At 40.9% G+C, this 57,157-nt stretch carries 61 protein-coding genes (2 of these 61 only partly in view); 51 read left to right on the top strand and 10 right to left on the bottom strand.

Annotation, left to right across the window (positions count from 1 at the left end; all coding sequences use genetic code 11):
- The 3 genes in view from G630_RS25380 to G630_RS0111305 are tightly spaced (at most 48 nt apart) and all read left to right on the top strand, a layout consistent with a single transcriptional unit that may run on beyond the window.
- Positions 1-900, top strand: the 3' portion of a protein-coding gene (locus G630_RS25380) for a rhodanese-like domain-containing protein (protein ID WP_242829931.1). Its footprint begins 165 nt before the window's first position; 900 of the gene's 1,065 nt are visible here — the last part of the coding sequence; its start codon lies beyond the left edge, outside the window; the stop codon is at positions 898-900.
- A 24-nt stretch (positions 901-924) separates the two neighbouring features.
- Positions 925-2,682, top strand: a complete 1,758-nt coding sequence (locus G630_RS0111310) for a leucine-rich repeat domain-containing protein (protein WP_026498625.1) — start codon at positions 925-927, stop codon at positions 2,680-2,682.
- Between the two features lie 48 nt (positions 2,683-2,730).
- Complete coding sequence (locus tag G630_RS0111305) at positions 2,731-3,183, top strand: PaaI family thioesterase (RefSeq protein WP_022762838.1); 453 nt, start codon at positions 2,731-2,733, stop codon at positions 3,181-3,183.
- 68 nt (positions 3,184-3,251) lie between these two features.
- Here G630_RS0111305 and G630_RS24680 read toward each other — a convergent pair whose 3' ends face one another.
- Positions 3,252-3,410, bottom strand: coding sequence for a hypothetical protein (locus tag G630_RS24680; protein WP_170832886.1), 159 nt, complete (start codon positions 3,408-3,410; stop codon positions 3,252-3,254).
- A 212-nt stretch (positions 3,411-3,622) separates the two neighbouring features.
- Here G630_RS24680 and G630_RS25955 point away from each other — a divergent pair, with 212 nt between their 5' ends.
- The 3 genes from G630_RS25955 to G630_RS0111290 all read left to right on the top strand — a co-directional run bounded on the left by G630_RS25955 (position 3,623) and on the right by G630_RS0111290 (position 6,848).
- The gene (locus G630_RS25955) at positions 3,623-3,763 is read left to right on the top strand and encodes a zinc-ribbon domain-containing protein (protein ID WP_139165219.1); all 141 of its coding nucleotides are present in this window, start codon (positions 3,623-3,625) and stop codon (positions 3,761-3,763) included.
- A gap of 164 nt (positions 3,764-3,927) precedes the next feature.
- Complete coding sequence (locus tag G630_RS0111295; RefSeq protein ID WP_022762836.1) at positions 3,928-4,272, top strand: metal-sensing transcriptional repressor; 345 nt, start codon at positions 3,928-3,930, stop codon at positions 4,270-4,272.
- A gap of 11 nt (positions 4,273-4,283) precedes the next feature.
- Positions 4,284-6,848, top strand: a complete 2,565-nt coding sequence (locus tag G630_RS0111290) for a heavy metal translocating P-type ATPase (RefSeq protein WP_022762835.1) — start codon at positions 4,284-4,286, stop codon at positions 6,846-6,848.
- Between the two features lie 145 nt (positions 6,849-6,993).
- Here G630_RS0111290 and G630_RS0111285 read toward each other — a convergent pair whose 3' ends face one another.
- The gene (locus tag G630_RS0111285) at positions 6,994-8,328 is read right to left on the bottom strand and encodes a hypothetical protein (protein WP_026498623.1); all 1,335 of its coding nucleotides are present in this window, start codon (positions 8,326-8,328) and stop codon (positions 6,994-6,996) included.
- A gap of 309 nt (positions 8,329-8,637) precedes the next feature.
- Here G630_RS0111285 and G630_RS0111280 point away from each other — a divergent pair, with 309 nt between their 5' ends.
- The 5 genes from G630_RS0111280 to G630_RS24670 all read left to right on the top strand — a co-directional run bounded on the left by G630_RS0111280 (position 8,638) and on the right by G630_RS24670 (position 11,132).
- On the top strand, positions 8,638-8,853 hold the full coding sequence (locus G630_RS0111280) for a hypothetical protein (RefSeq protein ID WP_026498622.1): 216 nt from the start codon (positions 8,638-8,640) through the stop codon (positions 8,851-8,853).
- A gap of 171 nt (positions 8,854-9,024) precedes the next feature.
- The gene (locus tag G630_RS0111275) at positions 9,025-10,050 is read left to right on the top strand and encodes a DNA/RNA non-specific endonuclease (protein ID WP_026498621.1); all 1,026 of its coding nucleotides are present in this window, start codon (positions 9,025-9,027) and stop codon (positions 10,048-10,050) included.
- Between the two features lie 182 nt (positions 10,051-10,232).
- A complete protein-coding gene (locus G630_RS0111270; RefSeq protein ID WP_022762831.1) occupies positions 10,233-10,568 on the top strand; it encodes a DUF3795 domain-containing protein in 336 nt (111 codons plus the stop codon).
- A gap of 139 nt (positions 10,569-10,707) precedes the next feature.
- Positions 10,708-10,932, top strand: a complete 225-nt coding sequence (locus tag G630_RS0111265; RefSeq protein WP_022762830.1) for a hypothetical protein — start codon at positions 10,708-10,710, stop codon at positions 10,930-10,932.
- 47 nt (positions 10,933-10,979) lie between these two features.
- Entirely contained in the window at positions 10,980-11,132 is a 153-nt protein-coding gene (locus G630_RS24670; protein ID WP_022762829.1) for a hypothetical protein, read from the top strand.
- Positions 11,133-11,238: 106 nt separating this feature from the next.
- Here the strand turns inward: G630_RS24670 and G630_RS0111255 are convergent, their stop codons facing one another.
- Positions 11,239-12,018: a hypothetical protein gene (locus G630_RS0111255; protein ID WP_026498620.1), complete on the bottom strand. Its 780-nt coding sequence runs from the start codon at positions 12,016-12,018 to the stop codon at positions 11,239-11,241.
- A 226-nt stretch (positions 12,019-12,244) separates the two neighbouring features.
- On the opposite strand from G630_RS0111255, the gene G630_RS0111250 reads away from it, so the two are divergent.
- The 12 genes from G630_RS0111250 (at position 12,245) to G630_RS25725 (ending at position 22,986) form a co-directional block, all read left to right on the top strand.
- The gene (locus G630_RS0111250) at positions 12,245-12,799 is read left to right on the top strand and encodes a DUF3990 domain-containing protein (protein WP_026498619.1); all 555 of its coding nucleotides are present in this window, start codon (positions 12,245-12,247) and stop codon (positions 12,797-12,799) included.
- A gap of 76 nt (positions 12,800-12,875) precedes the next feature.
- The gene (locus G630_RS0111245) at positions 12,876-13,691 is read left to right on the top strand and encodes a nitroreductase family protein (RefSeq protein ID WP_026498618.1); all 816 of its coding nucleotides are present in this window, start codon (positions 12,876-12,878) and stop codon (positions 13,689-13,691) included.
- A 141-nt stretch (positions 13,692-13,832) separates the two neighbouring features.
- The gene (locus G630_RS0111240; protein ID WP_022762825.1) at positions 13,833-14,054 is read left to right on the top strand and encodes an HPr family phosphocarrier protein; all 222 of its coding nucleotides are present in this window, start codon (positions 13,833-13,835) and stop codon (positions 14,052-14,054) included.
- Positions 14,055-14,243: 189 nt separating this feature from the next.
- Positions 14,244-16,736 carry a glycosyl hydrolase 53 family protein gene (locus G630_RS21595; RefSeq protein ID WP_155831973.1) on the top strand — a complete coding sequence of 831 codons (2,493 nt, stop codon included), beginning with the start codon at positions 14,244-14,246 and terminating at the stop codon, positions 16,734-16,736.
- Positions 16,737-16,741: 5 nt separating this feature from the next.
- Complete coding sequence (locus G630_RS24665; protein ID WP_022762824.1) at positions 16,742-16,897, top strand: hypothetical protein; 156 nt, start codon at positions 16,742-16,744, stop codon at positions 16,895-16,897.
- On the top strand, positions 16,890-17,147 hold the full coding sequence (locus tag G630_RS0111225; protein WP_022762823.1) for a hypothetical protein: 258 nt from the start codon (positions 16,890-16,892) through the stop codon (positions 17,145-17,147). Before G630_RS24665 ends, G630_RS0111225 begins: the two co-directional genes overlap by 8 nt.
- A gap of 24 nt (positions 17,148-17,171) precedes the next feature.
- Positions 17,172-17,597 (top strand): hypothetical protein, encoded by a 426-nt coding sequence (locus tag G630_RS0111220; protein WP_022762822.1) that lies wholly within the window; start codon positions 17,172-17,174, stop codon positions 17,595-17,597.
- Positions 17,598-17,786: 189 nt separating this feature from the next.
- A complete protein-coding gene (locus tag G630_RS21585; protein ID WP_049946179.1) occupies positions 17,787-20,366 on the top strand; it encodes an ATP-binding protein in 2,580 nt (859 codons plus the stop codon).
- 78 nt (positions 20,367-20,444) lie between these two features.
- Entirely contained in the window at positions 20,445-21,743 is a 1,299-nt protein-coding gene (locus G630_RS0111210; protein ID WP_026498616.1) for an ABC transporter substrate-binding protein, read from the top strand.
- A 282-nt stretch (positions 21,744-22,025) separates the two neighbouring features.
- Positions 22,026-22,241, top strand: coding sequence for a DUF2614 family zinc ribbon-containing protein (locus G630_RS0111205; protein ID WP_022762819.1), 216 nt, complete (start codon positions 22,026-22,028; stop codon positions 22,239-22,241).
- Positions 22,242-22,366: 125 nt separating this feature from the next.
- On the top strand, positions 22,367-22,621 hold the full coding sequence (locus G630_RS0111200; RefSeq protein WP_022762818.1) for a hypothetical protein: 255 nt from the start codon (positions 22,367-22,369) through the stop codon (positions 22,619-22,621).
- Between the two features lie 17 nt (positions 22,622-22,638).
- Positions 22,639-22,986, top strand: a complete 348-nt coding sequence (locus G630_RS25725; RefSeq protein WP_022762817.1) for a PspC domain-containing protein — start codon at positions 22,639-22,641, stop codon at positions 22,984-22,986.
- A gap of 4 nt (positions 22,987-22,990) precedes the next feature.
- Here G630_RS25725 and G630_RS0111190 read toward each other — a convergent pair whose 3' ends face one another.
- Complete coding sequence (locus tag G630_RS0111190; RefSeq protein ID WP_155831972.1) at positions 22,991-24,397, bottom strand: ATP-binding protein; 1,407 nt, start codon at positions 24,395-24,397, stop codon at positions 22,991-22,993.
- Positions 24,398-24,609: 212 nt separating this feature from the next.
- Here G630_RS0111190 and G630_RS0111185 point away from each other — a divergent pair, with 212 nt between their 5' ends.
- From G630_RS0111185 to G630_RS21570, 5 genes are all read left to right on the top strand, one after another.
- Positions 24,610-25,890 carry a hypothetical protein gene (locus tag G630_RS0111185; RefSeq protein ID WP_026498614.1) on the top strand — a complete coding sequence of 427 codons (1,281 nt, stop codon included), beginning with the start codon at positions 24,610-24,612 and terminating at the stop codon, positions 25,888-25,890.
- A 112-nt stretch (positions 25,891-26,002) separates the two neighbouring features.
- A complete protein-coding gene (locus G630_RS0111180) occupies positions 26,003-26,251 on the top strand; it encodes a hypothetical protein (protein WP_155831971.1) in 249 nt (82 codons plus the stop codon).
- Between the two features lie 102 nt (positions 26,252-26,353).
- Positions 26,354-27,661, top strand: coding sequence for an ATP-binding protein (locus G630_RS0111175; protein WP_026498612.1), 1,308 nt, complete (start codon positions 26,354-26,356; stop codon positions 27,659-27,661).
- Positions 27,662-27,832: 171 nt separating this feature from the next.
- Positions 27,833-28,993, top strand: a complete 1,161-nt coding sequence (gene dnaA, locus G630_RS21575; protein WP_049946178.1) for a chromosomal replication initiator protein DnaA — start codon at positions 27,833-27,835, stop codon at positions 28,991-28,993.
- Positions 28,994-29,147: 154 nt separating this feature from the next.
- Positions 29,148-29,525: an RpiB/LacA/LacB family sugar-phosphate isomerase gene (locus G630_RS21570; protein WP_242829930.1), complete on the top strand. Its 378-nt coding sequence runs from the start codon at positions 29,148-29,150 to the stop codon at positions 29,523-29,525.
- 220 nt (positions 29,526-29,745) lie between these two features.
- On the opposite strand, the gene G630_RS0111160 is transcribed toward G630_RS21570, so the two are convergent.
- Complete coding sequence (locus G630_RS0111160) at positions 29,746-31,086, bottom strand: zinc ribbon domain-containing protein (protein WP_081667882.1); 1,341 nt, start codon at positions 31,084-31,086, stop codon at positions 29,746-29,748.
- 266 nt (positions 31,087-31,352) lie between these two features.
- Between G630_RS0111160 and G630_RS0111155 the strand changes: the two genes are divergently transcribed.
- Genes G630_RS0111155 through G630_RS0111140 form a run of 4 tightly spaced genes read left to right on the top strand, consistent with a single transcriptional unit; the run spans position 31,353 to position 35,565 of the window.
- Entirely contained in the window at positions 31,353-32,456 is a 1,104-nt protein-coding gene (locus G630_RS0111155; protein ID WP_026498610.1) for a zinc-ribbon domain-containing protein, read from the top strand.
- A gap of 48 nt (positions 32,457-32,504) precedes the next feature.
- Entirely contained in the window at positions 32,505-34,052 is a 1,548-nt protein-coding gene (locus tag G630_RS0111150) for a zinc-ribbon domain-containing protein (protein ID WP_026498609.1), read from the top strand.
- A 12-nt stretch (positions 34,053-34,064) separates the two neighbouring features.
- Positions 34,065-34,229 carry a hypothetical protein gene (locus G630_RS25055; RefSeq protein WP_196805783.1) on the top strand — a complete coding sequence of 55 codons (165 nt, stop codon included), beginning with the start codon at positions 34,065-34,067 and terminating at the stop codon, positions 34,227-34,229.
- Between the two features lie 13 nt (positions 34,230-34,242).
- Positions 34,243-35,565: a hypothetical protein gene (locus tag G630_RS0111140; protein ID WP_026498608.1), complete on the top strand. Its 1,323-nt coding sequence runs from the start codon at positions 34,243-34,245 to the stop codon at positions 35,563-35,565.
- 102 nt (positions 35,566-35,667) lie between these two features.
- Here G630_RS0111140 and G630_RS0111135 read toward each other — a convergent pair whose 3' ends face one another.
- Both G630_RS0111135 and G630_RS0111130 read right to left on the bottom strand, forming a co-directional pair.
- Complete coding sequence (locus G630_RS0111135; RefSeq protein WP_026498607.1) at positions 35,668-36,585, bottom strand: hypothetical protein; 918 nt, start codon at positions 36,583-36,585, stop codon at positions 35,668-35,670.
- 213 nt (positions 36,586-36,798) lie between these two features.
- Positions 36,799-37,449, bottom strand: coding sequence for a hypothetical protein (locus G630_RS0111130; RefSeq protein ID WP_026498606.1), 651 nt, complete (start codon positions 37,447-37,449; stop codon positions 36,799-36,801).
- Between the two features lie 194 nt (positions 37,450-37,643).
- Between G630_RS0111130 and G630_RS0111125 the strand changes: the two genes are divergently transcribed.
- The 3 genes from G630_RS0111125 to G630_RS23600 are packed head-to-tail and all read left to right on the top strand — an operon-like array spanning position 37,644 to position 40,991.
- On the top strand, positions 37,644-39,374 hold the full coding sequence (locus tag G630_RS0111125; protein WP_026498605.1) for a transglutaminase domain-containing protein: 1,731 nt from the start codon (positions 37,644-37,646) through the stop codon (positions 39,372-39,374).
- Positions 39,375-39,412: 38 nt separating this feature from the next.
- Entirely contained in the window at positions 39,413-40,051 is a 639-nt protein-coding gene (locus G630_RS0111120; protein WP_026498604.1) for a hypothetical protein, read from the top strand.
- 49 nt (positions 40,052-40,100) lie between these two features.
- The gene (locus tag G630_RS23600; RefSeq protein WP_196805782.1) at positions 40,101-40,991 is read left to right on the top strand and encodes a hypothetical protein; all 891 of its coding nucleotides are present in this window, start codon (positions 40,101-40,103) and stop codon (positions 40,989-40,991) included.
- 62 nt (positions 40,992-41,053) lie between these two features.
- Here the strand turns inward: G630_RS23600 and G630_RS0111110 are convergent, their stop codons facing one another.
- Positions 41,054-42,067: a hypothetical protein gene (locus G630_RS0111110; RefSeq protein ID WP_026498603.1), complete on the bottom strand. Its 1,014-nt coding sequence runs from the start codon at positions 42,065-42,067 to the stop codon at positions 41,054-41,056.
- 317 nt (positions 42,068-42,384) lie between these two features.
- Between G630_RS0111110 and G630_RS0111105 the strand changes: the two genes are divergently transcribed.
- The 3 genes from G630_RS0111105 (at position 42,385) to G630_RS0111095 (ending at position 44,285) form a co-directional block, all read left to right on the top strand.
- Complete coding sequence (locus G630_RS0111105) at positions 42,385-43,224, top strand: Rpn family recombination-promoting nuclease/putative transposase (RefSeq protein WP_026498602.1); 840 nt, start codon at positions 42,385-42,387, stop codon at positions 43,222-43,224.
- Positions 43,225-43,350: 126 nt separating this feature from the next.
- The gene (locus G630_RS0111100; RefSeq protein ID WP_026498601.1) at positions 43,351-43,839 is read left to right on the top strand and encodes a hypothetical protein; all 489 of its coding nucleotides are present in this window, start codon (positions 43,351-43,353) and stop codon (positions 43,837-43,839) included.
- 53 nt (positions 43,840-43,892) lie between these two features.
- Complete coding sequence (locus G630_RS0111095) at positions 43,893-44,285, top strand: hypothetical protein (RefSeq protein WP_026498600.1); 393 nt, start codon at positions 43,893-43,895, stop codon at positions 44,283-44,285.
- A gap of 1 nt (position 44,286) precedes the next feature.
- On the opposite strand, the gene G630_RS0111090 is transcribed toward G630_RS0111095, so the two are convergent.
- Positions 44,287-44,730, bottom strand: a complete 444-nt coding sequence (locus G630_RS0111090; protein ID WP_242829929.1) for a GNAT family N-acetyltransferase — start codon at positions 44,728-44,730, stop codon at positions 44,287-44,289.
- A gap of 181 nt (positions 44,731-44,911) precedes the next feature.
- Here G630_RS0111090 and G630_RS0111085 point away from each other — a divergent pair, with 181 nt between their 5' ends.
- The 13 genes from G630_RS0111085 to G630_RS24660 all read left to right on the top strand — a co-directional run bounded on the left by G630_RS0111085 (position 44,912) and on the right by G630_RS24660 (position 56,537).
- Positions 44,912-45,775 carry an Rpn family recombination-promoting nuclease/putative transposase gene (locus G630_RS0111085; protein WP_026498598.1) on the top strand — a complete coding sequence of 288 codons (864 nt, stop codon included), beginning with the start codon at positions 44,912-44,914 and terminating at the stop codon, positions 45,773-45,775.
- Positions 45,776-45,871: 96 nt separating this feature from the next.
- Positions 45,872-46,765, top strand: coding sequence for a DMT family transporter (locus tag G630_RS0111080; protein WP_044959156.1), 894 nt, complete (start codon positions 45,872-45,874; stop codon positions 46,763-46,765).
- Positions 46,755-47,324 (top strand): chromate transporter, encoded by a 570-nt coding sequence (locus tag G630_RS0111075; protein ID WP_022762796.1) that lies wholly within the window; start codon positions 46,755-46,757, stop codon positions 47,322-47,324. Before G630_RS0111080 ends, G630_RS0111075 begins: the two co-directional genes overlap by 11 nt.
- Positions 47,321-47,878 carry a chromate transporter gene (locus G630_RS0111070; RefSeq protein WP_026498595.1) on the top strand — a complete coding sequence of 186 codons (558 nt, stop codon included), beginning with the start codon at positions 47,321-47,323 and terminating at the stop codon, positions 47,876-47,878. Before G630_RS0111075 ends, G630_RS0111070 begins: the two co-directional genes overlap by 4 nt.
- A gap of 58 nt (positions 47,879-47,936) precedes the next feature.
- Complete coding sequence (locus tag G630_RS0111065; RefSeq protein ID WP_026498594.1) at positions 47,937-49,304, top strand: hypothetical protein; 1,368 nt, start codon at positions 47,937-47,939, stop codon at positions 49,302-49,304.
- A gap of 30 nt (positions 49,305-49,334) precedes the next feature.
- The gene (locus G630_RS0111060) at positions 49,335-49,919 is read left to right on the top strand and encodes a J domain-containing protein (protein ID WP_026498593.1); all 585 of its coding nucleotides are present in this window, start codon (positions 49,335-49,337) and stop codon (positions 49,917-49,919) included.
- 57 nt (positions 49,920-49,976) lie between these two features.
- Entirely contained in the window at positions 49,977-50,222 is a 246-nt protein-coding gene (locus tag G630_RS0111055; RefSeq protein ID WP_155831970.1) for a hypothetical protein, read from the top strand.
- A 49-nt stretch (positions 50,223-50,271) separates the two neighbouring features.
- On the top strand, positions 50,272-50,754 hold the full coding sequence (locus G630_RS0111050) for a flavodoxin family protein (RefSeq protein WP_022762792.1): 483 nt from the start codon (positions 50,272-50,274) through the stop codon (positions 50,752-50,754).
- A gap of 48 nt (positions 50,755-50,802) precedes the next feature.
- Positions 50,803-51,798, top strand: a complete 996-nt coding sequence (locus tag G630_RS0111045) for a DUF4003 family protein (RefSeq protein WP_026498591.1) — start codon at positions 50,803-50,805, stop codon at positions 51,796-51,798.
- 13 nt (positions 51,799-51,811) lie between these two features.
- Positions 51,812-52,045, top strand: coding sequence for a hypothetical protein (locus G630_RS0111040; RefSeq protein WP_022762790.1), 234 nt, complete (start codon positions 51,812-51,814; stop codon positions 52,043-52,045).
- 196 nt (positions 52,046-52,241) lie between these two features.
- Positions 52,242-52,934, top strand: a complete 693-nt coding sequence (locus G630_RS0111035) for an SGNH/GDSL hydrolase family protein (RefSeq protein WP_026498590.1) — start codon at positions 52,242-52,244, stop codon at positions 52,932-52,934.
- Between the two features lie 127 nt (positions 52,935-53,061).
- The gene (locus G630_RS21560; protein ID WP_196805781.1) at positions 53,062-55,449 is read left to right on the top strand and encodes a glycoside hydrolase family 95 protein; all 2,388 of its coding nucleotides are present in this window, start codon (positions 53,062-53,064) and stop codon (positions 55,447-55,449) included.
- 929 nt (positions 55,450-56,378) lie between these two features.
- On the top strand, positions 56,379-56,537 hold the full coding sequence (locus G630_RS24660; protein WP_155829357.1) for a hypothetical protein: 159 nt from the start codon (positions 56,379-56,381) through the stop codon (positions 56,535-56,537).
- Positions 56,538-56,593: 56 nt separating this feature from the next.
- On the opposite strand, the gene G630_RS0111015 is transcribed toward G630_RS24660, so the two are convergent.
- A protein-coding gene (locus tag G630_RS0111015) for a metallophosphoesterase (RefSeq protein WP_022763264.1) crosses the window boundary here: on the bottom strand, positions 56,594-57,157 show its 3' portion. 189 nt of this gene lie beyond the right edge of the window; the window shows 564 of its 753 coding nt (coding positions 190-753); its start codon lies beyond the right edge, outside the window; it ends in the stop codon at positions 56,594-56,596.

The raw sequence follows: 57,157 nt of genomic DNA, 5'->3' as shown, positions 1-57,157 counted from the left end.
GTTATCGTCGATGTCCGCAGGGAGGATGAGTATGCAGAGGGGCATATTCCGGGCGCGATTTTAATTCCGAATGAAAGCATTGATGTGGATCCGCCTGAGGAACTTCCTGACCCCAATCAGATAATACTCGTCTATTGCAGGAGCGGAAGGCGCAGTAAGGAAGCGTCGCAGAAGCTTGCGGATATGGGATATTCAAATGTTTATGAATTCGGAGGGATCATCGACTGGACCGGGGATATTGAAATAAATAACAATAACGAAACAGAAAACGGAGGAGAGGAAATGGGAGCAGCAAAACTTTTGTACCAGGGACATGCGAGCATGAGGATCACCACAACTGAGGGAAAGGTGATTTATGTGGATCCATTTGCAGGGGAGGGCTATGATGTGCCTGCAGATCTGATACTCATGACACATGGACATTATGATCACACGCAAACGGATACGATAACCACAAAGAATCCTGATTGTGAGACTATCTCGTGGGAGGAAGCATTAAGCGGAGGGCAGCATCAGAGTTTTGACCTCGGATATGTAAAGGTTGAAGCTGTGGAGGCAGGCTACAACAAGAATCATGATGCAAAGCAATGTGTGGGATTTATCCTTACTTTTTCCAATGGTGTGACGCTGTATCTTTCAGGAGATACCTCTACGACGCCGCAGATGCAGGAACTTGCACAGAGAAATCTCGATTACGCATTTTTCTGCTGCGACGGAGTTTACAACATGGATGTGCAGGAAGCGATAGAGTGTGCCAAAACTGTAGGCGCAAAGCACAACATACCCTATCACATGATTCCTGCGGATAAAACGAACTGCTTTGATCAGGCGGTGGCTGAAAGTTTCGACGTACCGGGGAGGATAATACTCAAGCCGGGCGAAGAACTGGTTCTGGAATGATATAATCGGGGAGAGGTATGAAAAATGAAACATGAAATACAAACAAGATTTACAATTAATTGGCTATATGTCATCGCGCTGATTTTATTAGTGCAGTTTGCGCCATTTTCAGCGGTGAAGGCTTCTGCTTATTCAAAAACTGCTGATGGATTTGAATACAAAACATATCCTGAGGGCTATGTACAAATTTGCGGCTATGAAGGTAACGAGCTAACGGTAGTCATTCCCGAAACAATAAACGGGCTTCCTGTTACAGGAATCGAAGGCAGTGCATTTCAATCATGCAGAAATATAAAAAGCGTGACCGGAAACAGCATAACAAACATATCCGAGAGAGCTTTTATGTTTTGCAGAGATCTTGAATCTGTAAGTTTTCCTAAAACCACAATTATCGGAGAATGGATTTTCTACGCCTGCACTTCACTGAAAAATGTAAATATTCCTATGATTACCTATCTTCCGTTCAATGCTTTTAAAGAATGCAGTGCACTTGAAGAAGTGAGTTTCCCCAAAGTTACCGGTACAGGAAAATGTGTTTTTCAGGATTGTCCGATGCTGAAAAGTGTATCTCTTCCGGCGGCTACCAAGATAAGCTGCTATGTTTTTTCCGGGTGTACCAGCCTTACCGCGGTTTCTTTTCCTAAGGTAACTGAATTTGGAGTTAATGTATGCGAGGATTGTACTGCGTTGGAGTCAGCTGATTTTCCGAGTGCCAAGGAAGTAGGCAGCGATTTGTTTTTAAACTGTGTAAGCCTGAAATCTGTCAATTTTCCTAACGCTGAATATGCATGGGGAGAGTGCTTCAAGGGCTGTGGAAGTCTTGAGAAAGTGAGTCTCCCTAAAGCGAGAACGATTGGAAAAAACGGCTTTTCAGAATGCACGTCGCTGACATTGGTTAGCGCTCCGAAAGCAGAGAGTATAGAGGACGAGGCATTTTCAAATTGCACAAGTTTAAAGACCATAAGCCTTCCCGGCGCAACTACTCTCTGGGGCAACACATTTACCGGCTGTACTTCCTTAACTTCTGCATATTTCCCGAAGGTTATGTATTTGGGAGGAAAAGATTTTTTAAATTGTACTTCATTATCAAAACTGGTTATCGGAGGAATGGTATCAACTTGTGGTGATTACGCCTTTGGTTTCAAACAAAATGCCTCCGGAAAATATGAACTGATAAAGGGATTAACTTTATATACTATTATTGATAACAGAAATCTGGCATACGGATTTGCGGTCAGAAATGGAATAAATGTAGCATCCGTCAATACTACAATAGGCAGGGTTGAGGTTTCGGAAAAGTCGTATACCTACACGGGAAAGCTTATAAAGCCTGAAGTTGTTGTAACAGATAAAAGCGGGAAACTCCTGGATAGTTCTGAATATAAAGTGAATTACCAGAGTAATAAGGCGGTCGGAACTGCTTTAGTTACAGTAACAGGTCAAGGCTTTTGCAGCGGATCGGCTTCAACAACTTTCAAAATCCTTCCCGGCAAGACGGATATTACTTTGGCAAAGAGTAAACATAAAAAGCAACTCACACTGAAATGGAATAAGAATACTGCCGGGAACAGCTATGAGATTCAGCTTTCCACTAATAAGAAATTCAAAAAGAAAAAGACGAAAAAGGTCATAATAAGCAAGAAGAATGTCACTAAAGCCAATATAAAAGGTCTGAAGGCCGGTAAAAATTACTATGTCAGAATCAGAAGCTTCAAGAAGATTTCGGGAAAAGAGTATTCAGGCGCCTGGTCGGATGTTAAAGAAGTTAATGTCATGCGGTAAGTGATTGATAATAGATTTAGGATTTTTTTAGATAGCTAAGGAGAGAAAATGCGTAAGGCACGTACTGAAAAAGAAAATGCAATCAGGGAGAAAATGCTCGCTGAGCTTTATGACAACGAATACAACAAGTTTATAGGATTTGAGGTGATGGAGCTTAGCCCCACATATAGCAAGTCTAGGGTCAAATGTGATACAAGACTTCACAACACATACGGCAGTATCCATGGCGGAGCACTTCTTTCTTTTGTTGATGTAATGGCCGGTGCGACGGCAAGCATGAGCGGATATTATGTTACGACAGTATCTGCAAATTTAAATTTCCTGTTGCCTGCGGTCAACACAGAATACATCTACTGTGAGTGCATGAAACTTAAAACCGGTAAACATATCCTGGTATTTGACATCAGGGTTACTGATGATGCGGGGAATCTTTTGGACAGCGGAGAGTTTTCCTTCTTCGCAAGTAAGGTCCCGGTACTCGGAGATAATTTGAAGTTCTAGAAGGGGCTACATAAAATAAAAAGGAGAATCCTGTTTAGGGATTCTCCGGTAGTGACTATATATTTATATTACCAAACGAAAGTAACTGCGTTAGCTACGTCTTCAGTAATTGTATTATCTTTTACAAGCTTTCCAAGCCATTTCTCAAGATTGTCAACCTTGTGATTTGTCTGGATAAAGTGGATCTTCTTGCCTTCTACATCTGTTGAAAGAAATAATTCGTACATATACATAAGAGAAACCTCCGTTTATTCTTCTTATTTTTTCTTTCATTCTCATTGGCCATTTGAATGTTCTTTCTCGCTTACACATGATATATCGATTGGCCTTTCGAATTTCTTTAGAGCAATTTACAATGTTTATTTTTATTTTTTTTGAGGGGGAATTGTGAAAAAAAGTTACATTTTGGCTGATTAGATTTACCTCATTTTGGAATAGAATGAGATTAAAGAGGAAATCACGGAGATACATCAATATAAGGAGGTGTCTTATGTCTAAATGTGCGAAATGTGGAAGAGAATTGAGTGGCAATGAGAGGTTTTGCCCTGACTGCGGAAACTCGCCGAGGTTGGCAAGATGATTGCAGGCATAGCAAAGTACAATATAGCGAGCACGCTGTTCAAGTAATGGATTGCATAAATTAAGTTGACAGATACCCCACCAGGGTATATATTGGAGAAAAACCAGTATACCCTAGTGGGGTATTTGTGCATCATGAAAAACCATCATTTATGGAGGAAATATATGTCAGAGAACGAAAACAAGATGGAAGAAATAGAAGAAATGGAAGGCAGTTGTCCGCACTGCTCAGGCAAGCATAAGGACAGAGACGATAAGGAAAAGAGAGATCTTATGAACAGGCTCAAAAGGATAGAAGGGCAGGTTCGCGGCGTTGAAGGGATGCTGGAGAACGACGCATATTGCACGGATATCCTGGTGCAGGTGTCTGCGATTACAAGTGCGCTCAACAGTTTTAATAAGGTTCTTTTAGCAAATCATATGAAGACCTGCGTGACTGAAAACATTCGTGAAGGTAACGATGAGATTATTGACGAGCTGGTGGTTACACTGCAAAAGCTCATGAAGTAAGTAGGTGAAAAATGGAACAATATAATGTAACCGGAATGAGCTGCGCCGCATGCCAGGCGAGAGTTGAGAAGGCTGTAAATGCCCTGGACGGGGTTGAGAGCTGTGCTGTAAGTCTTCTTACAAACTCGATGGGCGTTGAAGGCAGCGCATCTCCGGAAGAAATAATTAAGGCAGTAGAGGCAGCAGGCTATGGTGCAAGTGTTAAAAGTGCTGCAAAATCCGGTGCTACCGCCAATAACTACGAGGATTCCTTGAAGGATACAGAGACGCCTGTACTTAAGAAGAGACTTATCGCTTCGCTGATTTTACTGGTACCGCTCATGTATGTTTCGATGGGACATATGCTGTGGAACTGGCCGCTTCCGCCGTTTCTTGACGGCAACCATGTGGCGATGGGATTGTATGAGCTGCTGATAGCGGGCTTTATCATGGTGATTAATCAGAAGTTTTTCATCAGCGGTTTTAAGGGGCTTATTCACAGGTCGCCGAACATGGATACCCTGGTGGCCCTTGGAGCGACAGCTTCTTTTGCATACAGTGTCTACGCACTTTTCGCCATGACGGGTGCGGTGAAGGCCGGGAACACGGAGCTGGTAATGCACTACATGGATCAGTTCTATTTTGAATCAGCGGCTACGATCCTGACACTAATCACGGTAGGAAAAACTCTTGAGGCGAGGTCAAAGGGTAAGACCACAGACGCGTTGAAAGCCCTTATGAAGCTTGCGCCCAAGACGGCAGTTATCCTTGATGGCGACCAAGAGAGAACCGTTTCGATCGATGAGGTGAAGGTCGGAGACAGGTTCGTCGTAAGGCCAGGAGACAGCATACCCGTGGACGGTATTGTGAAAGAGGGCGAGAGCGCTGTTAACGAGTCCGCACTCACGGGAGAAAGCGTTCCCGTGGAGAAGCAGGCAGGAGATACTGTTTCAGCTGCAACCATCAATACTTCGGGGTATATGGTGTGCGAGGCCACAAAGGTCGGCGAGGATACCACGCTTGCGGGAATAATACGAATGGTCAGTGACGCTGCCGCAACCAAGGCGCCGATTGCCAAGATTGCCGACAGAGTTTCAGGCGTATTTGTACCCGTGGTTATCGGTATTGCGTTTATAACATTTATCTTGTGGCTGCTCGTCGGGCAGACCTTCGGCTATGCGATTGCGAGAGCCGTATCGGTGCTGGTAATCAGCTGTCCGTGCGCTTTGGGACTTGCAACTCCCGTGGCGATAATGGTCGGAAACGGTGTTGGTGCCAGAAACGGAATTTTATTCAAAACGGCAGCAGTGCAGGAACTAACCGGAAAAACACAGATAGTAGCGCTTGATAAGACAGGTACGATTACTACAGGAATTATGCGGGTTACCGATGTAATTCCGGCAGACGGTTTTGATGAAAAAGAGTTGATGACAGTCGCTTATGCGCTGGAATCCAAGAGTGAGCATCCTATTTCAAAGGCAATCATTGATTACGCAAAAGAGAAGGCGGTGGAGCTCAGGGAGACAACGGAGTTTGAGGCGCTCTCAGGAAATGGACTGAAGGCGAAGCTTGACGGAGTGGCAGTTGCGGGAGGAAATGCAAGATTTATCACAGATATCCCGGAAAGCGCCGCTGCACACATGAATGAACTTGCCGGCCAGGGTAAAACGCCGGTTCTTTTCACAAAGGATAACAAGCTCGCCGGAATAATTGCTGTAGCTGACACTATAAAGGAAGATACACCGCAGGCCGTCAGCGAGCTCAAGAAAATGGGCATACATGTGGTGATGCTGACGGGTGACAACGAGATCACGGCAAGAGCAATTGCGGATCAGGCAGGTGTGGATGAGGTTGTTGCCGGAGTTTTGCCGGACGGGAAAGAGTCTGTTATCAAAAAGCTCATGGAGCACGGTAAGGTTGCTATGGTGGGTGATGGAATAAACGACGCACCGGCCCTAACCCGCGCTGACGTTGGAATTGCCATCGGGGCAGGAACGGACATCGCCATAGATGCAGCTGACGTTGTACTTATGAAAAGCAGTATCCGCGACGTTGCAGCAGCCATCAGAATTTCGAGAGCAACTATCAGGAATATCCACGAGAACTTGTTCTGGGCATTTTTCTATAATGTGATCGGTATCCCTCTTGCTGCGGGATGCTATGTGGCAGCCTTCGGATGGACGCTCAATCCGATGTTCGGGGCAGCAGCAATGGGACTTTCAAGCTTCTGCGTGGTATCGAATGCGCTTAGACTTAACTGGATAAAGGTTCATGACGGCTCGAGGGACAAGTCCGTGAAAAATGCTGTTGATTATAGAATTATTCAATCAGAAGAAGTTCGGGTTGATAATGATACAAAGGAAAATGATACAAAAGAAAAGGAGAATAAAGAAATGAAGATTAAGGTAAACGGAATGATGTGTCAGCACTGTGAGGCTCACGTAAAGAAGGCGCTTGAGGCAATTGACGGAATAGAATCAGCGGTAGCTTCCCACGAGGAGAATCTGGTAACCATTACAAATTCCAAGGACGTGGATGAGGCTGCTATTAAGGCTGCTGTTACGGAAGCCGGATATGAGTATGTTGGAATCATGTAATTGAGCGTAGATAGAGGCTTAGTGACATTTACTCATATAAAACGTGTAAATAGTTGTAATTATATTTCAAAGGTGTAAACACTTGTTTAGAGGTAAAAGCTGCATTTCTGCAGCTGAATTTTAGAGGGGTAGCTGCCGGATTGTTTTAAATCCGGCAGCTTGTGTTATGAAGAAAAGTTTCTAAAAGGGGTTTGCCAAGAGGTTTTGTGTTCCTCTTGATGTTCTTTATGATAATAGAGAATACTAAAATGAAACTAAATTTTGTGGGCAAAGTGTGAAGATTCGGTGAATTCTGAGCCTGCGATAAACCATGCTCTTGAAGCGGTTTTTGCTCCTGCATCTGGGCGATGTACTCGATGGTGTAGTCGATTTCTTTTGCCAGGAACATAAGCCCTGCGAGGCCCACCACATCGTAGTTTTCGTAGGCGAGCTTCACCTTCTCCTCGATTTTCATAGTCACTGCCTGTCTGGGATATCCCTGGAGAGCCGCTACAGCAGGCCTGAAATAGGCCTCATCCACATCTCCTAGGCAGTCGAAAAGGAAATCTATTCCCGCAGCATTTGCGGGATATTCAATTTTTTCAAGAAGTTCTACGCAGTTGCACGCGCTGAATTCGTTTAGATAGTTCTGAAAATTCAGGAATCGCGAAAGCGAAGTTCTGCCGCTGTGCACATTCTCAGCAATTTTCAAGATATCATTGTCAGAGAGAACCCGTTCGAAAATCGCGAAAGTTATGTCTCGCTCGTCAGAGGCTCTGCAATTGTTCCCATTTTCATCAGAAGAAAGATACTCATTATCCTCGTTGGCGAGGTCCTTCTCCCACAGATAGCGGACTCGGCCGAAGTCCTCTCTGTCGATGTAAAGGCCGAAGGTATGGCGCGCCTTGTAGTAGCTGTCCTCTGCGTTTTTCGGAAGTGACTTATAGTATATGCCCCTGTCTTTGAAAAATGCATCAAGATCCCTTCGAATCTGAGGCATCTTCGCCTTAAAAGGGAGTTTGATTGCCGCGCCGTCTATCGCCAGAAGCTCATTTTTCTTCGCGTTATAGCCGCAGATCAGGTCCGCCGGCAGATATCCCCCAAGGATGCATATCCACTTGTTATCGTCGCTGACGCATACGTTTTTCAGCGTCTCACCATCTTTGGTCACATAGTCTGAAAAAGTGGATTTTTCAATGATCATCGAGACCTTCTCGTTGTCCAGTTCCTTTCCGAAGTGAGGAAATTTGTCATACTTTTCCTTTTGCTGTCCGGCTCTTTTCCCGGATAGAAGTGAGGGGAACATGCTTTTTAAAGATGAATATATGATGTAAAATGCTACTATTGAAAACACTGCCAGTGAAACGATGCCCTCAAAGATTTTTTGGTTTGAGACCAGATTAACTCCGTCAACCATAGCTGAGGCAAGCGATATGCCCATGAATATAATCCAGATGATGAGTATTGTTGCATTCCAGTCATCGGATGAATTGTTTCTCATTTTATAACTACTCCCAAATTCTTTCCCTGATATTACTTAATTACAAGCGTGTTAATAAAATAGCTTGTCAAAAATGCCTGCTAATAAAATTAGCTTTTCTTTAAATGCCTGCTGGAAATCAATGATTTCCCGGGAAGATATTATAACACTAAATTGGTGATAGGATTAGGTGATTTTTAGCTCTAGATGATAAATGTACTATAAATTGGACAGTAAAAATGATAGAATGGATTTGTACCTTCCCTAGAATGCATTTGTTACCTAGGATGGTTTTAAAATATCATGTATTTAGAACACAGGAGGTGCTTTATGGATCCAATTTTTGCGCTGGCCGAATTCTTTAAAATACCGTTAACAATACTTGGGTGTAGTTGGTGGGCGGTATATCTGGCGCTTAAGAAAGTTTTGATGGGGTTTATTGCCCTGCATCTATGGATGTTCAGCCTTGAACTTCGTAAGCCGTATCCAAGGATTCCGTATGCTCAGGAAGAACTTCAGGAGATATTATTTGGCGAGGATTATTAGGGGATATAATTTCACGAAAATTTCATAATCATCGGTGGCAGAATGAGATATCTTGTATATAGAGGGAGCTTGTATGTTGAAATACTTCATGTATTTAGGGTCTCGCATGTTGAGACACTTTATATATAGAGAGTTTAGTCCGCTTTCGCAGAATTCGGAGAGGACGGGAGAATGAAAGAGAGTTTTTTTCATAAAAACAAAATATGGCTGTTTGCTGTGGTGGTACTGGTTATTTTCATGTGTTCAGTATCAGTTATTGGCATGTGCAAAAATGCGAATAACGAGGCTGCGACAGATGAAGCTATTGTTATTCCTGCGTACAGCGGGACCGAGACCATCATACTAAATAATAATGTTCCTTCATTCGCTTCGTCGGAGATTACAAGCATATCTTATGAGAGATACGGCGAATTGGATGAGCTGGGAAGGTGTACAACCGCCATGGCGTGTATTGGTGAGGACCTTATGCCGACCAAGGAGAGGGAGTCCATTGCCGAAGTCAAACCCACAGGCTGGAAGCAGAATAAATACCCCGGACTTGTGGATACTGATCCTCCGTTTCTGTATAACAGATGCCATATGATTGCATATCAACTGACCGGGGAGAATGACAATGTGCAGAATCTCATAACCGGCACCAGATACATGAACGAGGCGATGATTCCCTATGAGAATGAGGTTGGAGATTATGTCCGCAGCACCGGGTATCATGTGATGTACAGGGTTACTCCGGTATTTTTGGGCGACAATCTCTTGTGTGACGGTGTCCGGATAGAGGCGCTTTCTGTAGAGGATAAGGGGAGAGGCGTAAGCTTTAACGTGTACTGCTACAATGTACAGCCCGGAGTGGTCATTGATTACAAGGATGGCAGCAATAAAATTGAAGAAGACGACAACTTCACAAGCCTGGAGGATTTCACAAAAGGAGTGCCAGATGGTGGTACGAAGGGTATCGGTGATGATACTACAAAGGGAATTCCTGATGATGGCGAAAAAGAAGTTACAGATAATACTTCAAAAATGATACCTGATGATATTTCTTATTCTTATGTCGGCAACAGGAATTCTCACGTGTTTCACAGACCGGAATGTGACAGTGTAAACGATATGAAGGAGAAAAATAAGGTATATCTGGAAGGGACAAGAGATGACGCCATAGACCAGGGCTTTAGGCCTTGCCAGAGGTGTAATCCCTAAGAACATGCAAATGAAATCTCTGGTAATTACAGACTGGTCCCCGAGCAATAAATTATGATTGATAAATCAGTGTAAAACAGATTCAAATCCGTGTGGATGCGAATCTGTTTTTTTATGTCTGATACATTAAATACATAAATAATACCAATTATAAATGGGGACTATTCATAGGAGGGTGTGTCATGACAGATTTTATTGCTTTTTGCGGACTGGATTGTGAACAGTGTGAAGCTCGTATTGCTACAGTTAATGATGACAATTCATTAAGAGAAAAGGTAGCAAAGGAATGGACCGAGTTAAATGGAGTGGATATCACTCCCGAGATGATAAACTGCGTTGGCTGCAGACTTACAGGAGTTAAGACACCTTTTTGCCAGTCACTTTGTGAGATCAGACAATGCGCATTGGGCAGGAAGATGGAGACCTGTGGTTCTTGCTCAGATATGAAGGCTTGTTCCAAAGTTGGGATGATCATCAACAACAACCCTGAGGCTAAACAGAGACTAATGGAGGCGTAAAGAAGGAAAAAATAAAAACCTCCAAAATATGAAGATATTTCTCACCATGTCTCGTTTTTATAAATGAAAACAGTGTGATATATGTGTGATATTGGTACTGGTAAGATAACAGCATAAGATGAAACGAGAGGTGATGGATATGAAAAATACAATGTTTAAAAGAATCGCAATGGTACTTGCAGTTGTAGCACTTGTATCAGGAAGCGCTTTTAATAGAGAGAATATCAAGGTTGAGGCAGAGGAAGCAAATGTGCAGATGATGGAGATCAGTTGCCCTCACTGCCACGAGACCATCACAGTTGATGTAATGAAGGATGATGCCCCGTGTGGTCACTGCCACGAGAATATTCACATTGACGGTTGATAAACCGATAAAGGGTATAGAGAATTCACGATTGGAGGGAGAAGGTTATGCGTAATATTTTTGAAAGTATAATGGAAGAATTCGGTATCATAAATACAGCATCTTATCACAGACCCTTCGGTAGCCTGAATGCGTCGGACTACAGCAGAATCGAGGCGGAGCTTATAAGATTTGCTGATAACGTAGCTATTACCACTTGATCCCTTATTTGGGAAAAGTGTGAAATGAATGTTAAAAAGGGGGCTGTTGCACTTGATTTAATCATCTAAAGCAACAGCTCCTTTTCTTTGAGGCAAAACCTGTCAATTATTTTGCTTTCAGTTTGTAGTGGAACTCAGTATTATTTCCAAAGCACTCCCAGAACTTAATATAGTAAGTGCCTTTTTTCACTTTAATTGTTGTGGATCTTTTGCCGTCACTTACAGACCAGTTGGCGAGAACCTTCTTGCCCTTGCTATTGTATACATATATACGAACATCGGAACTACTATCGCCCAGAGCATAAGCTGTAATTTTCAACCTTTTCTTCTTGCCGGATATTACGACCTTACGGCAATTCTCTGTAGACTTATGGTTATTTGTTGCGGTATTGTAGGTGCAATCCACTAAGTATTCTGTATTTTCCTTATTGAATGCAAGGCCTTTCTTTGTTGTGAAAATCTTGTTGGGAGTGAAGGTTACGCTGTACTTTATAGTACTATTGTGGTGAAAAACGTCCCAAAACTTCAGGTAATGTGCACCGGCAGTAACATTGGCAGCTATAGTGAATCTGCCCGTGCCTGTTGATTGGTTCTGAATCTCTGATCCGCCGTAACTATCATAGAGAAAAATTCTAACATCTTCATTTGAACTACCGGTGATTGTAATACGTCCGGCAGATTCAGCATTGATGGTTCTGCAGTTTTCTTCATCCGGTAAATTGTTATATGCAGAGTTATAATTCCAAGTACCCTCGTTGTTAGTTTCCGTGTACTCTGTACCGAAAGATATTGTAGTGCTTGCTGCCTTAACATCAATCGGCTGTGCGAGTGTGATGCTCATTATCCCCGCAAGCACCAAACCCATGACTTTTTTCATACATTTCATTATAAATTCCCTCCTTTAAATGCAATCGTGTGAAATTCTAGCAGAAAATATCGATAAAAGCAAATCGCGTTTCCTAAAAATCTCGCCTAGACATCTATGTTTTCGATGGATTCTCCCTTTCAGTATTCTATGATAGATTACAATTGCAAACAATCTAATTGCAATAAATATTAAATGTGGTATAATCATCCGTGACAATGTTGATAATCTCAGATGAGGTAATGCGATGATCACTCTCTATCACTCGGGTTATGTGACAATAGAAAAACCGGATGTTCATTTTGGCAGAAAAAATGCCGACTTTGGGCAGGGCTTCTATACTACCGATGATCCTGAATTTGCATGCAGATGGGTCAGGGAGAAGTCCGGTTCAGACATAATCATCAATCGTTATGAGCTTGATGAAAGCGTGCTGAAGATTAAAACTCTTGAAAGAAACAGCGAGTGGTTTGAGTATATTTTTGCCAACAGAAGAGTAAAGCCGGATGTCTTTGCGGACTACGATCTGATCATCGGGCCTATAGCAAATGATACGATCTATGAAACTTTCGGCATCATCACCAGTGGATTCTTGTCCGAAGAAGAGGCGATGAAGCTTCTGATGGTGGGCGATTTTTCAAGGCAGATAGTCCTTAAGAGCGAGAAGGCAGCCGAGCATTTGAGATTTGTATCTTCTGAAATTTTGGGAAAAGAGAAAATTGAAATCAGTCGGAAGAAATACCTTGAGGATAATGAAAAATTCCAGGCGGAGTTCGCGAAAGCGATGAAGGAATTTGAGTAAGCGTAGATTTTTTGAAATCAGGAAGAAGCTTTTAGGAAATAGTTTGAAATATTAAAGAATGGGAGGCATTAGAAAAATGAGCAACTTTTTAGAACTTGCAAAGACAAGAAGAAGCGTAAGAACTTTTGATGGAAATATGCCGAGCGCGCAGGTCCTGGATGAACTGAAGGCGTTTGCTGAAAATATTGAGAACCCTTACGGGGCAAAGATTAGATTTGTATTCCTGAACGCAGAGGAAAACAAGCTTTCAAGCCCGGTGCTTTCCGGTGAGAAGGTCTATGTGAGCGCGGTGACAAGTAAGCAGGAGCATGTTGAGGAAGCTTATGGGTACAGTTTTGAAAAGCTCTTGATTAAGGCTCATGAGCTGGGGCTTGGAACTGTATGGATCGGCGGAACCATGCCAAGAGAAAAGTTTGAAGCAGCGTCAGGCCTTGAAGAGGGTGAGTTCATGCCTTGCATAAGTCCGCTCGGCACCACAGCAAAGCGGATGTCTGTAAAAGAGACACTCATGAGAAAAGGTGTGAAGGCTGATTTCCGCCACAAATTTGAGGAGCTGTTCTTTGTGGGAGATTTTGGCACACCCATGAGCGAGGAGTATGCAAAAGAGCATGGTATATACGATGCTCTTGAGGCAGTTAGAATCGCACCTTCGGCAGTAAACAAGCAGCCCTGGCGAGTTGTAATTGCCGGAGACAAGGCACATTTTTATGAAAAGCATGACAAGGGCTTCACGACTCCCGACTATGATCTTCAGAAGATAGATGTCGGAATTGCTATATACCACTTCGAAAGCCAGCTCATCTCTGAGGGCAAGGCACCTGAACTAATTGTACAGGCTCCGGCAATCACTGCACCTGATCAGATAGACTATGTGGCAACCTATAAGATATGATTTACGATCGTACGATTTACCTGACATAAAGAAATTGTTAAAAATGACAGATATTTGATATAAAAACACTCATGCATATCGTACACTCTGTTTCAAGATGCTGAAATCAATTGTTTCCGGGTTGAAAGGAGTACGAAGGAAATGAGTAAGAAAATCAGGCTTAGTCCAGATCAGGTTAAGGACTTTGTAAGAGCAGCTTCAAAATGCGACTTTGACGTAGATATTTCCTACAATCATCTGACTGTAGACGCTAAGTCTCTACTTGGAGTTTTTGGAATGAATTTCAGATATCCGCTTAAGGTTAGCTATAGAGGATATAATCAGGATTTTGAGAATTATCTTGCAGAGCATGTGGTGGCATAAAGTTGCGCAAGTTGCGCAACTTTATGCTGCCTTTTTTGTGATTATTCAACAAAATTTTCAGAAGGATTATTGTGACTTAATCCGATAGAAATACCAACTTTTTGAATGCTATACTAACAGTACATTGATTGCGCAATCGGTTGCGCAACTTTTGCGCAAAAAAGGGTATTGCAAAAAGGGAGGTATAAAGTGAGAAAGGATAGTTTAAAGCGAAAGGTGACAAGGGGGATAAGCGTCACCGTCATGGCACTGGTGGCATTGGCACAGATCGGAACATCTGCATGTGCTGCAGAAGAGAATGAAAATACAGGAGAAGAAACTCCGGTCGATGCAGAAATTTTCGTTGAAAAGGTGCCCGGATGTGATGAGGATTTTATCACCGGTGTCGATGTTAGTTCTTATATCGCACTGAAAAATGGTGGTATAAAGTTTTACAATTATGAAGGGGAGGAACTTGATGACCAGGGATATTTTAATTTCCTTAGTTCTTGCGGAGTTAATTTTGTGCGTCTGCGCGTATGGAATGATCCTTGCGATGAGAATGGAAACGGCTATGGAGGAGGGAACTGCGACCTTGAAAAAGCTAAACGAATTGGACAGTGGGTCACAGATGCGGGAATGAGAGTTCTCATAGATTTCCACTATTCTGATTTTTGGGCTGATCCCGGAAAGCAGACTGCACCCAAGGCGTGGGCAGATCTGGGGACAGATGAAAAGGCAGCAGCACTTAAGGATTATACAAAAACAAGTCTTAACACACTTCTTGAAGCCGGTGTCGACGTAGGCATGGTACAGGTTGGAAATGAGACTAATAACGGAATTGCCGGAGAGAGCGGGAACGCCGGTATGGTGAAAATGTTTGCCGCAGGAGCTGAAGGTGTCAGGGAGATATCGGAAGAAACAGGAAAGGACATACTCGTATCAATCCATTTCACTAACCCTGAGAGCGGCAGATATTCAGGATATGCAAAAATGCTTGAGGATGGCGGTGTTGACTATGATGTATTTGCATCTTCCTACTATCCTTACTGGCATGGAACTCTTGATAATTTGAACATCGAACTTAGCAAAGTTGCTGAAAAATATGGAAAGAAAGTTATGGTCGCAGAGACCTCATATGTATATACACTTGAGGACGGAGATGGCTGTGAAAATACAGAATCACAGGGCGACTATGATGGGGGAAAAGAGCCCTTCAATTTTGATGTATCACCTCAGGGACAGGCTGACTCGGTAAGGGCGGTAGTTAATGCAGTTGCGTCAGCGACTGGTGGTATTGGCGTATTTTACTGGGAACCCGCATGGCTTCCGGTTAACCAGGATAAAAAGGATGAACTTGGCGAGGATGAATTCCTTGCTGCAAATAAGGAGAACTGGGAAACCTACGGAACAGGCTGGGCATCAGACAATGCAGCCGGCTATGACAAGGATGTGAATAGATGCGGCGGCGGTGGCGGAGCTGTTGTTGAAAATGAGGCATGGTTTGACTTTACAGGACATCCTCTGGCATCCGCAAAAATGTATAGCTATATGCGAACCGGTGCGAAGGCTGAACTTAAGATAACAGAAATCAGTGCAGATAAGATCACTGCAGAATATGGAGAAGAGATAAAACTGCCTGAAACAGTTACGGTAAAATACAACGACAATACTTCAAAAGAAGTGACGGTTGTATGGAACAGCGAAGAATTGGACGCTGCGAAGAATGCCGGCGCCGGTGAGTACACAATCACAGGAACGGCGGAGGTTGACGGTGAACAGGTGGAAACAACCTGCAAACTGGAAATAAAGGCTAAAAACTACCTTGTTAATCCGGGCTTTGAAGAAGGAAATACGGGATGGGAATTAACACCCAGCGTAGAGGCAAATGAAATTGCCATAAAACAGGATACTTCAAATACCCACTCGGGTGAGTGGTGCATGAAGTTCTGGTACGGAACCGCTTTCGATTTCGATATTAAGCAGACAGTTACTCTTGATAAAGGTATATATAGCCTTGCCGTATTTTTAGAAGGCGGGGATGCCGGTGAGAGTGATGAATTCAAGCTTTATGCAATCCTTGACGGTGAGGAAATATCAGAAGCTACTACGCTAAATGGTTGGCAGGAGTTTACTAATCCTACGATAAGCAATATTGTGATCAAGGAGGATAGTACAGAGCTGACAATTGGCGCATATACTAAAGCCTCTGCAAAGTGTTGGGGAGCATGGGATGATTTTGCATTGACAAGGATAGGCAATATCCAGGAAAATAGTGAGGAAGAACCCAAGGAAAATTCAGCTACCACAGAGACTACTGAAAGCAAAGATAAAACTGAAAACAATAGTAAATCCGAAAATGCACCAACTGAAGAAAATAAGACTTCAGGCACAACCGGAATCCAGGAGAATAAAACTCCCACAGTGGATACACCCGCAGAGGAGACTGAGGTAAAGGTTACTAAGGTTAAGCTTAACAAAAAGAAGAAGACTCTGAAGGTTGGCAATAAGTATCAGCTCAAGGCAACAGTCAAGCCTACTGATGCAACAAATAAAAATGTGACCTGGAAGAGCAGCAACAAAAAGGTCGCTAGAGTTAGCAGGAGCGGAAAAGTTACTGCCGTATCTAAAGGAAAGGCTACCATAACAGTAGTGACCAAGGACGGAAAATTTAAAGCAAAGTGCAAAATAACGGTTAAGTAAAAAACATGGCAATAACAAAGACAATGACGGAGGGAGCTCCCTGGAAACACATCCTTAAGTTCTCCCTTCCGGTTCTTGCAGGATCACTTCTGCAACATCTTTTCATCCATACTGCGTGCAGTGGGGGACAGTGCAGCGACGTGCAGGATTGCTTTGATTAATATAGTGCTTTCCATGTACATCCCACTGTTTGGAGTATTCCAGGGAACCGGCCACAGCGGAATCCCGACCATTGTTGCAACCTGTGCACTGGGCATCAGAGTTGTAGTTGTATATCTGTTCCGCTACAGCGATATTTTCGGACATACTATCATCTGGTGGAACGGAATTTTTGGCTTTGGCCTCGGATTCATGATAACATGGAGTTACTACCTGAGCGGTAAGTGGAAGAGCACGAGATTTTCGCGCTAGAGTGAATAATTGTAAGAGGCTATTATGGACAGAAAGAACCAATTAAAATATATATTACAGATGCAGATGGCACAGATGCTTTATGGAAGAAACGGTGTGGATGCCCTTGTGAAAACCTGCAGCGCCTTGGCAGTAATTCTGATGTTTATAAACATTTTTTTTAATAACACAGTAATTTACTTCATGTGGGTGGGACTTGCAGCCTACGCTATTTTCAGAATCATATCAAAGAATATACCTAAGAGGCATGCTGAAAATCGGAAATTTCTTGAAGTCACATCACTGCCGAGAAAACGTGTGAACTTCATGAAAATGCAATGGAGGGACCGTTCCACGAGCAGATATTATATCTGTACAAAGTGCAATCAGCAGATAAGAGTACCGCGCGGAAAGGGCAGAATTGAGATTAGATGCCCCAGGTGCTCAAACAAATTCATCAAAAAGACTTGATGGAGAATTAAATATATGCAAGCAGCCCATAGACCTTTCCCGGCGGGAAGGTCTATTTTTTTTATCCTTTTTTTATAGAATGATAATGGTTTTGTACAGTATTTGTTGCAATACTTTAACTATGAGTAATGTGGAGATTTTATGGCCTGAACGGGCTTAATGCATATTCCTGACAACAGGGGGTCAGAGGTGAAAAGAGGGCTGATAATAACAATAAATCTTTTAATAATGGGATTTATTCTGTTCTTTATCATCAGGTATGCGAACGCTAAGGCAGAAGAGAGCAACAAGAATGAGATTATTGCCTTTGAAAAGATGACCGTGACTACAAATCAGATCATCACCAATTACCTTGAGGATGAACAGCATCTTTGTGATGTCTGGGCGAATTATATCAATCGCTCAGCGGAAGATGGCGCCCCGATGACAGCAGAGGATGCTGTATCCTATATCAGGAAGGCTAAGAGTTCTTCGGAGATAGAGGGGCACCTTATCTTTCTTGACAGTCCCGGACGGGAAGGTCTCTCTACAACGCCCACAGTGTCTGATCCAAGTGACTATTCGGTTACTTACAAGAATATAAATATCTTTGACAACATAGAAAGTGAGAGCGATTCAAACGGCACTGTCAGTCTGACAAGAGCCTACACAAACCCCATGAACGGAGTGCAGTCCATTGCATTTTTAAATAATGTTACTGTTCTTGAAGAAGAGGGAGGTGCGCCAAAGGAAGGTCTTTTGATGCGCGTTGTTCCTTTGAGTCGCCTTGAGCAAAAGCTTGTTTTCCTAAAGGGTGAGTACGAGAATGTTGAGATAAGTCTCGTCGACAAGAAAGGTAATTACGTCGTTCATGGAAAGTCCTTTAAGAACAGCAATTTCTTTGAGTACTACAAGTCATATAATGCGGCCACGGCAGAGGAATATGAGCATGTGACCAAAGAGATAGCCGGTGGCACAGGAACCATGACTATCAAGAACTTTAAGAAAGAGGACTGCATTTTATCTTATACGCCTCTTGAGACTATGAAGACATGGGTTCTGCTGGCGTATATTCCTGCGAATGATCTTGTGGCAAGCCGTTCGATAGACTGGCTGCTTCTTGGCATAGCGACTCTTGGATTTTTACTTCTTTTAATCTTCAATTCAATCGTCATGATGATCTACAACCGCGAGCTGTCGGAGGCTGCGAAGCAGGCCAATCAGGCAAATGAGGCCAAATCCAACTTCCTATCCACCATGTCCCATGACATTCGTACGCCCATGAATGCGATACTTGGCTTGAACGAGATGGTTCTTAGAGATTCCAAAGATGACAATATCAGAATGTATGCGGAGAGCATCAGAACTGCGGGGAGTACGCTCCTTGGCATCATCAACGATATTCTTGATTTTTCCAAAATTGAAGCGGGAAAAATGGAAATAATCAATGTTGATTACAGCTTTGTTTCGCTTCTAAATGACCTTATAAACATGGTTCAAAAGAAGGCAGAAGACAAAGGGCTCTTCTTTAAGCTGGACGTAGACAAAGATATCCCTATGGTCCTTAACGGAGACGAGATCAGGATCAAACAGGTCATCATCAACATTCTCTCAAATGCAGTTAAATACACCAAGGAGGGAGGCATAACCTTCTCTGTAAAGGCTAACAAGCTTCAGGATAAGCCGAATGCGGTCATGCTCAGAGTAAGTGTAGCTGACACCGGCATAGGCATAAAACCCGAAGATCTTGATAAACTGTTTGTCGCTTTCCAGCGTATTGAGGAAAAACGGAACAGGAACATCGAAGGAACAGGCCTTGGAATGACTATCGTTCAGAGATTCCTCGATATGATGGGCAGTCGACTTGAGGTTCAGAGCGAATATGGTAAGGGCTCGGTTTTTTCCTTTGAACTTGAGCAGAAGGTCGTAAAATGGGATCCGATCGGCGATTTCGAAGAGGCCTTCAGACGTTCATCAAGTACGCTTAATAAGTATCATGAAAAGTTCACAGCACCTGATGCAAGAGTACTTGTGGTTGATGATACAGCTGTTAATCTCACGGTGTTTGTAAACCTGCTTAAGAGGACCGGGATTCAGATAGATACTGCGGAAAGCGGTGATGAATGCATATCGCTTTTTAGAAGTAAGAGTTATGACGTCATTTTCCTGGATCACATGATGCCGGATAAAGACGGTATAGAGACACTCATGGAGATGAAGGAAATAACCGATACACCTAATATGGGGGTTCCTGTAATCTGCCTTACTGCCAACGCGATATCCGGTATGCGCGAGATGTACACAAATGCCGGATTCGATGACTATCTCACGAAACCTATTGATGCCGAGCGGCTGGAGATGATGCTACTGCAGTATCTTCCGGAGGATAAAGTGACTATCGCATCTGAAAATGGCGATGCTGACGAGAATGAGCTTCCGGATTTTCTGTATGGAATAAAGGGGCTCGACGCAGATGCTGGTATGGATTACTGCGGCGATGCCGAGGATTATCTTATGGCTCTTGAAACGTTCCTTGGCAGTGCGGATAAGAAGGCCGAAGAAATTGAGAAATTCTGGGCTGAGCGAGATATCAAAAACACAACTGTAAAGGTTCACGGGCTTAAGAGTTCCTTCCGGGCGATAGGTGCGCTGAAGCTCTCCGAATTTGCCGCGGAGCTTGAGAAGGCCGGAAACGACGGCGATACAGACAGACTGGATAAAGATCTTGGCGATCTGATTTCCGGATACAGGGAGCTGGTGAAAGAGCTGGAACCTTTAAATGATCTGTAGGATGTGAATAACTATTGACTGACCTAAGGAATCTTCCGCAAGTGGAGTGCTCTTAGGTCCGGAAGAGAGGTAATTCTTATGAAAAAAACTTTGAGAATGGTAGTTTCTTTGAGCATGGTCATTATGCTTCTTTTACAGGGCTGTGGCAGCCCAAAGAAAGGGGATGCGCCTTTTGCTCCGAAGTACGACAAGGATACTGAGTTCTCATTAACCGTTGCGGGCAGTTACGGTAACTTTGAGTCGCTTGAGGCAGAATTTGAGCGCTTCTACGAATACTATCCGAACGCCAATCTTCAGTATGTAACGATGGATGATTATAAAAATGTCATCCCCAGCGCTCTCGTTAGCAGCGAGCCACCGGATATTTTCACTACAAACGGCTCGATGATCGGTGATGAGAAGTATGATGCCATGTTTGAAGCATGCGAGGTTTTCTCCGACTCTTCCGTGGGTATCGATTATTCATGTATCAGAGATTCCCTGATAAGGACTACGGATTCGGGAGATGTTGTTATGCTCCCGATTTTCACCACATCCTACGGAATGCTTGTCAACATGGATATCTTTGAAAAAGAAGGGTTGAAGGTTCCGAACAATTTTAAGGAGCTTATGGATGTCTGTGCCAAGCTTAAAGCTGCAGGCTATGAATCTCCTGTGATGGGACCTGACGTGTTCAGCGGATCGGGACTGTTTAACTGTTTTGCCTATCCGATGTTTGCATATGATGTAATGAAGAACAGTGATAAAGTCGACGCTCTTAATAATTTGGAGTCGGCATCGGGAGAGATGATGAGGCCTGCTCTTGAGAGGCTTTCTGAATTTGTTAACTCTGACTGCATAGATATTGCAAAATGTCAGGAGGAGATAACCGACGAATATGAAGCGGTTATCATGCGATTTTTCGAGGGCGATGTACCTATGATGCTTGCCACAGGTGATGTGGTTTCGGGAACGGGCAAGAGAGAGAGCAAATCCGATGCCTTTACCGCAAATCCTTTTAAGTACAGATTCTATACCGCGCCTGCAGGTGACGATGGCGGTTATTTCATCAATTCCATCAGCATTTGCTTTTCAGTTAACAAAAACAGCAGGAATCTCGACATGGCCAACGAATTCATGAGATTCCTGATCAGCAAGAAAGAGCTCAGTAACATGGCAGCGTCCAAGCGCCTGATCACACCTATAGATGATTTTTCGACTGATGAACTTTATTCGTCACTTGCGGATATACCGTCAGACAGGAGCTTCAGTGACAAGGAGACCGGCCTTATGGACCCGGCGGTCAGACAGTTCAGAGCTGCGATATATGCAGTCGGCAACGGAACCATGACAGTGGATGAGGCTGTTGCTGCGTACGGAAATATTCCGGAGGAATGAAGGAGGAAATAGATTATCAGAATTTTCGTTTTGGTATAGCTTTTTTACGATAAAGTTTCGTAACTCCGTGTTTATTTATCAAATTGGAAAATTATAGCGTGCCATATTGCGTTTCTGAATATACATAATATCGACCGGTTTTAATATCATATTCTTATCAGATAAGTGTAAAACGATACAGAATAAGTGAATCGTATCGGCTTTACAGTTTGTTGTGATAAAAGTGTGATATAAGGATTGGTAATATATCACCATAAGAAACAGAAAGCAGGGGTGGTAGCTATGAAGAAGGTATTTGTAAAAAGAATCGCAATGGTAGTTGCAGTAATGACAATCGTTTTAGGTTTTGGTTTTGCTACAAACATGAAGGTAGCTGAGGCTAAGTCACAGATGATGGAAATTACATGTCCTCACTGCCATGAAAACACAACAGTAGATGTTATGCTGGATGATGTTACATGCAGCCACTGCCACGAAAATATCCATATTGATGGCTGATAAAATACAAACAAGAAGAGCAATTCTTCTTTAAAACTCCTAATTCTATATAACCAAAGATGCCCTGATCAGAGATGGTCAGGGTATTCTTTTGGGGAAAGATTCGTGTATAATGGAGTTCAGTAATGTTTTCAGAAGGAAGTGAAGGAACAGAAATGAAGGACGAAATCATACTTGATGAAAAGAAGCTGGCGCTGCTTGATCTGATAGACAAGGCAGGAAAAGGCAGCATAGAGGCAGCAGAGCAGGTAGCTGAAGCATATTTTAAGGGAACCTATGAGGGAAAGCCGAACCTCGCAAAAGCTAAGAAGTGGGCTTCTTATGCCGCAAAGCATGGGAGTGAGAAGGCTGCAGCGATACTGAAGGAAATATCAGAATAAGAAAGAGGGTATAGATTATGAATGAAAAGAAGCTTTACAAGAGTCATGATAAAAAGTTGTTCGGTGTATGCGGCGGCATAGCTGATTATTTTGGTATTGATCCCACATGGGTTCGAATCGGTATGGGGCTCGCGGTATTCTTTACGGGAATCGGAATCCCTGCGTATATCATAGCAGCACTGGTTATGGATGATGACCCCAAGTATATCGAGGATAAGTCCTATAACGATAGGTCCTATGACGATAGCAGGGTAGTCGATAGTACTGCCACATTTGTGGATGATGAGCCTGCCGGTTATCAGCAGGCCCAGCAGTATGAGAGTGATGAACCGATTGGATTTAATCCTTATGATGGAGATAGATGATTTATTATAGGTACATATCGTCAATTCCAATTAGCTTACAATCTGTGGCATGTTCTTTCACATACTTTGAGAAGCCTCCAAGTGAAAAAATACATAATATAGGATTGGTAGCAGGAAGATATTTTACTTTATCCATAAGATTTTCATAATCACTTTTTTCAAATGGGGTTTTTTTGAATTTACATTCGCCTATAAGTTTTATGTTCTTTCCATCTTTTCCAAGCAGATCTATCTCGATCTGCTTTTGCTTTCTGTCCTCATCAAGAACAGAATCCTGATAGCCTGTAATCTCAGTGAGAAGTGGTAGAGCATCCTGTCCGGCATGCATCAGTAGGTATTCCTTTGCCATTTTCTCAAAGATTTTTCCCATGAAATCATGCAAATGATCTTTAACGTTTGCCCTATAATATGCTTCGCCGTTATCAGCGTTGATAAGACTGGTAGCTCTGTTTACATAACGGAACCAAAATTCAAGCATACTGTCATTCAGAACATAATAGGGTTTCTTTGATATTCTCTTCTCAAGTATTTCTGCATTCGTCAGAACTTTCAGCGGATAGGTCACATCATCAGACCCGACACAGGAAGCAATTTCACTATTCTTTGTATGACCGGTGGCAACAGCGGAAATAATGGAATTGTATATCGCCGGACTCTGTCTGTCGCTTGTCACAACAGTCTTTATCTGCTCTTCTGAAAAATAGCCACCAATAGAATAGAACTGTTCAATAATATTGTCTTCGAGGCTCAAGGATGTATCGAACTGCTCAATGTATTTTGCCACACCGTTAGAGAGGCCATAGCAGATGGCTTTTTCCTCATTTGAATATCCATCAAGGAACTCGGCAGTCTCAAGATAGTTGAAAGGCTTAAGTTTAAGTTCAAGATCACTTCTTCCATGAAGAGGTGCAGACTCAGCAAGAACTTCATCCTTCATAAAACTTACGAGAGAGCCGCAGAGTATGAAGAACATCTTGCCGTTTTTCCATTTTGTATCAATCTCTTTTTGAAGCACAGATTGGATATAGGGACACTGTTTTGCCAGATATGGATATTTATCAATAAAAAAGATGATTCGCTCATTTTCAGCTCTCTTTCCGACAAAATCAAAGAGCTTTTCAAAACTGTTGAAGCTGATATCTCCAAGCATATCAGGAGCAAGCGCAGTAAGTACCGATTCCGTCATCAATGACAACAATTCAGTTTCACCGCGTTCTACGGATGTAAAGGATATGCTCTTACAATCATGTTCGCTTATGAACTTGTTTATGAGTTTGGTCTTTCCAATCCTTCGTCTTCCATAGAGGACAGTCATAACGAATCCGTCCTGCTTATATTTTTTATCAAGTATCGTAAGTTCTGTAGTTCTTCCCCTGAAAATGTCCTTCATGACAGTCCTTTCTTTTACCAAAGTGGATTTCACCGAAAAGGATTTCGGCGAAATGGATTTCGGTTAATTATTATTGTCTATATACTGACGTAAAAAAGCAAGAATAGTTATAAAATGGCAGGACTATGTCCGGAAATTTATATGTACATTGTTTATACAAATTTAAGATTGATGCCTAACGGAATATAGTAAAATTTAGGAAACAACTTTAAGGTGCGAGGGGGAATAGGCTCATGAAGTATAGTATTGACACATACAGGCTTTACTCAAGTGAAAAGATTTTTTCATTCTGTATAAGAGTAAGGGTGACAATGAAAGATGAAGTAGATATTGATGTACTTAGAAAGTCCGTCAATACAGCTATGCAGCGCTATCAATACTTTGCAAAAGAAGTGGCTCTCGGAGAGGATGGCGGATACGATCTTATCCCAAATAAAAGAGATGTTGTGGTGCTTGAGACACCGGAAAAGCTTCCGGATCTTTGCAGCGAAGAAGTGAACAGGCATCTCCTTTATTTGGACTGCAAGGGAAGGAATATCTTTTTTAACATAAGCCATTCTATGTGCGGCGGAAAAGGCATGATGCCTTGGATCCAGACTACCCTGTATCAATATGTTGCCGATAAATACAGCATTATTCCCGATGCGCCGGGCATTAGAAAACCTGACAGTGAGCTTCTTCCCGGAGAAACAGATGAACCGACCATAGATATGCTTCTTGATGAAAAGCCCATATATACATACAAGAGTAAAAATCCTGTTGTAATGCTGCTGGACTACTTAAATGGTATGTTCAATCCTTTTATGCGGGATCCAATTTACTATCAGTTTACGTTTGAACAGAGTGATATTATGGCTTTTGCCAAGCACAATGATTCAAGTGTCGCGGCTTTTTTCCTCATGACCTTAGCCATGGCGCTTAACAAAGTTCTTCCGGACAAATATAAGATTATTGGGGGTGAGACAGCTCACTTTCCGGGTGCTGACATTGGGCTTCCAAGCAGTTATCATGATCTGCTAAGCCATGTACATATAGATTATGACAGGAAATATTTTGACTATGACATTGATAAGCTTGGAACCTACACCCGCAGCCAGATAATTCTTCAGACTGATCCAACCGTAAGTAACTACCAACTTCGCAAGCATTTTGACTTTTTAGAGGAAATAGATAAGATATCCGGTCAGAAGAACAAGATAGCTGCTTATGCACAAAAAGACCCCTCCAAGGGCAAGGAGGCTCAGCACGGAACCTTTATATCGAACTATACAGGCTGGGCTGACTTTGGAGAAGTTGCGGATTATATAGAGTCATATTTCGCGATGGTGGACGGACATCTTCTACTGGAGGCATTGTCCATGTCAGATAAGATTTTCCTATCATTTATGCAACTGATCAGAGATACAAAATATGTGAACGCTTTCTGTGAAGTCATGGACGACCTGGGTATTTCTTACAAAATGGAAGGACCATTTCCCAATATCAGACCGAAGCACCGGCTGCCTCGCCAGTAAAAATGCATCATGTATAGTGTGTGATAATTGTGTGATATTTTAAGGAGTATGATGATATCAGAACAAAGGACAAGGGCAGCCGAGGTAGCGACGCTTTATCGAGGCAGGCCCGATGTCAAAAGGACGAAGCAGCCAGCGAAGGCAGCGATGCTTTACCGGAGCGAAGGCCAAGGTCCTGCGGTTCAGTTTGAGGGGAGAGATATCCAGGGCGGCGCACGCTTCACCCGATGGTATCACAATAAAAAAATCATCTACAGCAGCGGCGAATTTTTCACCTAAGCCAAGGGATGCGACACTGAGAAAGGCCGGCGGAATGCCGGCTTTTTTCAGTGGTGGAAAAAATCGTCATGCCATAATGTAATCGAAAAAAATGTAGAATTCTACAATTTTATTGAATAGACATTTTTACAATGATAAAATATAAATGTGAAAAAATGTAGAATTCTACAATTTAGGAGATTACATGATAAAGAGAGATAAGTACTTAAAGCAACTTATAAGTGCACAAAAGAATGGATTTCCCAAAATTATAACGGGAATAAGACGATGTGGAAAATCATTTTTGCTAAAAGAAATCTATAGAGAATATCTTATAAATAGTGGCGTTCAGGAGAAGAATATTCTTGTCATGGAACTGGACGATGATAGGAACAGCAAATATCGTGATCCTATAGCACTTGGTGAATATGTTCGGGAATACTGTAAGGGTAAAGGTGAATATTTTGTCTTTATTGATGAAATTCAAAAGGTATACAAGATACTGAATCCGGTACTAACAGAAGGGAAACATGTTCTTGCAGGAGAAGATGACGAAGAGACAATATCTTTTGTGGACGTTGTTCTTGGTTTATCAAGGGAAAAGAATATAGATTTGTATGTCACAGGATCGAATTCAAAAATGCTTTCTTCCGATATCGTTACGGAATTTAGAGACAAAGCTACTAACATTGCATTGGCACCGTTATCTTTTGAAGAATACTTCGAGTATGTGGGTGGTTCAGCAACAGACGCAATTTACTCATATATGCAGTATGGAGGAATGCCACTAGCTGTCTTAAAGAGCGATGAAGAGAGAAAAGAATATCTTAAGAGACTATTTCAGACTACATATTTCAGTGACATTGTGGAGCGGAATAATCTGAAAAAGGGTGAAGCGTTGGATGAACTTTGTAACATAATCAGTTCCTCAACAGGCTCATTGCTAAACGCCGAGAAGATTGCGAATACATTTGTGAGTGTGCGGCATGAAAAAATAAATAGAGCAACGGTAGAGAACTACATAGAGTATTTTAAGGACGCCTTTTTGCTACGAGAGGCATCACGATATGACCTTAAAGGAAGGAAAGAGATTGGGGCATTAAGAAAGTATTATTTCTGTGATACGGGACTTCGTAATGCCAGGCTTAATTTTGCTTTTCCGGATGAAGGCCAGATGCTTGAGAACATTGTTTATAATGAGCTTTGTTATAATAGTTACACTGTCAACGTTGGGGCGTTTGATTCTGTTGAAAAAGATAAGAATGGAAAGTCTGTCAGAAAGACTAATGAGGTGGATTTCTATGCCACAAAGGGGGTTAGATCATACTACATTCAAGTAACGTCGGATATATCAAATGCGGATACAAGGGCAAGAGAAGTACGACCATATATCTTGTTGAATGATCAGGTCCAGAAAATACTGGTAATCAATAGGCCAATCAATGAAACAAGAGACGAGCAGGGGTTCACAGTTATAGGAATAACAGACTTTTTGCTCAGATTTATAAAGTGACTTTTGGGCGGCGAATTTTTTCACCTAAGCCAAGGGATGCGACACTGAGAAAAGCCGGCGGTATGCCGGCTTTTTTCAGTGGTGGGGAAAAGTTTTTAGGGTGGGCAAATATTGTCCACCTTATTTTGTATTATTGGGGCAGACGTTTTTTAGAGATGAAATGAGGAAACGATGCCTGAAGATAGTTTATTAGATGAAAAAATAAAGAGCCATTGGGATGAGATAAAAGAGACAATCCGTAGGGAATGCGGACTGTCTCAGATAGTATATGGGACCTGGATAGAACCTCTGATATTTGAGAGGTACGAGTCAGAAACTGCGTATATCTTAATTTCGCACAACAATAGGATGGCAATTGACTACATTAACAAGCGTTTCAACGCTTTCTTTGTGGTTGCAATCTCCGAGTTAATTGGGATTGACTCCTTACAGGTCGTGTATATCATATCAGACGATGTTGCTAATACTGTCATCCGAGAGAAGAAAAATGAGGAACATAGGATACAACAAGGATCCCGACTGAAAAGCAAATTCACCTTTGAAAGCTTTGTTGTTGGTGACAGCAACAGGTTTGCCTATAGTGCGGCAGTTGCAGTAGCTGAGGATCCCGGGAATGCGTATAATCCTCTATTTTTATATGGTGGCCCCGGCTTGGGAAAGACACATTTGTTACAGGCGATAGGTAATTACATTCTGCATAATACGCCTGAAAAGGCTGTTCTTTACGTGACATCCGAGGAATTTACCAATGAGGTGGTTGAACACATCATGAAGGGTGAACCTGAAAAACTCCGTGATAAATACCGGAATGTTGATGTTCTGATGGTTGATGACGTGCAGTTCATTGTCGGAAAAAACAGTACACAGCTTGAGTTCTTCCATACATTTAATTCTCTTTATCAGGAAGGAAAACAAATAGTACTTTCATCTGACCGTCATCCCAAAGAGATTGAAAATCTGGATGAGAGATTTAGATCCAGGTTTGAAATGGGGTTAACATCTGACATACAAACACCTGATTATGAAACCAGGATGGCTATACTTCGCAGATTGCAGGAAGGAAATACCCTTAAGGTTGATGACAACGTTCTGGAATACATTGCTACGGGGGTTGTATCAAATGTCAGAGAACTTGAAGGTGCATATACGAAGATAGTTGCATATTCAAGGCTCAATAAGCTTACAGATACACTTGCATGCATTACCGGCAGCATAGCGGAGGCGTACTGCGGTTATATTAAGAACACGGAGCTGAAAGACATATTATTGGAAAAGCTTCCGGAAAACATAAAAAGAATAGCCGATGAATTTGAATTAAAGTATTTTTCCTGAGAAAAGATTCCGGGTGGTCATATTTTGACCACCCTATTTTTTATACTGAGAATATTCCAAGGTATTACCAGATCCCTTATCAAATGATTTATGCTTACAAAATATAGAAAAAAGAAATAATGGATATAAAGGCAATTTTTCTAAAGGTAATGAAGTGAAAGATTTTGGAACGTATGATGAGGAGTCATGCGATCTTTCTGATTTTGTTTATCCGGCTGCATTGGCGGTAGCAAAGGGTGAGTGTGACAGAGGAATCTTTTGTGATGGCGTTGGGTATGGTAGTGCCCTTATCGCAAATAAGATAAACGGTTGCTATGCCGCGGTATGTCAGGATCCGTTATGTGCTACTCTTGCCAGGCAACATACAGATTCAAATATCCTTTGTCTCGGAGCTAAAATAATTGGTGGGCTCATGGCTATGGAAGTTGTGAAAACGTGGCTTACCACTGAACCATTGATGGAAGAAAAGTACCGAAGAAGAGTCCAGAAGGTGTGTGATATAAACGATAAGCATTGTGTACCGGTGAAATGAGAATATCGCTGGAGATTGTTTGGTGTTGCGTAAGACGGTAAGATATAACAGAATTTTTGCAAAACAGTTGTAGACTTTCTCTCAAAGGGAGAGAAAAGCTACAACTGTCATTGTATTATTAGCGCCATTCTTTGGGCTTTTCATGCTTTGCCACCAAATATGGTTTGGCTTCGTCCAATATGAAGAAGTCTAGAAGTAGCCATCCATATTAAGCTGAGAATTAGTACATACTTGCAGCTGCATCAAGCATTTTCTTAGTACATCTAGTGGTTACCTCTGTATAATACTTGAAATCTTCTTTTGACATGGTTTCTGTATCATAGTTAGAAACTTTTGCTTCAAAATCCTGAACTTTTTGAAGCATCTCATAGTATTCTGTGAGAAGGGTCATATCAGTAGGATTCTTGGAGTACTTTTCCATAAAATCACAATATTCATCAACATAGTCTTCATAGCTGTCCAGATAGGCCTTTAAGTCAGGATCAACGCCAGCTGCTTTTGAAGATGACTTGGAATCGTTTTCTTCAGCGTTGGATTTTTTTGCTGCAGTGGTAACCGTACTTTCTGCATTGGAGAGCTTTGCGTTAAGTAAAATGTCATCGTACTTATTATTACTGCCAGATGAGCTTGATTCAGATTCAAGGAACATTACTAAGCTAGAACAACTTTTTTCTTTATTGTTGATAAAAGATACGTACATAATAACGGGTGTATCTTCAAGCACAGCTTTATATTTTTTGGTAAAACAATAGCAACCAGCGATTTTAGATTCCTTCTCTGTAATTACTTCACAGGAATCAGTTGGGAAAACAGTCAACATCTTGTCAATTCCTTCGGGAGCTATATCTTTGAATTGCGCATCAGTTAAATCGGCAGTGCCTTCATACAACATAATGAATGCACTGTCACTAGAGGAATAGGCTGGGGCAGAGCCTATTTCATCTTTCTTGAAACCATTAGGAATAGTGTATGTTATACCACCAAAAGTGATCTGTTCCGGTGCTTCATCTTTGGTGCTTATTTCGCTGGGGCTTATCTCTTCGGATTCACCTTTATCAGACATCAAGTTGAATATTTTTGAATAGGATGATTTATACTCGTCATATGATGGGGTCTTCAGTATTCCAAATTCCTTTGCTTGTATAAAACCAAGTATTAAGCATAGGGCGGATATAGCAAACGCTGCAATAGAAAATCCTTTTAGCTTAAATTTATTTCCCAAACAAAAAATAGCACCAATTACGATGAATACAGAAAGTATTATCGTAACTAACGGTGGATCTGAGTGAAAATCAATGATAGCTAGGATGAGAAGCATTATTCCAATGTATTTTCCATATTTCTGCAGCGCTGAGGTAGGTTCTTCTTGTTTTTGTGGCTGAGCAGGAGCTACATAAGTATTGATCGTGGGCACTTGAGACAACACGGTTGGGTTAACGTCAGATGGAGTAGCTGTACTTGGGGGTTGCGTAGAGGGGCTATTATTGATTTCTGCACCACAATTCGGACAAAACTTGATTCCTTCAGATATTTCATTTCCACAATTTGTGCAAAATGGCATAGGCTACCTCCTTCAGAATAACGGTATATGAATAAACAGACAATAATATCGCTGATTTTATTATTACAAAAACAAGTTAAATCTCTCTAAAACCAAGATAAAATTATTCTTATTTGTTGTTTATAAAGTTTTGATTAAAGATAAATTAAATATCCTTAATAACAAATTATCGAATACACCTATGATGTATAATTTATTTACCTTGAATCATAAATATAAATGTGATTTGCCAGTAATTATCAATTGTGTGATAGGCGGGTGGATTTATGAGTGATGAAATGGTAAATGATACAGAAAATAAAGAGGATGCTGTAATTGAGCAATATTCAAATAAAAATATTGTTTGCACTAAGTGTGGTGCTACAATTAGCGAAACAGATGTATTTTGTCCCAAATGTGGCGCACCAGTAGCCTTGCCTGGTGAAAAAAGATTTTGTGCTAAGTGTGGAGCTGAGTTACTTGATGGGCAAGATTTCTGTCCTAAATGCGGTCAAAAGGCTGGTGCACCTGTTGTACATGATAAAAGTGGGACAGGGATTAGTCATAAAATAATAATACCTATCATAGCGTGTGCTGTTATTTTTGTAATGGTAGTTTCTGCAGTTCTAATTTTTAATTCTTCTTCTGTAACCAATATTACATTGGATAAAAAGACGATGTCTTTAGTTATCGATGAATCTGGATATGTATCGTACAAAATAATCCCAGAGACAGAACAAGGGAAAAAAGTTAAATGGGAGACTTCAGACTCCGCAGTTGCGCAAGTTGATGCTGACGGTAAAATACTTGCAGTAGGGGAGGGCGAGTGTACTGTCAGTGTTTCTAGAAAGAAAAAAGCAGACACGATTACGATTAAGGTTTTGAATAAGTTTGAAGGAAATATGCTTAAGTCTCAATATAAGGATGCCTATGAAATGGCTGAGACAGATGAGCAAAAACTCAGAGTAATTGCTGAGAATGTCGTAGCAGTTGAAAGTGCATATGCAGTATCCCTGTTAAAAGACAGAAGCTCTTTTGTTTTAAATGATGCATATTATGATGAAGAAAACAAAAACATTGTTCTGCAGCTGAGTGGTAAAAATGGTTTCGGAGCGCGAGTAAGCAGTTATTGGCTATTTTCTAAAAATAAAAATAATGAATGGGAGTATTTTTGCAGTGTATCAGACTTAGCTAAGGAAGAATATAAATCTTATGATGACGATGACGATAAACTCGAGAAATTGGCTAAAAACATGGGTAGAGAGATCATAGAAAAATCTATGGACAAAGGATACAAGCTTGATAAAGAAGCTGTGGCAAGAATTAATTCATTATTTGAACAGGATAAACTTGATGAAATAGAGCTGATAGAAGAAAAGCAGGATGCATGAACATTAGAGGTATAAATCAAAGCTGTTAATCATTTGGAGGAATAACTTATGATATGTCCAAAATGTAAAAACGAGGTTGATGATAGTAGTGTTTTTTGTCCCAAATGTGGAGCGCCATTAAAAGAGCCTAGTGAATCAAAAGTTAAAGAAAAGGAACCTTCTAACAAGAAAGTAATAATAGGAGTTATTGCTGCGATACTCGTAATGTGTGTGATAGGTGGAGTATGTGTATATATCTCATATGAGTCCAAACCATCAACAAAATATAACAAAGCGGAAGCCTTCCTTGCAGAAGGCAATTACGAAAAAGCAATAGAGTTTTATGAAAAAGCCGGTGAATATAATGATGCGGTAAAGAAGTGTGAAACAACGCAGAAGGCTCTTCATTTCAGAGATGCTATGAGCATGATGGAGAGTGGCGACTATACGAATGCATTGAAGGAACTTTCCAAAGCTGAAGGTTATGAAGATCAGGCAGAGAAAATCAATGAATGCAACTATCAGTTAGGATTAAAAGCAAAAGATGAAGAAAAATATGAAACCGCAATAGAAATTTTCACAAGCCTTGAGGATTATAAAGATTCTGCAGATCAGATTACTGATATATATTTACTAATTGGAGACAAGGCTTTTGAGAATGGCGAATACGAGGCAACTGCTGAGAACTATGCTAAAGCTGGAACAGATGATGATACGAAATCAAAATTTGTTTCTGCTATTGATAAGTTAGTAGAGGCTGGGGAGTATAAAACAGCATTAGATATTTACAATACGGTTGAAATCCCTATGACACTGACAAGTAAGTATATTCTTTATGCTGAAGGACAGGATATACTCTCTCGAGGTGGTGACACGTTTAGGGCTATTGAAAAATTTGAAAAAGCAGGAGATATTCTTGATGCTAAGGATAAGGTTGTTGAACTTGCTTATAATCGAGGTAAGGATTTCTTTGAAAAAAAGAATTATACCAGTGCGCGAGGAAGTTTCAAAAAGTCACCTGGATACAAGGATACAGATCAATATGTAGATTATTGCAACTTGCTTGTGGTTTTAGAGGACTTGGATAACGGAAAATTTGAACAGGCACATAAGGATTTTGAAAATGTAAAAGATGATATTGAATATGAAGGGGTAACGAAGCAGACAGTAGAGGCTGAGTTGAAAGCGGCAGAACCCTTCGAAGCTTTGGCAGGTAGATGGGCATGTACTGGTGGAGAGGCTAGAGTTACACAATCAGGATCTTATTATGATTATTGGTGGTATCACGAGTTTGAAGAGGGAGAAGAAGATATAACAATTGAATGCAAGAGAAAAGGCGATGGAAAATACACAGTTGAACTCAAGGGGAGCATTTATACATATACTGAATATTCATCAATTAGTTCAGGGGTGAAAAGTGCTATGCGTGGAATATCGTTTACTGAAGATATGTCATCTTCATTGGGATCAGTGAAAATAGATGATTATACTACTGTTAAATTAACTACTTCTGGCATTACAGCAAATTACAAGGAAACAGATAGAAGTAAAGACGTGTATTTTAAGTATATCTACAAAACGGACATAACATTTGGAAAGAAGTTATCTGGAAAGTAAAGGAGGCTAAACATGAAAGTAATCGGTATTTTGCTCATTATTGTTGGAGTGTTAGGAATCATTATGGGAATGATGATGTTTGGAGATATTGGCGTTGCCTGTATTGTTGGCGCCATATCAGCACTTCTGTCAGGGGTTGGTTTTTTATTGGTATCTAGAAAACTGAAAAATCTATAAGGAGATCTGAAGAATGAAGAAAAGAGCAACATTATTATTGGCAATAGCGCTTGTGCTAACAGCTTGTGGTTCGTCATCGAGTACAGTAAGTTATTCAAGTGAATCTGCAGAAAATAAAGTAGTAGATAACAGGGACTCAAAAAATGAAGATACCACAAATCATGATTCTGAAAAGTCAAATAATACTGTTGTTGACAACCGGCAAGTTGCAGAAGAAGTCTCTGATGCTGATTTCGATGTTTCAGGGAAAATTTTTGAGAACACAATTGGGGATACATTATATTTTGTGACGGTTAAGAATAATTCAAATTCGAATGTATTTGTTGATGGCTCAGGATTAGCAAAGGATTCTTCAGATAATGTAATTGGAGAAGGTAGTGGTAGTATCGATATTCTTGGTCCTGGAGAAACCAGTATATTATATTTTTACTTTGATTCTGTGAAAGATGTTGATCATGTAGATTACGATCTCACGTATGAGACATCTACCAGATACACACCTATCATTAGTAATATTTCTCTAGAACAAACAATTAATGACAGAAATCTAACACTTTTGGCTACAAATACAGGAAGTGTTGATGCTGAATTTGTTCAGGCATATGCACTATTTTGCAATGCTGAAGGAAATATTATTTCATATTCGAGTAGCTATATTACTGATGACGATAGCATGATAAAGCCTGGCGCTACAATATCTGCTCAGCTAGATTGCTATCAGGATTTTGATCATGTTGAATGCTATCTGACAGGAAGGTCTACAGGAAGTTCTTCTGTTGCTTCCGCCGGATTATCAGAACAGGATTTTTCCATTACAGAGTATCCGTATGAAAACAGCATAGGAGATACCCTTTATTTCTTGATTGTAAAGAATAATTCTGATAAAGAAGCGAAGATATCTAGTAATGCTACTGCTTTTGATTCATCTGAAAATGTTATAGGTGCTGCTGACTGCTCGATAGATGTTATAGGACCAGGCGAAGAATCAATAGCTTATTTCTATTTTGATTCCGTAAAAAATATTGATCATGTTGATTATAACGTGTCCTACTCAGAAAGTGATTACTATGAGTCTGTACTAAGTGATCTTGAAGTTGTTCAGAATATTAATGATTCAAATGTAGTAGTTTCCGTTACGAACACAGGTGATAAAGCGGCTCAATTTGTTCAGGCGTACGCATTATTCTTCGATGCAAATAATAATATTGTTGGGTATGAAAGTGCATACATAACCGATGACGATAGTGAAATAAAACCAGGAGCGACCATAAACAAGCAGTTAGATACATATAATAGCTTTGACCATGTGGAATGTTATTTCACCGGTAGAAGATAATAATAAACGTGAAGAAAAAATAAATTAAAGGCATATCGACGAGTTCATGTCGATATGCCTTTTTATTTAATGCATTACTCTAAATAGTAGCTTTATTATATATTATTTCATTTCGTCGATTGACAGAACAGATATTTCTAAATGGACACCGTCAAAGTATGACCATGCAACCTTGTAATCTCCGGAGGTACTTTCTCCGCTTCCTCCGAATAATGCTGTTGATACATTCAACATATCATTCATAATGGATACAGGAAGATTTAATTTATCAAAAACTAATCGCATAGCAATACCGGTAATTGTTGGATCTTCAGATCCCTGATATAACTCTAGGCGAGTTTTATCTTCAGATAACGTGCATAGACCAGTGGCTCTTATTGCTAAATCATTATTTGCTTCAGCAAGTTTATCTTTGGCAGCTTCATAGCGAATATTTTTCTGAATCTTTTCAAGTAATGCTTTTGCATCTTCTGTATTAGCGTTATCTTTTAATATTTCCTCAGCCTTTATATATTGGCCTTTTTCAAAGTAGTCATCAGCTTGCTTGTAATAGACTGTTTCCAATAATTTGTCTGCAGTATCTGAGGATACTTGATTTTCTAGGATGTCTATTGCACTTTCAAAATCTTTATTATTACATAAATCCTCTGCTTTTTTGCAATAGGCATCTTCAAGCAATTTTTTTGCTTCATCAGTTGTTGAATGTTGAACTAAAATATCTATTGCTGTTTGGTAATCGCCGTTATCATAAGATGATGATGCTTCTTCGTAATATGATTTCTCAATGTAATTTTGGCTATCCTTGTAGGGGGCCAATTGGGTAAATGTATTACGAGCAGTAGAAAAATCTCCATTTTCAAGATTTTTGATGGCTATGTTATATGGCATTTCCTTCGCAAAGTACCAATATCCACAGGCACCGCCTGCTAAAACAATAACTATGGCTATGAGAATCAAAATGATAGATCGCGTATTTCTTTTAGTCTGGCCAGAATCCTCATTTGTGTTGTTTTGTTCCATGTTTTATACACCTCGATTTTGTTATATTTTGTTTCTAGTGTACCACTTAATATCCTTATAGGCTTCTCAAAAAAGCACAAGAAGTATAAAGGTAAAAAAGAAGTAATAATACACACAATTTTATTTCGTGTGTATTATTACTTCACATAAAAACTTGCTACATATAAAGTATGATGCAGTATTTTTTATTATTCACAGACTTTCCGATCGAATCTACCCAATCTTATAAGCTTCATAGAATACCGCATAACTACTTGCGTCTTGGGAGAACATGTTATCCTTTGTAATCGTTTCGCCGGGATTTACTATGTAGTCGTTATTGACCAGATATACATCCTCATGCTTGATCAATTGCTTATTTGCATCAAAATATAAAATATGAGCATGGATCGTAAATAATTCTTCATTACTGTTGTTGGTGGCAGTCAGAATGATCTTTCCGTTTTTTGCAACTTTATCTGTTAATGTCACGGAATCATGCATAGGGGTGTTTATAAATAGATCATCAACATGTATATAGTATTTGAATGATTTTGCCTGCTCGGATTCTAAGAAATATCCTGTCAGGACGAATTTCTGCCCGGCATTCACACATGTGGAAAATGAATTACTTGTCTCAAGTATTTCTCCATCCGAATCCAATGTATACAGTTCCCAGGAAACTTCGCAGTCTTTGCCAACTGTGTTCTCGCATACTGCGACAATATTTAATCCGCCCAGGATATCCCTGTAGTAGTATTCCTTGAGTACTGTAATTCCCTCAGTTAAAGAAGTGTCTCTTGCTGCTTTAACACATAATGCCTTATTACCAAGCAGTAAAGTCAGCACAAGTGAAAAGGTTACAATCCGTTTAAATGCTTTCATAGGCGCCCTCCTTAGCGAAAACAATCACATTGTGCATATTTATTGTAAAGTGGGCTATATTTATAATCAATAATTTTTAAATGAAAATTATATAAAATATGTAACATACAGATTTGACAGTGCTATACTGAACTTGGGGACGGAAGTCCCTTTTTTGTTTGGTTAAATTGCATGTATACAAGGATGTATTAGCAATGAAAAAGTTATCGAAACCGGATTTAGGAAAAATCAAAGAATCTATTTCTGATATTTCACCGCTTAAAGTTGCTGAAGGTATAGCCTTCGGTATTCTTGGTGCGATTATGGCAATTGTGATGCTCATTTTGCTTTTTGCCATAAATCCTGAACTTTCTAATATCGTTGGAGAAACTCTCAGATATACCAAACCCAATAACACTCCTCAGCAGCCTCAGCAAAACACCGCTGTGGCTTGGCAGAACAATGACGATGATAATGGCTATAACGGCGTGGATACCAGGCCGCTTAACCCGGGATCATCGGATACGGATGAGACAGTAGTCAGAGATCCGGATAATGCTTCTACCCCGGATAGTGATGCTGCTGTTTCGACTGTTTCCAACCCATCCGGTGAAGAGGATGACGGCATCGTCTATAAACCGCTGAATGTTTCTGACACAGACAGCAATGACGGGACATCTACTCCGCAGCAACAACCACAGAACAATAATGCCAATAACTTTAATCTGCCCGATAATTCAGTCATTCCCAATAATGCTACTGTTCCGGATAATTTTGATGTCCCCGACAACATAGTTGGTAAGAGCCGCTATGTGGATCCGGATCCGGATATTATTACCGTAGACTCTGAGCAGGAAGCCAGGCAGATAGAGGAAGCTGTTGGATATGGAGCGACCGGAGAAGGGCTGGATTTTGATGCGACTTACTATCCTTATTATCAATTTCTTAACGAGGATCAGAAAGCTATCTATAGGCAGGTTTATGCTAATACTATGGAATACAACTCTGCATTTAAGCCAATAAGAGAAACAAATATATCTGAGATTCAGACCATAGTTTCAAGCGTAACCTATGATCATCCGCAGCTGTTCTGGCTGGATACAACATTTTATACCGAGTATGACTATAACGGCTCAGTGATAAAACTGGAACTGAGTTTCTACGATCAGTTAGGCGATTTTGATGCTGCGAGATCAGAATTTGAAGCTGATGCAGACCAGATTTTGGCAGGCGCTACAGGCCTTTCCAGTGATTATGAAAATGAGAAATATATTCATGATTACCTTGCGGACAAATTGTATTACAAGTTTAATCCCTTGGATCAGAGTGCATATAGTTCGATTGTAAGGGATTATACAGTATGCGCAGGATACGCAAAAGCATTCCAATACTTAATGCAGAGGTTGGGCGTACCAACCTATCTATGTGTCGGGTGGGGAGCAACTGAACGCCATGGTTGGAACATAATCAGATTGGACGGAGAATATTACAACGTTGATGTTACCTGGGATGATCAGGATCCGACCACTTACGATTATTTTAATTTATCAGACAGCGATAATTCTATGCACACAAGAACCGGCAACTCTGTTTATCTTCCTCCTTGCAATGGAAGTAAGTATTCAGGACTCGAAGGAAGCTCATCTGAGGACTACGGAGTAGCAAACGGCGATGCAATTAGTAGTCTGGCAGATTATTACGCAGCTTGCAGAGATCAGACCTATGCCAACTACAATAGTAGTGATGGTTATGCTCATTTCCAGCTTGTAATTTCGGAATCCTTATTTAATACCTGGCTTGAAGATTTCTATAATGACGGATACGAAGCAGGATATCTGAATGATTGCGAAGCTGCTTTTGGCGGAGTATTTTCCTTCCCTTATTGCCAGTATCAGCAGCTTGATGATGGGACATATCTGATAGATCACTATGTATATATTTATTAACAGTTACTATTGAAATACCTTTGAGGGGTGGCAGAATTATGGGTGAAGATCTTAGAAAATTAAAAACTTTTTTGGCGAAATATAACGGGACTCGAAAAGTCTATCAGGAGATGGCTAACCGAATAACAGGGATGGAGACTAAATTGGCGTTAGAAAAAAATGGTTTTCTTTTGTCATTTGGCTTTGCTTGGGAACTGTTATGTTTTGCTATACCAATGGGTATATTATCGGCTATATGCTTTTTTGGTTTCTTTTATGAAATAGTAGGTATAGAAAGCAATCTTATTGCATGGATAACTCTTATTCTTCTAGTTGGGGTACCTATTGGGATACTTATTCAAAGTGGAAAAAAGAAGTTAAAAAAAGTAGAAAAGCTTAAGGTTGAAAAAGCCAAGATAGAAAAAGAATATACTGCCAAACTGGCGAAAATCTATAATTCAACGAATAAAGCTGTTGCCTTTAGATATGCTAGCCCATTTATTGTTGATCAACTCATTGATTATATAGAATGCGGAAGAGCAGATACTTTGAAAGAATGCCTCAATTTATTTGAGCAGGAACGAGTTCAATTCGAGCAAACTGCCCTACTGAAGAGCATACATAAGAATTCAAGAATTACGGCAGCCGCAGCAGACTATCTTGCATATCATACATTTATGGAATCCATAAGCAGATAATGAATAACAGTTATTCTGTGTGTTAAAAGGATGTGATTTTATGTTTTTTATGGAAGATTTTTTACATGGATTAGCAATGTGTGCTATAGGAGCTGTTTCTGCAGTTGTATTTATGGGTGTACTTTATGCTGCAGTACCTCCCTTTCGCCATGCTGTAAATTGCATTACCGAACCTGTAGAATATTCGGCAGATACTCAGGATTATTACCAGGATTATGATTACGCAGATACATACAGCCTTGAAGATTCTGAAAATATGCAGAAATTAGCTAAAGAGTCTTCTTCAGAATATTTGGAATATGAAGAGAATGATGCAGGTTCTTACGAAATAGACGATGATATGAAGCCGTTAATAAATGATAGTTTCGAAGAAAATGTTGATAATTTGGTTTCAGAGCCTGAAATATCGAATCCTTATAATAACAAAGTTCCTTACGTGGCTGGCGCTATAGACTGTTTTAAATATCGTATAGACGGAGATACCGTTATTCTTACTGACTTTATAGGTGATAGTAATAGAATGGATATATTCACAACCTATGTAATAGATGGGGTTACATACAAAACAGATCCGGAAGGACTGATTATGAGTTATGATGCGGAGATAGTTGTAATCCATGAGGGATTTACTGAGATTCCAATTGCACTTTTTAATAGTTCAGATGTTAAAATAGTATATTTTCCAAGTACTCTTAAACTGATATATGATTATTCGCTAGCTTACCTTCATCCGGACGAAGGCGAACAAATTCAGATTTATTATCCCGGCACCTACGAGCAGTTTTGCAGCATTTTCTTTCAATATGTTGCTCCAACTGAGAAATTTAGCGAAGATGCCGGTAAAGCTGCGGAAAGATGGGCTTCCAACGTTAATAATTTCATCGGACATGAATATAACCCCGAGGATTTTGCATTTTATTTTGGGGTTTCACCGGAATAAGAAAAAGCATATATAAATAGCGCTCATGCTGGTGTTTGAGCATGGGCGCTATTTTTTATATATTATTTTACGATTATTTTTACAATCTCATTGTGATTATCTGCTGACACATTGAGTTTATAAGTGCCTTTAGGAGCACCTTTCTTAAGTGTGACAAGGACAGAAGAATTCTTGATCTTGTATGAGATGTATTTCTTCAGCTTCTTAGAAGTCTTGTTATTCACACGTACTTTTGAGCTGTTGTTATTTATTGTGATAGTGATTTTTTGTGCCTTTTTCTTAAGTTTGGAAGCCTTTATTTTGTTCTTGTCCTGAGTAATAGTTACTTCTTTATTTTCTGTAGTGGCAGGAGCAGGAGTTGTTTCAACAGGAACTTCTGCAGATGTAGTAGGCTGCGTGGTAGTAGTCTCTGCGGTAGTAGTCTCTGTGGATGCAGGCGTTTTGGGAGTATCCTGTGTTTCAGCCGGAGCAGGCTGCTCAGTTGCTTTACCATAGAAATTTACAAAGCCTATGTCTGTAAGACTGCAGTTGTGTGAAAGAAGCATTTTTTCCCAGCGGTCCATGCAGGTTTCTACAAAAGCATTTCCAAGTTCATTAAAGCTATCAGCACCTATACTATGCTTATCATTAGGATACCGATCTACAAAAGAAACTTTATCCATAAATTTATATTTGGGCATGTCGATGATAATATCTCCATAGAAATCACGCATAGGGAAAGAGTTATTATCTAGGTATATAGTGTTAAATTTTTTTATCTTTTCATCTTTTATACTATACAGAAGTACACAGGACAGCTGATAGCCATCTCCTTTATATTCTCCGAAAAAATGCAAATTATTGTCCTTTTCAATATAGGCTATCTGGTAATTCTCAGTATATCCGTTACCTTTTCCACTATATTCCCATTGAGGACTTTTTGTGTCCTTATCATATGAATCTGGAGATGCAATTATTGCACTTGCAACTTTTTGTGCTCCCTCTGATGATGCATGTACAGGCTGGATGGTACCGGTGAAAATACTCAGTGCCATGAGCGCACAGCAACAACCCTCATAAAACTTCTTTAACTTCATTTTTCTTTTTCCTCCTCTTGATTTATGCATCTGATCAGATGAGAGACTGAATAAATTAGATAAACTACTGAATAGAATGAATAAACCATAAATACAAAAAATTAAAACAACGTTTAGTAGTTTATACATTATGGATTTATATGTCAATTTGGGTTTGATTGAATTTGATGTGGGATGAAATAATTGAGTGCAAATAAAGAGCGTTTCGCTCAATAATCAATAATCGTTGCATTGCTGTACGAGTTATAGTACACGTCAGAGAGTATTCTGAGTATATTGCTGAGGGGGATAGAAAGTAATGCAAGGAGAATTATGGAATGGCCGAAAAAGACATGACTGAAAAAACACTGGAGGAGTTGAACGATGTTTTTGCTGATATGGTGAATGCGCTGTTGTTCGATGGGGATAGCGTGATCACGGAAGATGCTCTTTCAGAATCAAATCCGTACAGCAATTATACTGCTAATGGGAAAATACGGGAGCAAGAGAGGGATGTGGTAAAGTATTGGGATAATAACATGCTGCATATTGCGAAGGTGGGATTTGAAAACGAAACCACAGAGGATGCAGATATGCCACTTAGAGTACTAAGCTATGACGGTGCAGCATATAGGAGCCAGTTTTCACCGCAAAATAAAGATTCCAGGTATGCGGTTACTACTATTGTGTTATACTTTGGGTATAAGAAGAGATGGACGGCAGCAAAAAGTATATATGAGAGGGTCGAGGTACCGGATAGGCTAAGGCCGTTCGTACCTGATTATCCAATCAATCTGTTTGAAATAGCATATCTGACTGATGAGCAGGTTTCAAAGTTTAAGAGTGATTTTTGGTTTGTTGCAGACTATTTTGGCCAAATGAGGAAGACGGGTAAATATATTCCTCCGACGGACAAAATTAAACATGTATCAGAGCTGCTGGGACTTATGTCAGCACTGACCGATGATAGGAGATTTGTAGAAGTGGCAGAGGATGTTAAAAAGAAGGAGAATCACAATATGTGTACAGTATTAGATGAAATTGTGGCAAAAGGAAAAGAAGAAATACAAGATGTTTATAGTTGGCTTTTTAGTATGGGAAGAGGCGCAGATGTTGAGAAGGCAACTAAGGACGAGGATTATTATCAGAAGATGCTTGAGGAATATAAAAATAGATAATATGAAACAGGGCTGGCGTTTTGCCAGCCTTTTATAGTTAGTGTAACAGCATATATTGTCCTTATAAGAACGGCTTTGCTATAATCATTCCTCAGGGGGAGAGGAGAACATGGAGGAAACGTATAAATGAAGAGCAAACTATTTGGGAAAAGGCTACTTGTACTTATAGTCACGCTGGCTCTGTCAATAATAGGCTGTAAAGGTAATGAACCTAAGCAGTCATATAAAGAAAGTGCCTTTGGTCCTGTATCATCCTGTGAGGTCAGATCAAACCTTGATATGGTAGAAAATCGAATGGGCAATCTCGAAGGTGCTACGGCTGTTAATTTTGAATCGCTCAAAATGGGAACAGGAGAAGGATGGCTTCCGGATTCCACAGATTATACAGTTCAGGGATATGTGACCCTTACGGATGAAGCTGCTGAAAAATATGCATCTTCTTACGATTGGGATGAGGGAACCCCGGAATTTAATCTTCTTGAGCTCCGGCAGCAGGATATCGAAGGAAGCTGGTACCAATCACCTGATTTTAACAAAGACATCTTCACGAACTGTAATTCAGGTAGTGCATGGCTTAACGGGAATACCTTATTTTTCAGATTTTATGTATCTTGATTTAAATTGCACAAATTCGAGTATATATGTAATAGAAGATATAAAGGAATATTATGAGTAATAATAAGTATTCGTATATCTTTGTCTGCTACGGTAATGCTGACAGAGATATACTCACAAAACAGATTCAAATGTACAAGCAAAGATTTCATTCCAAGATTATTCTGATTATCTCGTCAGAAGCTGATGCAGAGTGGGTAGATGCTCACAGAGAAATCTTTGAATATGAACTGCGATTGACAAAAGAGGATGCCGTTTCAGATGCAGTGCTCCGATACTGCGATGAGCATCAGTTACCGGAAAAAGACACTCTTCTTATTGCCAAAACTCTTGATGGTGCCAAACTGACAGCTCGCGGAATTGAGATAAAGGATCCCGGCAGCATGGCAGAGTCTTATAAGAAAGCTCTCGAAATGCTCGGGAATATGATAAAGCCAAGGATTTAATTTACTCTTCCAAAAATTTCCCCATCATTACGAAATTTTTGGTCTCATAATAAGACAATTTTGAATAAAAATGTTTGTGTTTCTCATCGTTCACACTGTTTAGTTCTATGATAGAAGCGCCATTTTTACGGACTTCTTGTTCCAGGATTTTTAGGAAGTCGGTACCATATCCTTTTCCCTGAAAGCCCTTAAATATAACAATCTCATCAAGAAAGTAGCCTCTTATATCATCAAATTCCTTGAAGTAACCCATTAAATATCCGGTAATGCAATTATTGTCATCAATCTGAACCATGCACATGGAGTCTTCCATAGTAAGTACCTGGTGGATTCTTTTGTATGCCTTTTCATATGTCCAACAGCAATCTTCCACCGTGTTATAGTATTCAATGTTCTTTTCTACTACGTATGCCAAATCCTGTTCTGCCATTAGTCTGTAATTCATGATTTACCTGCCTGATATGTATTTATCTTTTAAATCGACCAGGATAATCTTATCACAGCTTATACGGTCCTGTTTAGTCAATAATAATTTCTGCATTGCTGTACGAGTTATAGTACACGTCAGAGAGTATTCTGAGTATATTGCTGAGGGGGATAGAAAGTAATAGTAGGAGAAATGTAGAATGGCCGAAAAAGACATGACTGAAAAAACACTGGAGGAGCTGAACGATGTTTTTGCTGATATGGTGAATGCGCTGTTGTTCGATGGGGATAGTGTGATCACGGAAGACGCTCTTTCAGAATCAAATCCGTACAGCAATTATACTGCTAATGGGAAAATACGGGAGCAAGAGAGGGATGTGGTAAAGTATTGGGATAATAACATGCTGCATATTGCGAAGGTTGGATTTGAAAATGAGACAACCGAGGATGCGGATATGCCGCTCAGAGTACTTAGCTATGACGGTGCAGCATATAGGAGTCAGTTCTCTCCACAAAATAACGATTCAAGATTTGCGGTTGCCACTATTGTGTTATACTTTGGGTATAAGAAGAGATGGACGGCGGCAAAAAGTATATACGAGAGGGTGAAGGTACCGGACAGGCTAAGGCCTTTCGTACCTGATTATCCTATAAATCTGTTTGAAATAGCATATCTGACTGATGAGCAGGTTTCGAAGTTTAAGAGTGATTTTTGGTTTGTAGCAGACTATTTTGTTCAGATGAGGAAGACGGGTAAATATATTCCTCCGACGGACAAAATTAAACATGTATCAGAGCTGCTGGGATTAATGTCAGCACTGACCGATGACAGGAGATTTGTAGAAGTGGCAGAGGATGTTAAAAAGAAGGAGAATCACAATATGTGTACAGTATTAGATGAAATTGTTGCAAAGGGAAAAGCAGAGGGAAAAGCCGAGGAAAGAGAAGAAATACAAGATGTTTATAGTTGGCTTTTTAGCTTAGGAAGAGGCGCAGATGTTGAGAAGGCAACTAAGGATGAGGATTTTTATCAGAAGATGCTTGAGGAGTACAAAAATAGATAATAAGAAACGAGGCTGGCGTTATTGCCAGCCTTTTGTAGTTACTGTATTGTAATTTATGGCAGCGCGCTAATATCAAAGGATGAAATAGAAAAGAAAATGAAGTTTGGGGCAATTAGTAATAAATCAAAAGGTATTATCTGCATTTTGTTTGCGGCGTTGGGATTTTCACTGATGACTTTCTTTGTGAGAATATCAGGAGATGTTCCGACTATGGAGAAGGCATTTTTCAGAAATGCTGTTGCCATTGTTGTATCGCTTTTTTTGCTCATTAGATCAGGAGAAAAAATCAGGATAAAGAAAAACTGTGCGGGGGATATTTTCTTCAGATGTCTGTTTGGCACAAGTGGTCTTATAGCAAATTTTTATGCAATTGATAAGCTGAATATAGCGGATGCAAATATGCTGAATAAGCTATCTCCGTTTTTCGCAATTTTGATTTCGATTCCAATACTTAGGGAGAAACCGAAAAAGGTAGATATTTTGGCAGTCATAATTGCATTTTTTGGTGCGATGTTAATAGTTAGACCATCCGGTAGCAATATGCAGCTTGTGCCTGCACTTATAGGTTTGTATGGAGGCTTCGGTGCGGGAACGGCATATGTTTTTGTTCGGAGATTAGGAAAAAAGGGGGAGCGAACCCCCATAATTGTATTCTGCTTTTCTCTGTTCTCAACTCTTGTGACGATTCCCTTTATTGCGATGGATTTTGTCATGCTAAAACCATGGCAGCTACTATGTCTGATTATGGCCGGGCTATCAGCGACAGTGGGACAGTTTGGCATAACATCTGCATATAAGTTTGCCCCGGCAAAGGAAATTTCAGTATTTGATTATACACAGGTAATATTTGCAGCAATTCTTGGAGTACTGTTTCTCGGAGAACTGCCAACACTATTATCATTCTTGGGATATGCAGTTATTATCGGCGTGGCGATATTTAGATGGAAATATAATCTCAGAAGTGAAGATGGAGGGTATGATGGCCATTGAACTTTTTTTCACTTTTTTAAGAATAGGGCTTTTTACTTTTGGTGGTGGCTATGCCATGATCTCACTTATACAGGATATCTGTGTGGAGAAGAAAAAGTGGATCAGCCATGATGAGATGATGGACATTACAGTTATCGCTGAATCAACGCCCGGTCCGATAGCGATAAACTGTGCTACTTATGTAGGATATAAGAAGCAGGGGATGATAGGAGCTATAGCCGCTACAATCGGAGTAATCCTTCCGTCCTTTATTATTATTTATCTGATCTCGCTCTATCTTGACAGCTTTCTTGAAATAGCATGGATTGCCAGCGCATTTAAAGGAATAAAGATAGCTGTAGGAATACTGATATTGGATGCGGCCCTTAAGATGATAAGGAAAATGCCAAAGAAACCATTTCAGATTTTTGTGTTAATTGCGGCGTTTTTAATTATGATGTCCGTAAACCTTTTTTCAGTAAAGATATCATCAATAACGTTAATGCTTGCTGCAGGTATTTGCAGCCTTATGGCTTTCTGTGTAAGTAAATATATGAACAGGGAGGGACGAAGCTTATGATATATATTGATCTTCTCCTTGGATTTCTGAAAGTGGGGCTGTTTTCTTTTGGCGGAGCGTATGCGGCAATACCGCTTATAAGGGATGTGGTTCTGCATTATGGATGGATTGATGATGAGCAGCTTGCCTATATGATTGCTGTAAGTGAAAGCACTCCCGGACCTATTATGGTTAACATGGCTACGTATGTAGGCAGCATGACAGCCGGAATTCCCGGGGCTTTGATCGCGACTTTTTCAGTAGTTCTTCCTGCGTTTGTAATCATCATACTTATAATGATCATGTTCAAGAGGTTGTTAAAAAATCCCTATGCTCAGGCTGTGCTAAGAGGATTGAAGCCTTGTATTATGGGAATAATTCTGGCAATGGGGATCAGCATGATCGCTCAGAACGTTATTGTTAAGGGAACGTTTTTTTCTCCGGATTTAAAAGCGGCCGTGATATGCTCTGCTCTGGCTGCTGTCTACTTTGGTTCAAGGAAAATTAGAAAGTCCGGGATATCTCCGATAGTACTGATTTGCCTTGCTGCTGTGATGGGTGTGGTAGTGTATTAAGTATTTCAACTTCTTTGTCTATACTGTATGAGAATAATTATGTTAAGAAGGTTGCATTATGTTTAAGTTTTTTGATAAGTTCGGAAATATCCTTTTTCGTACGCTGCAATCACTTGCTACGCTAATAGTGCTTCTTGGTGGCACAGCGATGGGTTTTTTCCTGGCTATATTTTTGTGCATGGGAATTGAAGAATTAACCGGCTCAAAGCTCCTGACAGATATTGCACTTTGGATTCTTTTACCCGTATGTTCACTAGCACCAACGTATTTGATTTATTACAAAGGCAGGCTCCCTCGTAAAAAAAGAACTTCAAATAATGATCGTCTTTATCCGCGTTCATATAATGCATATAGTGTGGAGAAATATGGAGAGTTTCCGCATTTCGGAAAGGTTCTTGGAACTCCAAAGGTGAAAGATATTATAAAAAATGATTCTTTTCACCAATATGTTTTCAAGGATGGAAAAAAGGCATCTCATATTTTTGTTAGCAGCACCGACAAGTGGGTGCGTATTCTTGGCGGATATCTTCCTATAGATCTGATCTGCGGATATAGCAAAAACAATAATAAACTATATACTATCGATGGTGTAACCATTAAACTTCCGATGGCTGCAAGGCTTCCGTTCGTTTATAGGGAATTGGAGAAGTTCTTTAAAGAAAGAGGAGCATACCATGAAGATATGCCTGACGGAGCAGAAAAAGAGTATAGAAATTCTCTTTATTTAGGAGGGAATTTTACACACAGCTTATCCGAGCTTAATTGGGCACACCTTAGATATTTGTGGGAAAAGAACATATTAAACAATAGCAGCAACTACGCAGATAAGATTGCGACACCAAACTATGTACCGGTTCTTGATGATGGAAGCATCAACAAGGAGATTTTTGAAAGAGTTCTTTCCAAGAAGGAGATAAACAGGACCTATGAACTTTTAAAACGTGGGCAGGTTGCTATATCAGAGTATCTTGATTTTAAGAGTTATAAAAATGAGTTTAGCATTTGTAACGGAATAGAGCTTCTCAGGGCTTTAGGCCATCCCAAAAATCTGGAAGGGATAGACTTTTTGTTTGATTGTCTTTGCGACGTAGATGAAGCATTTTTCCTAATGGCTGTGGATCTCCTAAAGACATATCCAAGAGCTGACCGCGAAGAGAAGATTGAGGAGAATGCAAAACTTGCCTTCGAAACCGGTGATGTTCTAAAGCTTGCCGGTGTGCTGTATCTGTCAAAACAATTGGACTATGATTGTAAATATATAAAGCAGATTCGGGAAGAACAGGCAGAAAACGCATCAGTGGAAGAAGCAACGAAGAAGGCTGACGATGCTGTAAAGAAGTTCGAACTTGACGAACAGGCGCTCTTTGGCAGCGGTGAAGTGCAGGAGTTTAATCCAACAGGAGTTGCATACCAGGAACAGGAATAACTTTTATCCCGGCAAAGGAGATATCCGTATATGACTCTGAAAGAAGCGTACAAGATTCTTGGAGCATCAAAAACTGATGATGACAGTGAGATAAAGGCAAAATACAAAAGGCTGCTGTTTTTATATCACCCGGATTCTGCTCCCGGTAAAGAGAGAAATCCGGAGGATGATGAGAAGATACGGCAGGTCATAGAGGCTTATAGGAAGATCAGGGAATCCGAGGGCGAAACCTTTATTGAAAAATATGAGTTTTCCTGGGACGCTTTTGAGAACAGCAAGGCGTTCTCTGAGCGGAATATTTATGTACAGTTCAGGATATACGATGAGGCGCTGCCGCTGTCCAAGATGGCAAGGGGCAGGTTTATATGGGATCCGGATATGGAGGAGTTTTCGCTGTTTTCAAAAAGTGTTCTGGAATCCTGCAAGGAAGTCATGACAGAATATCAGGTTATGCCTGATCCGGAAAGGGTGAAAAACATATTTCATCTTATGATGCAGGAATACGTGCTTCCTGCAGATGCTGCGAGGAAAATCGGCAATAAGCTTCGTGATGATGGCGAAAATGAAGTCTTTCAGTTCACAGGTTTTATTAGTGACGAAGCTTCTAATAGCTGAGCAGCCGCAGTCAATACAGACACACCGCTTAACATCTATCTAAGGGAAGACAGGGCTGTGGCGGAGGAGATGGTTTCGGGAAGGATTCTTGGGAATGTCTCTTTTGATGAGGATGCGTTATACTATGTTATACTGCCGTTGCTTGAGGATCCGGAGATAGAAGTGAGCGCTGCGATAACCGGGATTGATAAGATTAGGTGCGGCAAGACGCGGATTCATGTTGCGATCGCGCTGGCTATTCCGCGGGTGCTTACTGATAAGCCGGTCGTCAATGGCGAACTGATCAAAGGGTTACTGAAGTAATAGATGGAAGAAGATTTTAATAACACGGAAAAAGTAGGAGGGAGGATGTATGAAAAGACTTATTGTTTATTATTCACTTGAAGGAAACACGGAATATATTGCAGAGAAGCTCGCAGAGAACATTGGAGCAGAGACTTTGAAACTCATTCCTAAAAAGAGCTATCACACGAGCGGATTCGCCAAGTTTTTCTGGGGAGGAAAATCTGCTGTTATGGCTGAGAAGCCGGAACTTGAACCTTATGAAGTCGCAGATGATTATGAAGAGATTATCATCGGATTTCCTGTATGGGCAGGCAACATCACACCTCCTATTAGGACGTTTGTCAGTGAAAACGGGCAACTCCTTAAGGGTAAAAGAATCTCTGCCTTCGCATGTCAGAGCGGCGCCGGCGCTGAAAAGGCTTTTTCAAAGCTGAAGGGTATATTGGGGATAGAAGAGTTTTTTGCAACTGCTATTTTCATAGACCCCAAGGATAAGCCCAGCGAAGCGAATACGCTTACGCTTGATGTATTCACAAAGAAGCTAAATTAAGTATAATAAACCAAACACATTGAACGAGACAGAAACGGAGGAGACAGGATGAAAAATATAGTTCAGAAAAGATGTGAGTTACTGGTTGAAAACAGGAATCTTATTCAAGAGGGATTTATGCTTGAGAACAGTCTGTTGAAGGCTGTTGCCGCAGCGGCTTTTGCTGAAAAGGAAAAGACGGTGGACGTGGATTATCTGAAGGAGTGCAGAAGCCTTTTGAGGGATAAACAGGGTGCGCTATCAAGTTTCCGCGGGAATAATGAGCTTATCGTATCAACAAAAATGGCTCTTGGCAGCGATCCCGAGAAATACATTGATGAGGTGATCGAAATATATAAAAAGTTCCAGAAGGGGAAATGTTTTGGATCAACATTCAGGGTACTTGCCGCTATGTCGATCTGTGATGCAGGCAAGTTCTCAGAGGCAGATGCCATTATTGAAAAAACAAATAACCTTTTGGAGGGCATGAGGAAAAAGCATCCTTTCATTGCTACTGATGAAGATACAAGTTTTGCAGTGCTTCTCGCCATGACAGAAAAGAGCGTGGAAGAAATTCTTACGGAACTTGAGGAGGCTTTCGGATATATAAAGAAGAGCTTCTCTTTTCATGATAATGCCGCATATTCACTTACTCAGGTGCTCACGATTTTTGATGGCAGCTACGAGGATAAGAGGGACAAGGTCCTTGAAATTTATAATGCCTTTAAGGCAGCAGGTTTAAAGTATGGAAAAGAATATGAGCTTGCATCCCTGGGAACTTTGATCAACATAAACTTAAGTACCGGTGAACTGGTATCTGAGGTGGCGGAAGCTGCGAAATTCTTTGACGGCAAAAAGGGTTTTGGCATGCTCGATATGAACAAGCAGACGAAGCTTATGCTTGGTGCCATGGTGGTGTCCGGTGCATATTCTGAGAAGAGCACTGTTACAGATGCTTCGGTAACAAGCGGCGCGATTTCAATGATAATCGCAGAACAGACAGCAATGCTTGTTGCGATAATGATTGCATCGTCATCAGCAGCAGCGTCATCTTCTTCAAACTAAACGGAGCAGAGAAATGAGTTCAATTTTAATTAAGGATACAACAAGGGAAGAAAGGGAGCGGATCGTTGCCGAGTCTATCGGCAACGTGAATGGTTCCTGCGATGGCTGCAGCGCCGGGCTCATAGAGATGTACCAGCCATATATCGATGGAGTAAAAGAAATCCGTGAGATAAACATGGAATTCAGGGCACATTATGAGTCAGGCGTTGATGGGCCGGAAAAAGCGGATTGTGGATATAAAATGTGATTATGCTTTATCAGTAAGACTAAGAATATTAAAATCAAATAAGTCACAAAATAAGTGATTCCCGGATACAAGAGATTATATCAATCAAGGTATCCGGGAATTTTATTTTCCCTGCAACATTTTCCCATCCCCGTCTGTATATAAAGCAGAAGATCAAAAATGAAATTGCTGGATTTACAGCGGGAGGAAAAAAGTTATGAAGGAATACAGATTTTTCAAATTCAAAAGATATATTGCAGCTATGCTGTTTTTGGTTATGGCGTTTGGGTTTGCTGCATCGGCGGGAGCAGATTTCTCGATTACGGCTAAGGCTGCTTCAAAAAAGAAGCATATCAGCGCGAGTATAGATAGTAATGTAAAGGTACTTTTCATAGGTGATTCGAGAACAGTAGATATGTTCAGTGCCAAGAGGCATGAGATCAAGGGTGAGGTGCACAACAACATCACTGTATATGCCAAAGACGGTGCGAGCTTCGGCTATATGAAGAACACTTTAAAGAAGGTGAATCTGAGCGATTACGATTTGGTCGTATCCTGGATGGGCGCGAATGATCGCGGTAATTTCAAGAAGTACTCTTCATATTACAAAAAGCTGAACAAGAAAAAGGGTGTGAATCTTGTTCTGTGTACGATTGGCTACTCGGATGATCGAAAGCTCGGAGATATCGGCGATATCCTTTATTACAACAACGGCATTATGCAAAGCTACAATAAAGAGCTGACAAGATGGGCAAAAAAGAATCATGTGAAGACCATTGATTTGTATTCATATACCAAGAATCACATAAGAGCAAGGGACAATAACGGTGTTCACTATGTTCCGAATCCGACGGTTGATCTTTGGAATTACACAGTTAAGCAGATCAGCAAGAAGGTTGAAAACAGATAATTTTATATTGAAAAACAGCTATCCCATTAACATTCCCATTGATATAATCTAAGGGTATGTTAGTGGGATTTCTTTTTATTGAATGGAAAATTTTTCCTTAAAATATGACTGCGGAAGAGAAGAGCTTATGAATGAAAAGATGAGTTTATGGTATGAACAGCCCGCAACTAAGTGGGAAGAAGCCCTCCCTGTGGGAAATGGAAGAATGGGGGCGATGATTAGAGGCGGCGCAGAGCAGGAGATAATTCACCTGAACGAGGACAGTATCTGGAGCGGCGGCCCTGCAAACAGAATCAACAAGGATGCTTTGAAGTATCTGGGAGAAATCAGGAAGCTTATCAGAGAGGGCAGGATTCCAGAAGCGGAGAAGTTATCTCTTATGGCGCTTTCAGGTACGCCCAATTCGGAGCGTTCCTATGAGCCCGCGGGTGAGGTCATAATTAATTTCGAGAAGAGTTCTGATTATAAAAATTTCAGGCGAGAGCTTAATCTTGAAACCGGCATCGCATCGGTTTCCTACGAGAGTGGCGCATCAGTTTTTGGTGAGAACGGCGCTAAGTTTACCAGGCAGTTCATAGCGTCTTTCCCTGATAAGATCATGTGCTATCATCTTGAAGCCGATGAGGGAAAGCTCAGTTTTACCTGCAGGCTCGACAGGTGTAACCACAGGCTGGACAGAGTCTGGGGAAACGGGGATGAGATAGGATTCGAGGTGGTTACAGGCACCGGAATCCCTTTTGCTGTGCGGCTTAAGGCCAGAGTGACCGGCGGATCCGTGGATACCATAGGTGAGCATCTTGTTGTAAAAGACGCTGCCGAGGCGGATCTGCTTATAGATATTCAAACCGGATTCTATAACGAGGACTGGCTCTCTGCCGGGGAGAAGAACTTAGAGCTTGTTAGTGGGAAGAGCTGGGATGAACTTAGGGCTGCTCATGTTGCGGATTACAGGGAGAATTTCCTTGGGCTTTCCCTGGAGCTTGGCTCGGAAAAGGCGAAGGATAAGCGCTCAAATCCAACTGATAAAAGAATTGCCGCTCTTCGAAGCGGTAAGAAGGATCCGGATTTGTTTGCGCTGTATTTCCAGTACGGTAGGTATTTGCTTTTTTCATCAAGCAGGGGAGACTGCCTTCCTGCGAATCTGCAGGGGATATGGAATGCGAGCCTTACTCCGCCCTGGGACAGCAAATTCACGATCAATATCAATACAGAAATGAATTACTGGCTCGCTGAGAGCGGAAATCTGTCGAAGTGCCATTTGCCGTATTTTGGGCTCCTTAGGAGAGTTTGTGAGAACGGCAGGAAAACTGCGAGAGAAATGTATGACTGCAGCGGCTCGGTTGCGCACCACAATACCGATATTTTTGCAGATACGGCGCCGCAGGATCACTATATCCCGGCAAGTTTCTGGGTTATGGGACTTGCGTGGCTCTCAACTCATATCTGGGAGCACTATGTTTTTACGGGGGATAAGGAGTTCCTTGGTGAAAACCTGGACATCATGGCGGAGTGCGTGAGGTTCTTCGATGACTTTTTGATTGAAAATGAGAAGGGCGAGCTTGTGACGTCGCCTTCGGTTTCACCTGAAAATGTCTATATTATGAAGGATGGAACGAGAGGGTGCCTCTGCGAAGGCGCGACAATGGATATTGAGATTCTGATGGAGCTTCTTGGGAATTTCCTGAAGTCCTGTGAGGTGCTGGGAGTAGGTTCTGAGATTGATGGCTCAGGTGAAGAGGCTGATTCTAAGACGGCTGGTAATGGTGAAGCGGCTGATTCTGGAGCACTCGATAGCTGTGAAGCTATAGATTTTAGTGGGGTTGCTGATAGGGCGAGGGTTATCCTTAAGAAGCTGCCTCCGATCAAGATCGGAAAGCACGGACAGATCCAGGAGTGGATGGAGGATTACGATGAGCAGGAGCCCGGACACAGGCATATCTCCCATCTCTATGGGGTATATCCCGGAACCACGATTTCCTATGAGAAGACACCCGAACTTATGAAGGCTGCGAGAGTTACTCTTGAGAGAAGGCTTGCGAATGGCGGTGGTCACACCGGCTGGTCGAGAGCATGGATTATAGGTTTGTGGACGCACTTCCTGGAGGGAGAGAAGGTATACCAGAATCTGGAGGCCCTTCTTAGTAGGAGCACTTTTGATAATATGATGGACAATCATCCGTTGGGAGCGGGAGCTGTGTTCCAGATAGACGGTAATCTTGGCGCGTCAGCTGCGATGCTGGAGATGCTTGTGCAGTCAGGTGATGGCTATGTAAAGTCAGGCGATGACTATGTGAGGTCAGGTAATGGCTATGTGAAACTTCTCCCTGCGCTGCCCAAGGCATTCTCTGAGGGAAGTGTCAGCGGAGTCTGCTTAAGGGGCGGCCTAATGCTGTCAATGACCTGGAAGAACATGAAGGTTACCTCGTGGGATATAACAAGACGCGACGGCGCACCTTTCCCTGAAGGTGAGATCGTGGTATTAGTTAATGGAGCCGAGGAGAGAGTGAGGGTTTGAAGTATTTGGTAGTGGGCATAGGCGATGGGATTGGTAACAGGCATAGATGCTGGGAGTGATGATTACGGTGATGATTAGCTTGGCCTACGAATTCATCTACTTGCGCTTTCGATTTTTCTGTGAAAAATGAATAATGGAAGAAAACACAGATGGCATTTAAGGTTGAATCTGTGCTTTTGAGAATAGTAGTAAGAACACAGATGAAGTACGAGGTATTCATCTGTGAAAATCGTAAAGTTGTTGAAAACACAGATGCCTAGCCAGACCGAATCTGTGTTTATGAAAAGAAATAGAAAAACACAGATGGAGAGTTTTGTATTTATCTGTGGAAATTGAATAATTGTCCAAAACACAGATGCCCAACCGGATTGTGTCTGTGTTTTTGAAGAAGATAGGAAAAACACAGACGGAAGGTATAATATCCATCTGTGTAAATTGAATAATTTCTCAAAACACAGATGCTCAGCCAAAATGAATCTGTGTTTTTTAAAGAAGATTAGAAAACACAGATCCATGGATAAAATCAGGGCGAAAATGCGGACATATATTGTGTGATAATTGTGTGATATTTCCCGGAGTAGAATGTGATCAGAACATAAGACAGGAGCAGCAAAGGCAGCGAGGTTTTACCGGAGCGAAGGCTCATGTCCTGCGGTTCTATTTGAGGGGGAGATATCAAGAGATATCAAATATAAAGCAAGCTCTTTACCACAATGGCGGGTAAAGGGCTTGTTTTTGGTTCACATTCACTAAACAATTGCTATATAATTTGGTATTAGCAACCGATTTTCCATAAAATACGAGCCTGAGCTTACAACGTTTATTGACATACTTGCAAATACATATTCCAAGGTTAATGAATGCCTTGAAAATGGTTCGGGGAGATTCGGGTTCAATGATTACAAATATAACGAAGAAGATTGGGAGATATGGGAAGAACTCGAAGAGTTGTCGAACGATCTGGTAACACATTGAATCTCAATGTCTATGTGAGAGAGGGTATGTCCGATGAAGAGGAGCTGGAAATATTCAAAAAGCTTAATGATGAGCAGGCTGTTAAGGAATATGAAAAATTCCTTTTTGGATAAGGAGACGGCTTGAATTCTATGAATAAAAGCCGCCGCAATATCTTACATTAAGATTATTACTCACACTCCGCAAAGGTGAGTGCGGTCTCGCTCATGTCGTCGAGCTTTAGGCAGATGACTCCGCACTCGTTGTCGGCAAGGAGACTGTGGCCTCTGTAGGCGCAGCCGCCATCAATCAGGGTGATATTTTTTTCGTGGTGAGCGCTAAAGCCGGAGCCTATACCTGCAATTCGCTGAACCGGAACGTGACCGATGATGAACTGCCAGTCGTTTTCTGTATAGTTGGAGACGGGAACGAAAATGTCCGGGCGGTAAGGTGTCATCCAGACAATGTTCCACACTACGGGGTAATCGATTTCCCTAAAAGGAACATCAATATATCCCACATTGTAATAGGAGTGAGTCAGGCAAAAGGTCTTGTCGCTGACCTCAACTAAAGTTGTGAGAACACGGCTGTTTAGCCATTCGAGAAGGGATTGCCGTTCTTCTGTCGGCAATCCTTTATATTGCTCAAAAGTAATTTCTCCGCCATTTGAGAATAACCATAAGGCGGCATCTTTTCCCGGAAAATTGTCAGTAGAGCCATCGGGGGCGACTGCGTTCAGCATCATGAATTCATG

The sequence above is a fragment of the Butyrivibrio sp. WCD2001 genome (genome assembly GCF_000424485.1).
Lineage (GTDB): Bacteria > Bacillota > Clostridia > Lachnospirales > Lachnospiraceae > Butyrivibrio.
Note: the sequence above shows the minus strand (reverse complement) of the source record. Positions and strands in the feature narration are given on the sequence as shown.

Bases quoted from the DNA above. Each gene is read 5' to 3' on its own strand.
- G630_RS0111240 (WP_022762825.1), top strand. From the start codon at position 13,833: ATGAGTAAGAAAATCAGGCTTAGTCCAGATCAGGTTAAGGACTTTGTA.
- G630_RS0111135 (WP_026498607.1), bottom strand. From the start codon at position 36,585: ATGGAACAAAACAACACAAATGAGGATTCTGGCCAGACTAAAAGAAAT.
- dnaA (WP_049946178.1), top strand. From the start codon at position 27,833: ATGCCTGAAGATAGTTTATTAGATGAAAAAATAAAGAGCCATTGGGAT.
- G630_RS0111080 (WP_044959156.1), top strand. From the start codon at position 45,872: ATGAAGTTTGGGGCAATTAGTAATAAATCAAAAGGTATTATCTGCATT.
- G630_RS0111265 (WP_022762830.1), top strand. From the start codon at position 10,708: ATGAAAAATACAATGTTTAAAAGAATCGCAATGGTACTTGCAGTTGTA.
- G630_RS0111175 (WP_026498612.1), top strand. From the start codon at position 26,354: ATGATAAAGAGAGATAAGTACTTAAAGCAACTTATAAGTGCACAAAAG.
- G630_RS0111285 (WP_026498623.1), bottom strand. From the start codon at position 8,328: ATGAGAAACAATTCATCCGATGACTGGAATGCAACAATACTCATCATC.
- G630_RS0111185 (WP_026498614.1), top strand. From the start codon at position 24,610: ATGAAGTATAGTATTGACACATACAGGCTTTACTCAAGTGAAAAGATT.
- G630_RS0111090 (WP_242829929.1), bottom strand. From the start codon at position 44,730: ATGAATTACAGACTAATGGCAGAACAGGATTTGGCATACGTAGTAGAA.
- G630_RS0111100 (WP_026498601.1), top strand. From the start codon at position 43,351: ATGAAGAGCAAACTATTTGGGAAAAGGCTACTTGTACTTATAGTCACG.
- G630_RS0111180 (WP_155831971.1), top strand. From the start codon at position 26,003: ATGTCAAAAGGACGAAGCAGCCAGCGAAGGCAGCGATGCTTTACCGGA.
- G630_RS0111280 (WP_026498622.1), top strand. From the start codon at position 8,638: ATGGATCCAATTTTTGCGCTGGCCGAATTCTTTAAAATACCGTTAACA.
- G630_RS0111095 (WP_026498600.1), top strand. From the start codon at position 43,893: ATGAGTAATAATAAGTATTCGTATATCTTTGTCTGCTACGGTAATGCT.
- G630_RS25055 (WP_196805783.1), top strand. From the start codon at position 34,065: ATGAAAGTAATCGGTATTTTGCTCATTATTGTTGGAGTGTTAGGAATC.
- G630_RS21560 (WP_196805781.1), top strand. From the start codon at position 53,062: ATGAATGAAAAGATGAGTTTATGGTATGAACAGCCCGCAACTAAGTGG.
- G630_RS0111245 (WP_026498618.1), top strand. From the start codon at position 12,876: ATGAGCAACTTTTTAGAACTTGCAAAGACAAGAAGAAGCGTAAGAACT.
- G630_RS0111035 (WP_026498590.1), top strand. From the start codon at position 52,242: ATGAAGGAATACAGATTTTTCAAATTCAAAAGATATATTGCAGCTATG.
- G630_RS0111125 (WP_026498605.1), top strand. From the start codon at position 37,644: ATGAAAAAGTTATCGAAACCGGATTTAGGAAAAATCAAAGAATCTATT.
- G630_RS0111155 (WP_026498610.1), top strand. From the start codon at position 31,353: ATGAGTGATGAAATGGTAAATGATACAGAAAATAAAGAGGATGCTGTA.
- G630_RS0111140 (WP_026498608.1), top strand. From the start codon at position 34,243: ATGAAGAAAAGAGCAACATTATTATTGGCAATAGCGCTTGTGCTAACA.
- G630_RS0111290 (WP_022762835.1), top strand. From the start codon at position 4,284: ATGGAACAATATAATGTAACCGGAATGAGCTGCGCCGCATGCCAGGCG.
- G630_RS0111205 (WP_022762819.1), top strand. From the start codon at position 22,026: ATGAAGAAGGTATTTGTAAAAAGAATCGCAATGGTAGTTGCAGTAATG.
- G630_RS0111085 (WP_026498598.1), top strand. From the start codon at position 44,912: ATGGCCGAAAAAGACATGACTGAAAAAACACTGGAGGAGCTGAACGAT.
- G630_RS24665 (WP_022762824.1), top strand. From the start codon at position 16,742: ATGGCAATAACAAAGACAATGACGGAGGGAGCTCCCTGGAAACACATC.
- G630_RS0111050 (WP_022762792.1), top strand. From the start codon at position 50,272: ATGAAAAGACTTATTGTTTATTATTCACTTGAAGGAAACACGGAATAT.
- G630_RS0111305 (WP_022762838.1), top strand. From the start codon at position 2,731: ATGCGTAAGGCACGTACTGAAAAAGAAAATGCAATCAGGGAGAAAATG.
- G630_RS24660 (WP_155829357.1), top strand. From the start codon at position 56,379: ATGGGAAGAACTCGAAGAGTTGTCGAACGATCTGGTAACACATTGAAT.
- G630_RS25955 (WP_139165219.1), top strand. From the start codon at position 3,623: ATGAGATTAAAGAGGAAATCACGGAGATACATCAATATAAGGAGGTGT.
- G630_RS0111270 (WP_022762831.1), top strand. From the start codon at position 10,233: ATGACAGATTTTATTGCTTTTTGCGGACTGGATTGTGAACAGTGTGAA.
- G630_RS0111110 (WP_026498603.1), bottom strand. From the start codon at position 42,067: ATGAAGTTAAAGAAGTTTTATGAGGGTTGTTGCTGTGCGCTCATGGCA.
- G630_RS0111045 (WP_026498591.1), top strand. From the start codon at position 50,803: ATGAAAAATATAGTTCAGAAAAGATGTGAGTTACTGGTTGAAAACAGG.
- G630_RS0111150 (WP_026498609.1), top strand. From the start codon at position 32,505: ATGATATGTCCAAAATGTAAAAACGAGGTTGATGATAGTAGTGTTTTT.
- G630_RS0111120 (WP_026498604.1), top strand. From the start codon at position 39,413: ATGGGTGAAGATCTTAGAAAATTAAAAACTTTTTTGGCGAAATATAAC.
- G630_RS0111275 (WP_026498621.1), top strand. From the start codon at position 9,025: ATGAAAGAGAGTTTTTTTCATAAAAACAAAATATGGCTGTTTGCTGTG.
- G630_RS0111210 (WP_026498616.1), top strand. From the start codon at position 20,445: ATGAAAAAAACTTTGAGAATGGTAGTTTCTTTGAGCATGGTCATTATG.
- G630_RS0111160 (WP_081667882.1), bottom strand. From the start codon at position 31,086: ATGCCATTTTGCACAAATTGTGGAAATGAAATATCTGAAGGAATCAAG.
- G630_RS0111070 (WP_026498595.1), top strand. From the start codon at position 47,321: ATGATATATATTGATCTTCTCCTTGGATTTCTGAAAGTGGGGCTGTTT.
- G630_RS0111255 (WP_026498620.1), bottom strand. From the start codon at position 12,018: ATGAAATGTATGAAAAAAGTCATGGGTTTGGTGCTTGCGGGGATAATG.
- G630_RS0111310 (WP_026498625.1), top strand. From the start codon at position 925: ATGAAACATGAAATACAAACAAGATTTACAATTAATTGGCTATATGTC.
- G630_RS0111105 (WP_026498602.1), top strand. From the start codon at position 42,385: ATGGCCGAAAAAGACATGACTGAAAAAACACTGGAGGAGTTGAACGAT.
- G630_RS24670 (WP_022762829.1), top strand. From the start codon at position 10,980: ATGCGTAATATTTTTGAAAGTATAATGGAAGAATTCGGTATCATAAAT.
- G630_RS0111200 (WP_022762818.1), top strand. From the start codon at position 22,367: ATGTTTTCAGAAGGAAGTGAAGGAACAGAAATGAAGGACGAAATCATA.
- G630_RS0111060 (WP_026498593.1), top strand. From the start codon at position 49,335: ATGACTCTGAAAGAAGCGTACAAGATTCTTGGAGCATCAAAAACTGAT.
- G630_RS0111295 (WP_022762836.1), top strand. From the start codon at position 3,928: ATGTCAGAGAACGAAAACAAGATGGAAGAAATAGAAGAAATGGAAGGC.
- G630_RS24680 (WP_170832886.1), bottom strand. From the start codon at position 3,410: ATGTACGAATTATTTCTTTCAACAGATGTAGAAGGCAAGAAGATCCAC.
- G630_RS0111075 (WP_022762796.1), top strand. From the start codon at position 46,755: ATGGCCATTGAACTTTTTTTCACTTTTTTAAGAATAGGGCTTTTTACT.
- G630_RS0111130 (WP_026498606.1), bottom strand. From the start codon at position 37,449: ATGAAAGCATTTAAACGGATTGTAACCTTTTCACTTGTGCTGACTTTA.
- G630_RS23600 (WP_196805782.1), top strand. From the start codon at position 40,101: ATGGAAGATTTTTTACATGGATTAGCAATGTGTGCTATAGGAGCTGTT.
- G630_RS0111220 (WP_022762822.1), top strand. From the start codon at position 17,172: ATGGACAGAAAGAACCAATTAAAATATATATTACAGATGCAGATGGCA.
- G630_RS25725 (WP_022762817.1), top strand. From the start codon at position 22,639: ATGAATGAAAAGAAGCTTTACAAGAGTCATGATAAAAAGTTGTTCGGT.
- G630_RS0111065 (WP_026498594.1), top strand. From the start codon at position 47,937: ATGTTTAAGTTTTTTGATAAGTTCGGAAATATCCTTTTTCGTACGCTG.
- G630_RS0111040 (WP_022762790.1), top strand. From the start codon at position 51,812: ATGAGTTCAATTTTAATTAAGGATACAACAAGGGAAGAAAGGGAGCGG.
- G630_RS0111250 (WP_026498619.1), top strand. From the start codon at position 12,245: ATGATCACTCTCTATCACTCGGGTTATGTGACAATAGAAAAACCGGAT.